Source organism: Aequorivita soesokkakensis, assembly GCF_001641085.1.
GTDB lineage: Bacteria > Bacteroidota > Bacteroidia > Flavobacteriales > Flavobacteriaceae > Aequorivita > Aequorivita soesokkakensis.
On the sequence record NZ_LXIE01000004.1, the window covers coordinates 1 to 57,671 of the forward strand.

Here is a 57,671-nt window from a genome sequence, read left to right on the forward strand (position 1 = left end):
TTCATTATTCATTATTCATTCATTAAACATTTACAGTACTTTTGCCGAAAATTTAAACTGTGAATTACCTTTCAGTAGAAAATATCTCCAAATCCTTCGGGATGCGGGTTTTGTTTGAAAATATTTCCTTTGGAATAAACGAAGGACAAAAAATAGGTTTCGTTGCCAAAAACGGAACGGGGAAAACTTCCCTTCTTAATATTATTGCCGGAAACGACAAGGCCGATACGGGAAATGTGGTTTTCAGAAAAGGCTTAAAAATTGCCTATCTGCCACAGGAACCAGATTTGGATCCGAAACTAACGGTGGAACAAACTATTTTTTCTTCAGACAATCCCATTCTGAAAATAATTGAAAATTACGAACACGCCATTGAAAATCCAGATGATTCCGAAACCTACCAAAAGGCATTCGACGCTATGGATGCGCATCACGCTTGGGATTTTGAGACTCGCTACAAACAGATTCTTTTCAAATTAAAGTTGGAAGACTTGCACGCCAAAGTGGGCAACCTCAGTGGCGGACAGAAAAAACGTTTGGCATTGGCAAATGCACTTTTAACTACTCCAGATTTGTTGATAATGGATGAGCCCACCAACCACTTGGATCTTGAAATGATTGAGTGGCTGGAAAATCTTTTCGCAAAGGAAAACTTCACTCTTTTTATGGTTACGCACGACCGTTATTTCTTGGAACGCGTTTGTAATGAAATTGTAGAATTGGATGAGGGAACGCTTTACAGCTATAAAGGAAATTACAGTTATTATTTGGAGAAACGCGACGCCCGAATAGAAAACGAAGCCACGGAAACTGGCAAGGCGAAGCAACTTTTCAAAAAGGAATTGGAGTGGATGCGCCGCCAACCCAAAGCGCGAACCACTAAAAGCAAAAGCCGAATCGACGATTTCCACGAAATAAAGGACCGTGCCAGCAAACGCCGAAACGATCACCAAGTTCAACTTGAATTAAACATGGAGCGCATGGGCACCAAGGTTGTGGAACTTCACAAAATTTCAAAATCGTTTGGCGAGAAAGTGCTTTTGGATAAGTTTGAATACAACTTTAACCGTGGGGAAAGAGTGGGAATTATCGGAAAGAACGGAACAGGAAAATCCACATTTTTGAATATTCTTACGGGAGCTTTAAAACCCGATTCTGGGAAAGTGGTCGTAGGTGAAACAGTTCAGTTTGGATACTACACCCAAGCCGGAATCAATATTAAGGAAGGCCAAAAAGTAATAGATGTTATTCGCGAATACGGCGATTATATCCCATTGAAAAAAGGTCGGCAGATTTCTGCTTCGCAGCTTTTGGAACGCTTTCTTTTCGACCCGAAGAAACAATACGATTTTGTTGAAAAACTGAGCGGTGGCGAACGTAAACGCCTTTATTTGTGTACCGTTCTTATCAAGAATCCAAACTTTTTAATTCTTGATGAGCCTACGAACGATTTAGATATTGTTACGCTAAATGTTTTGGAGAGTTTCCTTTTGGATTTTCCCGGCTGTCTGTTGGTTGTGAGCCACGACCGGTATTTTATGGATAAAATTGTGGATCACCTTTTTGTTTTTAGAGGGGATGCCGAAGTGGAAGATTTCCCCGGAAACTATTCAGATTTTAGGGCTTATGAAGATAGCAATGTGCAGGAAAAACGTGAAGCGAGTGAAGCTACTCCAAAGGTTAAAAAAGATTGGAAACAAGACTCCAGCCCCGCAAAACTTAATTATAACGAGCAAAAGGAGTACAACAAGCTAGAAAAGGAAATAGCCAATCTTGAAAAAAATCGGGAGGAACTTCAGAATAAATTTGCCACTGAAAACTGGGATGGCGCCGAGATTGACAAACAATCCATAAAGCTACAGGAGATTATGGATAAAATTGAAGCGAAGGAAGAACGTTGGTTTGAGCTTTCAGCGAAAATGGAGGAATTCTGAATTCAGAATTCAGAATTATGAATTATGAATTATGAATTATGATACACCAATCAAAAAGCTACATAAAATTCATTCGGCTTGCCAAAAACAAACACGGCGTGCATTCGCCATTTGTATATGATTTGGTGACGAAGTGTTTTAATGATAAAACGAAATATCACGAATACGAAATTCTGAAATCGCACAGAAAAGCTTTGCGAAGCGATACTTCAACTTTTGAAATGAAGGATTTTGGTCAAGGTTCGCGAGTTTTTAAAGGCAGCGCACGAAAAGTTTCCGCGGTTTTGAAAAATGCGGGAATGCGCAAAAAACGCCAACGACTACTATTCCGCTTGTCGAAATATTTCAACAGTGAAAATATTTTGGAACTTGGGACTTCACTGGGTTTGGGAACGGTTGCGCTTTCACTTTCGAATGAATTTGCCGCCATTAATACCGTGGAAGGTTGCCCGAACACCTTACGTAAAGCACAGGATTATTTTGAAAAATTCAACTTGCACAATATTCAGATACACCAAAAGCTTTTCAGAGAATTTCTTCAATCCCGAAATTTCGGGACAGAAAAATTCGATTTAATATTTATAGACGGCGACCACAATGGAGAAAGGACTTTCGGGTATTTCAATTCCCTTTTAAAAAATATACACAATGATTCTATAATTATTTTTGATGATATTTATTGGAGCAAGGATATGACTGAGGCTTGGCAGAAAATAATCGCAAATGAAAAAGTAACGGTAAGCATCGATACTTTTCAATGGGGGCTGGTTTTTTTCAGAAAGGAACAACCCAAGCAGCATTTTGTGATAAGGATTGGTTGATGGTTGATGGTTGATGGTAAAGATGACTTTTTGCTTTAAACTTTCAACTTTGAACTAAATTTGTAACAACCCACGTACCTTTGCGTCCTATTAAATCATATTGAAAAACGTCTATGAGCTTAGTTATTAAAATCAGAAACATCACAAGGGATTTTCCGCTTGGGAATGAAGTGGTTAAAGTTTTAAAAGGAATTGATCTGGACATTGAACGCGGCGAATACGTTGCATTGATGGGGCCTTCCGGTTCTGGAAAATCTACTTTAATGAACCTTTTGGGATGTTTGGACACGCCAACTTCCGGTACTTACGAGCTAAACGGAAGTAATGTAAGCAATATGACCGATGACGAGTTGGCTGAAATTCGGAATAAGGAAATCGGCTTCGTCTTTCAAACCTTTAACCTTCTCCCTCGAACCACTGCGCTGGAAAATGTTGCTTTGCCCATGATTTATGCGGGTGCCTCAAAAAGCGAAAGAACTGAACGTGCAAAACAAGTATTGACCGATGTTGGCCTTGCAGACCGAATGGACCACAAACCCAACCAACTTTCAGGAGGACAGCGCCAGCGTGTTGCCGTGGGCCGGGCTTTGGTAAACCACCCTTCCATCATTTTGGCAGATGAGCCAACAGGAAATTTAGATTCTAAAACTTCAGATGAAATAATGAATCTTTTCAATGAAATTCACAAAGCAGGAAACACAGTGATTTTAGTAACCCACGAAGAGGAAATTGCAGAAAATGCACACAGAATTATTCGGCTTCGGGATGGTGTTGTTGAGAGCGATACGAAAAAAAGTCTCAGTTTGCAGTCGCAGTAGGCAGTTTTTCTGGGTGAGTTTGTGAATTAATTAACCTTGTTTCTTGAATTAGAAAAAAGATATTTCTAACCTCTAATTTCATATTTCCCATTTCGTATTTTATCTTTGAAATATGAATTTAGACCTTTCAAATCCATTGCTTTTAATAATTGGCGGAATACTTCTTTTAGCCATTCTCTATTTTTGGAATAAAAGAAATGCTACAAATCAGCGGCAACGCAGAACGAAAAATTTCAGAAACAGTTATTACGAACGGAAAAAGGATCGGGAGCAGGACAGTACGCAGTAGTCAGTACGCAGTAGTCAGTACGCAGTGGACAGTTTAAAAATTATTCTTTTTAGAAAAACTTCGTGTCTTAGCGCCTTTGCAAGAATTTTAAATCAGTTATTCGTAACTTTGAAAAACAACAAACTTCAAACAATAAACCACAAACTCTAAATGAAAATATATACCAAAACCGGCGATGCAGGCACTACTGCCCTTTTCGGCGGCACAAGAGTTTCCAAACACAACATTCGTATTGAAAGTTACGGTACGGTGGATGAGCTTAATTCGTATCTGGGGCTTATCCGCACTCAAGAAATTGACCCTCGCAGCAAAGAAATTTTGGTTCATATTCAAGATAGGCTGTTTACACTTGGAGCTATTTTAGCAACCGATCCTGCGAAAGCCACACTGAAAAGCGGAAAGGAACGTTTAAATATTCCAAAAATTGACGAAGAAGATATCGAGCTCCTAGAAAAAGAGATGGACAGGATGAACGACTCCCTGCCACCAATGACGCATTTCATTTTGCCAGGTGGAAATTCTACCGTGTCATATTGTCACATTGCCCGTACTGTCTGCCGCCGTGCAGAACGCCGTACTACGCTTTTAAATGAAAATGAACCCATTGACGAAAAGGTGCTGATGTATTTAAACCGACTATCTGACTACCTCTTTGTGCTGGCACGAAAGTTGTCTAAAGACACCAACGCAGAAGAGACACAATGGATTCCTAAGAAGCTGTAAATTTCTTCCAAAACAATAATTTTAAATAATTGATTTTCAGTTGTTTAAATAAGTTCTTTAAAATATAGCAGAAATAATTAAGATTTTTCTTGACTTTTTGATCTAAAAAATTACTTTTGCAGAAAATTAAACCTATAGTGCTATGTACTGGACATTAGAATTGGCATCCTATTTAAGCGATGCACCCTGGCCCGCAACCAAAGACGAATTGATTGATTACGCGATCAGGACCGGTGCTCCACTGGAAGTAGTGGAAAACCTTCAGGCAATTGAAGACGAAGGAGACTCCTATGACTCTATTGAAGAGATCTGGGCAGACTACCCTACCGACGACGATTATCTCTGGAATGAGGATGAATATTAATCCCAAGATTTTGGGAAAAATTAAAAAATAATATAAAAAGTCTCTTTTACGAGGCTTTTTTTTATTTAAAAAGTATCGGAAAAGTCGTCCTGATGTCAGGTTGAGCGCAGTCGAAACCTCATTGGCAACGAAAAACATAATATAAATTGACAAAACTGTGTTGCGCTGCAGCACATCAAAATAACACACACATCATGGGAATATTAGATAACGTACTAAAAGTTTTCGTAGGCGATAAATCAAAAAAAGATATAGGCGAAATACAGCCGCTAGTAAACGAAGTAAAAAAACACGAGGAAGCAATTGAAAAACTCTCCAACGATGAGCTTCGAGCGAAGTCGGATTTCTTCAGAAAAGAAATAAAAGATGCCCAAAAAGATGTTCAGGATCAAATAGATTCCCTTGAAAAACAATCGGAAAACGAGGATGACATCAATAAAAAAGAAGATTACTACAACCAAATTGACAAACTAAAGGATGATCGCTACGAAATTGAAAAGGCGACACTCACCAAAATACTTCCCGAAGCTTTTGCCGTGATGAAAGAAACCGCAAAACGCTTTAAAAATAATGAAACCATTACCGTTACCGCAAACCCTTTTGACCGTGAAATCTCTGCGGATAAAGATTACGTAAACCTTGAAGGGGACAAAGCCATTTGGAAAAACTCTTGGGATGCCGCAGGAAAGCCCATCACTTGGGATATGGTTCACTATGACGTCCAGCTTATTGGTGGGGTGGCACTACACGAAGGAAAAGTTGCCGAAATGCACACCGGGGAAGGTAAAACCTTGGTTGCAACGCTGCCAATGTACCTCAACGCACTTGCCGGAAACGGCGTTCACCTTGTAACGGTGAACGATTATCTTGCAAAACGTGATAGCGCTTGGATGGCGCCATTGTTTGAGTTTCACGGAATGACAGTGGACTGTATTGACAACCACCGCCCAAATTCCGAAGCGCGAAGAAAAGCATATTTAGCTGATATTACTTATGGAACCAACAACGAATTCGGTTTCGATTATCTGCGTGATAATATGGCACATTCACCAAATGATCTTGTTCAGCGTCCGCACCATTACGCCATTGTGGATGAGGTGGATTCTGTTTTGATTGACGATGCGCGTACGCCATTGATTATTTCTGGTCCCGTGCCCGAAGGTGACCGCCATGAGTTCAATGAGCTGAAACCAAAAATCAACGATATTGTTGAAGTCCAAAAAAGATATTTGACAGGAGTTTTGGCGGAAGCAAAAAAACTAATTAAAGAGGGCGATGCAAAAGAAGGTGGTTTTCAATTGTTACGTGTATATCGCGGATTGCCGAAGAATAAAGCATTGATAAAATATCTTTCCGAAGAAGGAGTGAAACAAATTCTCCAAAAAACGGAAAACCATTATATGAGCGACAACAACCGTGAAATGCCAAAGGTTGATGCCGAGCTGTATTTTGTGATTGACGAAAAAAACAATCAAATTGAACTTACCGATAAAGGTGTAGATTATCTTTCCGGGGAAGGCGATCCAGATTTCTTCGTAATGCCGGAAATTGGTGTTGAAATTGCTGAAATTGAAAGAAAGGGTCTTTCAAAAGAAGAAGAAATTGCCCAAAAAGACGAACTTTTCCGTGAATTTTCTGTGAAAAGCGAGCGTATCCACACGATGAACCAACTTCTGAAAGCATATACACTTTTTGAAAAAGACGATCAATATGTGGTGATGGAAAACAAGGTAATGATTGTGGATGAGCAAACCGGCCGTATTATGGACGGGCGTCGTTACAGTGATGGGCTTCACCAAGCAATTGAAGCAAAGGAAAACGTAAAGATTGAAGCTGCAACCCAAACTTTTGCAACCATTACACTTCAAAATTATTTCCGTATGTACCGCAAACTTTCGGGGATGACAGGTACCGCTGTAACAGAAGCTGGCGAACTTTGGGAAATCTACAAACTGGATGTGGTTGAAATTCCCACCAACCGCCCAATCGCCCGACACGACCGCGAGGATAAAATCTACAAAACAAAAAGAGAAAAATACAACGCCGTAGCTGAAGAGGTTACTGCGCTTTCAAAAGCTGGAAGACCTGTTTTAATTGGTACCACTTCCGTGGAAATTTCAGAATTATTGAGCCGAATGTTGAGTATCAGAAATATTCCGCACAACGTTTTGAACGCAAAACTCCACAAACGCGAGGCAGATATTGTTGCCGAAGCGGGAAAAAGCGGGATCGTAACCATAGCAACAAACATGGCGGGTCGTGGTACGGATATTAAATTGAGCGACGAAGTGAAAAAAGCGGGTGGACTTGCAATTGTTGGTACCGAACGCCACGATTCACGACGCGTGGACAGACAGTTGCGCGGGCGTAGCGGGCGTCAAGGTGATCCGGGAAGTTCACAATTCTATGTTTCTTTGGAAGATAACTTGATGCGTCTTTTCGGAAGCGAGCGAATTGCGAAAATGATGGACCGTATGGGCCTGAAGGAAGGCGAAGTGATTCAGCACTCTATGATTTCAAAATCCATTGAGCGCGCACAGAAAAAAGTGGAGGAAAACAACTTCGGTATCCGTAAACGTTTGCTGGAATATGATGACGTTATGAACGCCCAACGTGAAGTTGTATACAAACGTCGTTACCATGCGCTTTTTGGGGACAGACTTCGAGTGGATATTGCGAATATGATTTATGATACTTCTGAAGTAATTGCAGAAAGCAACAAACTAGCACAGGATTACAAGAATTTTGAGTTTGAATTGATCCGTTTTTTCTCTATGGCCTCCCCTATTTCAGAAAAGGAATTTGAGAAAATGGACGCTCGTGAAATTGCAGGAAAAATATACAAAGCTGCTTACCTTCACTATCAGGATAAAATGTTGCGCAATGCCGAAATGGCTTATCCAGTTATCAAAAACGTTTACGAAACGCAAAAAGATAAATACAAACGTATTCTTGTTCCATTTACGGATGGTGTAAAAACATTGAACGTAGCTACCGATCTTGAAAAAGCTTACGAAACCGAAGGAAAGCAATTGGTAAACGATTTTGAAAAGAACATCACACTTGCCATTATTGACGATGCTTGGAAAACGCATCTACGCAAAATGGACGAACTGAAACAATCGGTTCAGCTTGCTGTTCACGAGCAGAAAGATCCTTTGCTTATCTATAAATTCGAAGCTTTTGAACTTTTTAAAGCAATGATTGAAAAAGTGAACAAAGACGTTATTTCGTTTCTTTTCAAAGGGGAATTGCCTCAGGAAAACCAGCAGCAAATCCAAGAAGCACGCGAGGTAAAACAAAAAGAAAAACTGAGCGAGCAGAAAGATGAAATCCCGAATATGGACGAGCGCGCCGCACAATCCCGCGCTGCAGGAAACACACAATCGCAACACCAACAGGTTACGGAAACCATAGTGCGTGATAAACCAAAAATTAACCGTAATGATAAGGTTACTATCAAGCACGTGATGAGCGGTGAAAATAAAGAGATGAAATTTAAACAGGCAATTCCTTTGCTTGATAAAGGAGATTGGGTGCTTGTGGATGATTAATATTTTTCCTAAACTTATAATAAGATCCCGAAGCATTCCTTCGGGATTTTTTATTGGGAAAATGAAGTATCTTTAAGCTCAAAACAAGATTATTTATGAAAAAAATATACATTGAACTGAAGTGGGCAGTGATTTTCACCATAACCATGCTTTCATGGATGTTGCTCGAAAAAACCTTGGGCTGGCACGAAGAACAGATTGCAAACCACCAATGGCTAACGCTTCTTTTTGCTCCTTTCGCAATTTTGATGTATTTACTGGAAATGCGCGAAAAAAGAAGACGGGTTTATGGCGGCAAAATGACCTGGTTGCAGGGATTTATTTCAGGAGTTATACTGAGTGTTTTTGTAGCACTGCTTTCACCATTGGCCCAATATATTACACATGAATTTATCACCCCGAAATACTTCAACAACGTGATAGAATATTCCGTTACCAATGATTTAATGACACGCACAAAGGCCAACGAATATTTCAATATAAATAGTTATATGTGGCAATCTGCTTTTGGAGCCTTGGGTTTCGGCATTGCTACTGCGGCAATTGTTGCCATTTTTGTTCGAAAAAAATAAACTTATTTCTTCAGAAAAAATTTCTTTTTAAAAGTTGCTCAAAGAAATTAAACAGCTTATAATGAGTTGAATACTTATTGCATAATAGTTTTTTTCATAACTTAGCTATTAAAATCAACCTTAAAATCAACACGTATGAAAAAACTAATTTTAGCAACAGCAGCGCTTGCCCTTTGTTTCGTTTCCTGCAAAAATGAAACGAAAAAACCAATGGAAGCTGAAGATTCCGTGGTAAAGGACAGCATAGTAATGGAAGAACCTGAAACCCCGGAAGCACCGATGGATTCCGTGGCAATGCAAAAAGCTTGGGAAGCATATATGACGCCCGGTGAGCCCCACAAAAGAATGGCTGCCGAGGAAGGCAAATGGAATGATGAACTCACTTTTTGGATGGGACCTGATGCGCCCCCAGAAAAAGCAACTGCAACTGAAGAAGTAAAAATGATAATGGGCGGTCGCTATCAAGTTAGTACCACTACGGGCGAAATGATGGGAATGCCTTTTGAGGGAAGAGGCACTTTGGCTTATGATAATGCCACCAATGAATACATTTCCACTTGGATTGACAATATGGGTACTGGTTTGTCCGTAATGCGAGGTAAATATGATGAGGCCAGTAAATCCACAACACTTACAGGCACGATGGTAGACCCTATGACAGGGAAAGAAAAACAGATGAAACAAGTGTATACCATAATAGATGACAATACCCGAAAAATGGAAATGTTTGAGACCGCTCAAGGGGGTGGAGAATATAAAAACATGGAAATTGTGATGAAGCGCGCTTAATTTTTCCGTACTCAGATATTTTAAGTCCCGAAGTGTAAAATCTTCGGGATTTTTTTGTTTTAAATAACAACTTTCAGTTGTTTTGCCCTGTCTGGGTGAACAGTATTTTTTTGGACGGAAAAAGTAATTTTTACGTACCTTGAACGCTTGTAGGTCTTATTATGCGGTTTTCTTTATCTATCATATTTTTTTTCTTATTTCTCATAAATAGTTTCGGACAAAGTGATAACGACTATACCGAAATGTTGCAGGAAGCCGAAAATATTCTCTACACCCAGCCTTCGGAAACCGTTAAAATAACGGAACATATAATTCAAAAAGCCACAAAATCCTCACAGCAAATTCAGTCCTATTTATTAGCTGCAGAAGCATATAATGTTATGGGAAATTTTGATAATGCGGTTAAAGCTACAATAGAAGCAAAAAAACTGGCTGAAAGCACTCAAGATCTGGAGATGCTTTTAAAAACTAGTATTTCTTCCATTTCACTTCTTAACCAGTTGGGGATGGATATAGTAGCCGAGGAGTATTTTACAAGAACGAAAGCTACTGTGGGAGAAACAAGCGAACAAAAAACCACAAGGTATTTAAATGCCGGAACAGCGTTGATTGAGGGTCATAAACTTATAGAAGCAGAAAATTATTCGGAAGCATTAAAAAAACTTTTAGAAGCGAATGCTTTTTTTGAAGAGATTCCAGATAAAATACTTAAGAACCAAACAACTGCTTTAATCATAGAAATTTATTTGGCCGCTACAAATCTCGATACTGCAAAAAAGTATTTACAATCCACATTGGAAGATACTTCAAAAGCACCATCCAATATTTTTTTGCGGATGGTTACACTTAACCAGCTCGGCAGATTGTATTTTCTTCAGAAGGATTATCCCCAATCGCTTATGGCATATCAAGCAGCATTGGAAATTTCAGAAAACCTAGATAATAAGCCCTATACCTCAAAAATAATGGAAGGGCTTTCCGCAACTTATTTGGTAATGGACAAGGCTTCGCTTTTCTATTCCAACAGAACTGAAAGTAGCCAAATAACCAGCAATATAGAGGCAGAAGAAGATAAGGCTGTAAACTCGCTCTACAATTATATAAACGACAATCACACGGCGCAAAAAGAGAAGGTAAAAAAAACATACCAAAGAAATCTTATAATCATGGGAGCCATTTTACTTCTTTTGCTGCTCAGTTGGGTGATTTTGAGGTACAGGTATAGAAACAGAGCCAGGCAATATGAGCGTTTTATAAATTATTTCGAAAAGAAACAAAACCCAATAGAAACGCTGCCAGAAAAAGAGGTTTCTAAAAGAATGAACATTCCCAAGGAAACGGAAGAGGCCTTGATAAAAAAATTGAACCAGTTTGAAAATTCCAAACAATTCACGAAACAGGATATGTCGTTAGCCATGTTAGCTTCGCAGTTTGAGACCAACACCAAATATCTTTCCGAAATAATAAACAACTATAAAAACAAGAACTTCAACAGTTACATAAATGAACTGCGAATAAACTATATAACAGAAAAGCTTAAAAACAATAGAACTTATCTGCAATATAAAATAAGCTATTTAGCCGAAGAAAGCGGTTTTTCTTCGCACAGCAGTTTTGCCACAGTTTTTAAGGCCGTTACGGGTATACCTCCTACTGTGTTTATAGAACTTCTACGGGATAAAAAAGTGAAATCGAAAATTTACACAGAAGAATATGAAGATGTGGAATAGTTTAAGAAATGCGCTGTTTTTAGGAAGCATTTTTTTGCTTTTACAAACTACTTATGCCCAAAAAAACGTAGACAGTCTGTTGGAAAAATCCACCGTGTTGATCTACGAAAACCCTGACAAAGCCATAATTCTCGCTCAACAAGCCTATGATTATCCCGATGTTTCCGTAAAGAATAAAGTGAATGCCTTGCTTACAATTTCAACCGCCTACTCCTCAAAAAGGGATTACAACAAAGCCACAGAATATGTGGAACGAATTAAAAGTTTAATCCCAGATATAAAAAACGAGCGGCAACAGATGAACATTCTTAACCGAATTGCCGGCCATTATCAAGAACTTCAGATTTACGACAAAGCAATTGATTATCTGGACCAATCATTGCTATTGATTGAAAGCTATCCAATTCAAGATTCCGTGCAGCCTTTTTTGGGGTATAACGCAACCCTAAGAGGCTTTATCTATCGGGAGCAAATGAACTGTGAAATTGCATTGAAATATTTCGACAAAGCAATTAAAGCCTATGAAAAAGCTACGGAGCCACATTTAAGAAACGCCAACCTCAGCATTTGCTATTACAATAAAGGAAACTGTCTTTTAACTCTCAATAAAATAGAGGAAGCAAAAACCAGTTTTTTAAATTCTATTGATTATGCACAAAACGCAGAGGCAAAAAGCTTAATTGCATTTGGGCAAAAAGGTCTGGCAGAAGCAAAAACACTGGAAGGAAACTATAATGAAGCCATAATTCTTTTAAACAATGCTAGTCAAACATCAGAAAATGTGGGCGATTTAATTTTAAATAAGGGACTCTATGATGGGCTGGCGAATAATTATCTTGCCTTACACGATTGGGAAAACTATACTCTTTATCACAACAAATTTTTAGCCCTGCAAAAACAGACCAAAAAAGCGGAAAGAAAATCAGTAAACCAATCCTTGATAAACCTCACGGAAAGCAAAGCCGAAGAAATTGACTCTTTACATAAATTTTATAGTCCCATACAAATCTTCTTAATATTATTCATCATTATTGCATTGGGCATGATAATTAGATTGCTAATTTCTGAAGAGAAAAAACTTAAAAATCTTCAAGAAAAACTTAAAAATTAGGTTGAAAAACCTTTTTTATACTTCATTTTAAATTTCTACAAAATATTTCAAAAAGCTATTGATTAACAGCGCTTTATACGTTTTTTTTCGCTTTTAAAATTCACGAATTTCAAAAGATAGTTTCTTTTATTATAGTATAACAGCACATACTTTAGCCATCAGTTAAAAGACTACCATTTAATCAATAAAAACTTTTAAAATGAAAAAAACACTATTACTAATTTTGCTTTTTTGTGTTGCAAGCACAAGTACACTATTTGCCCAATTTGTGGTAAAGCCTTCCTTTTTTGAAACCCAAGGGGTTTCAAATGACGGGGTGGTTTCTGGATATGAGGCCCAAGCAGGGCCATACTCTCTTTGGAATGCCGACGCGAATACTTTTGAAGAAATTGGAGGTGCTGCTCCAGGCTTTGGAGTTGGTGGTGGAGTAAGGTTTTCAGCGGATGGAAATTTACTCTCTGGGACTTCTTACATGGAAATTACCACCCCAACCGAATGGGAAAAAATGAATACAGGTTATAACTATATATTTACAGGTATTGAGTTCCCGGACAATCAGAACTCTCTTGGTTTTGCCGCTGGACAATCCTCAACTTATAATGGAAATGGAATAATATTAAGAACGTATGATGCTGGAGATACTTGGGAACAACTTTGGACAGGTACCAATCAAGGTATTGAGGGAATGAGTTTTCCAGATTCCTACACTGGTTATGTAGCTGGATGGAGCGGCTATGCAGGAAAAACTACTGATGCTGGAAACACTTGGACCGCTATGGCCCCTGGAACAGATATTTGGTATTATACCGATGTAGTTTTCAAAGATTGGCAAAATGGAATTATAGGTGCTTTCCCAAACAGTGCCCCCGGTACAATATATTATACATCTGATGGAGGTACTACTTGGACTCCAGCTACTGGGGTTGATGCAATTCCGGACAGACTGACGTATGTGGGTGGCGATACTTATTTTATGCTATCAAACGGAGGCACCATCCAAAAATCAACAGACAACGGTGCAACGTGGACTACGGTACTCTCAGGTGCGGGTGTCTTGGCTGGCATTGAATTTTATGATATGAACACCGGTTTTGCGGTAGGTGACGACATCGTACTTAAAACCACAGATGGAGGAGCCACTTGGCAAACCATTACTGTGGCAAACAGTCCCGGACCTATTTGGCGCGATGTAGCATGGTTGGATGCAGATCATGTTACACTCGTTGGAACTCCCGAGATGATATTTTCTTCAGAAGACGGTGGGGAAACCTTCCCTATTAACAATATGGGAACTTCTAATTATAACGAGGCGCTATACGAAGTGTTATATACCCCGAACGGTCGTGGATTTATTTTTGGATCCCAAGGTGTAATGTTCCGAAAAGAATCTGAAAACAATACCTTTTCCATACAATCCATGTATAATGTTGCAAATGCTGAATGGACCATTCTTGATAGTTTTGATTATCCAGTGGATAACAATTTAAGCTCGGGCTATAATATTTCTGCAGATGGAAGCACCGTAGTGGGAAGTGCCTATGTAGAACCAACTCCGGGGGAACCAGGTATAGCCGTACATGCTACGGCTTGGACAGCAGCAGACGGGCTTGTTGATTTGGGAAGTCTTTACACAAACATCAACCGCAGCACAAGGGCAAACGCCGTTAGTGGCGATGGAAACATAATTGTAGGTTGGCAGGATTTTAATGGGCCTTGGAAATCGGCTGTATGGCGAAAAGATGCAAACGGGAATTGGCTGCCAAACGAATATCTCTTGGTTGACCCCAACGGAGATCCAACAGATGAATACAACCAATTGGGCGAGTGCAGCGCTATCTCTGCAGATGGAAATTGGATTGGAGGCCGTGGAGACTATGCAAACAATGGCGAACCATGGATTTGGAGTGAAGCTACGGGATATATGTCATTAGGTACTTTGGCTCCCGGAAGTTCAGGAAATGTTACGGGTATAAACTACGATGGTAGTATTGTAATCGGGTATTTTCAAATTGGTCCTTGGGATCCAAACGTTCCATTTATATGGACAGCAAGTGGTGGTTTGCAGGAATTTAATTCATTCGTAACCGATACCTTAGGCTACACTATGGATGCAAGCCCAATATGGGTTCCAAACGCAATTTCTTTTAACGGCGAATATATTACCGGTTGGGGCTATGACCCTACAATTGGCCCTTGGGGAGATTTATTTACTTACCGTGTTCAGCTTCCTGCCGTGCCAACTAATGATGGCTGTGAGAATGCGATAGTATTGAATTGTGGCGATTTGGTTACAAACTCAACAATATTTGCAACAAACTCTGGTGGAAATGCTTCTCCCGATGTGTTCTATTCTTATACTGGAACTGGCACTCCCCAAACCATTACCCTTAACGCTTGTGGACCTGATACAAATTTCCCTACAACAGTAAGAGTTTATTCAGATTGCACACTTACCAATCAAATAGCGTTTAACGACAGTTCTTGCGTGAACCAACCAGAACTTGAATTTGAATCTGATGGTACATCTACTTATATCATTATGATTGAAGGGTATGATGACACCCAAGCAGGGAATTTCCAATTGCAATTAACTTGTGAAGCATTAGGTGTAAATGACAGCCAATTAACAGAGCTAGCACTTTATCCAAATCCAGTGAATGATATTTTGCAAATTTCGGCTAAAACTGAAATCACTTCGGTTGAGATATATAACATCAACGGTCAACAATTAATGACGAAAAGTTTAAATGCAATGCATGGTGAGATCAATCTAAATTCCTTATCAACAGGTATTTACTTTGCAAGGGTAATAGCAAACAATGCTACGGAAACTTTCAAAATAATAAAAAACTAAAAATTTATTATTCAGTATTTTTTTCATAATTAATTTAGTTTTCTAGAGTACCGCCTTCAAAAGCTTTGGGGGCGGTTTTTAAAAATCTTATAAAAAGAGCCCTGTAAAATAAATTGTAGACTCCCCTATTTCTAAGCACTTATAGGTGCAGACCCCTTTTCATTTTTGGAAAGGGGTTTTTATTATGAAGATATTTTATGAAGAAATGATATAGTAGAATTTCAAATCATACGAAAACTCTTTATTGAAGTGAAACATTGCTGTAAGTAGAATTGATTGTTATGGTTTTATTAGAGGTATTGTTTTGGTTATATCCCTTTACTAAAACTCTATCTGCGCTTTTGGATTCTTTCAGATGAAGTGATTTTGGATATTTCAAAGTAGATTTTTTTCCGTTGAAATAAAACGAAAATGCACCCATTGGCACTTTCACTTTGGCATCGGTATTTTCCAAACGGATGTCTATAGTTTCAAAACCGTCCGAAATTTTAGCGATGCTCAAATCTCCAAACGATCCGGAAAGAAAGGCTTGATTAGTAATATTGCCGATACGCACATCGCTGGAATTGGCTTGCAGATTTACGTTCTGAACATTTTCAATTCTACATTTATCCACATATTTCACATTCAGCACGCCTTGTTTCCATAAATTCACAACTACGGGAGCATAAGAAGCATTGATGAGGGTTTGCCCCCCATCAACGCTGTTTGCTGTAAAAGATGTATAATCAAGATTGGCTTTGATGTTATTAGCATCTGCCATTTTTAAATCGCCGTGACGTATGTTCACATTCGTTTTTGCATTTTTTGGCAGACGGATGATAATGGTCTTTTTAGCATTACCAGTATTAATGTTACTGCTTCGGTTTCCCTGAATAACTATTGAGGTTCCATTTGGGCTTTTGGTAACCGTTTTTGTGTAATTGCCTCCTTCTTTTTCAAGCTGTTCGGCCCAAGCTTCCATTTTTTTCCCGTAAGCCTCGCCCCAGGCTTCCATTTGCTTTCCAAAATTTTCTCCCCAAGCTTCCATTGCTTCTCCATAAGCTTCGCCAATGCTATCCCCTTTTTTTTCGTCCCAGGTTGCTTCAAAACTTTTGCCCCATTCTTCCATCTTTTTTTCGAAATCCTTACCAAATTTCTTTTCTATTTGCGCATTAAATTTCTTCATATAAGCTTCTTCATCTTTTTGGCATTCCTCATAATCAAACTGAATATTGCCAAGATCCTCAAACAGACCCTCCGGAAGTGGCGGTACCTGTATGTTTTGAATCATTGGCATAACCATATTTTCCATCATGGGGCCAATAAATTCTAATTGCGGCATATCATTCATCGCAAAACTTTGATTGCCCGCGTTGGATGTGATACTTACTTTTTTACTGTTTCCGGTAATGTCAAGATTCCAGTTTTTCATCAAATCTTGCTTGTCTTTTTCTGACAGTTTTTCACCGTCAATATAGGCTTCAACCTCTACTTTGTTTTTGTTCCAAGTTTCAAAAACAACATTGGTGAACGAAGTATTTATGGATACTTCCACATCATCGGCCACATTGAAGCTCTCCACATAATTTTTTTGTGAATGGCCCAGTGTGCCAATAAACAGCAGTACTAATACTGCAACGTTACGATTGAATAGTTTTAAATTCATCATTGTTTTGGTTTTTAAGTTCTTTTAATTTGTTTTTAAGTTTGAACAGCAAATCCAAACGTATTTTCAAATTATCAATCAAAGCGGTTACGGTGGCTTCGGTTGGGCCTACTTTGCTCAATTCAGCATTCAGCGCAGTGTATTCCTTGTCCAATTCTGAAAGTCTCTGCATATAGCCATCTACCAGTTCTTTATTTTCATCTGTGATTTTCAGTGAAGCCAATTGCACATTGATTCCCGTCATATAATAATCCTGCACCTTTTTCAAATCTGGTGAAATATCTGCCAATGTAAGTTTAGGGGTGTCGCTTTGGTTATTATTTTCGGTATTAGTATCCACCACAGAATTCTTTGGATCGTTTGGAATGTTGCCCCCTGTTTTAGATAATTGTTGGTACCCAAAAAAGCTTACCGCAAAAAATACGATTGCCACAGCCGCGATTTTCAGCCACTGGAATGAAGTGCTTTTTTCTTCAGAAATGTTTTCTGAAAAAACTTTCTCCAATTTCGCCTCAAACCGTGCTTCGTGCCCCGTTGGAGGGGTTGAAGGTTCCGGAGTGTAGTTCTCAAACATTTTTTTAATATCCCGTGCCATAGCGCAAGTGTTTTAGTTTTTCTTTCAATTTTGTTTTTCCACGGTGCAGGTAGGTCCGCGATGCATTTTCAGAAATCTGCAGTATTTCTGAAATTTCCTGATGGTCATACCCTTCAATTAAAAATAATTTTACCGCAGTTCTATAATTATCCGGCAGTTCATCAATTGCAGCCATTACTTCCGAAACAGTAGTTTCATCTGCTATGGACCAATCTTCCTCACTTTGGACAATTGTAAAAACTTCCTCATTAATGGATTCCGTTTCAAGTTTTCTTGCCTTGATTGCATCTAGGCAAGTGTTGATTACAATCCTTTTTAACCAAGCCCCAAAAGTGACGTCTCCTTTAAACTGGCTCAGTTTTTTAAAAGCTTTAATAAAAGCTTCCTGCATCGCGTCTTCCGCGGCCGCGGTGTCCTTTAAATATCTCTGGGCTATTACAAACATGCCGTCACAATATTTTCCATAGAGCGCCATTTGCGCCTTACGGTTGCTCTGTTTGCATTGCTCGATGAGTAATAAATCGGACAAACTTGATGGTTTTTTTGGTTGCTGTTCCCTTAAAAGACGACAAAAGAAATTGGTTGTTGCAAATTTTGAATTTTTTTTGAAAAAATTTTATCAAACCCCAATCTAAAAAATTTCGTATATTAGGCAGATAAACTGGTCGCGTTCTTTTTTAAAAATACACAATACAGTTTTTCTCCCCTTGAAATTTTTGGCACAAATTATGCCTGTATAAATACATAATTTAGCTTATAAAATACTGTTATCTTCTTCATAAAAAAAGTGAAGATTTTTTAAAACAGTTGTTTTTTGTGCTAAATTTGATAAAACCATCCGTTATGAAAAAGAAATACGCCGATTTTGACAAACTAAACCGTTTATTGGTAGCCTGCTTTGAAGCAGAAAAATTATACTATAACGCTGCCCAAGACGCCCAAACCACCGATTTAAAAAGGTTTTTAAACTACATGGCCGTTGAACGCAATCGAATGAGCCACGACATTTCCAACGAGCTTCACTCACGCGACATTGAACCTTTAAAAGAAGATTCTGAAAAAGGAAACTTGGACCGCACTTGGCAGGAAATAAAAGAAGCCTTGGAGCATTTTGATGCCGAAGCCATTGTTAATTCTTGCATAAGCCGAGATAGAAACAACATCAAAAGATATGATGAGCTTTTGGAACGCAAGGAATTGCCAGATGGCATTCTTGAGCTTCTGGAAAAACAGAAATATCAATTAGAGTGGTACATCAAGCAAGCCGCGCAACAGCCTAAGAAAAATCCTTTTGTGGAAACAAAAAAAGAAGATCCAAAAAAAGAAGATGAAGGTGGGAAGGTGATAAACTTAAAAGCAATGTAAAAAAGAAAAGCCCTGAATTCAGGGCTTTTCTTTTTTTATAAATATTTAAATAATCTGTTTATTCGTCTAACAATAAATTTAGGTTTACAGTAATATTATCCTGGGTTGCTTTTGAAAAAGGACATATTTTGTGGGCATTCTTAATTATACTCTCGCCCGTTTTTACATCCACCCCCGGCAGATAACAATCCAACGTTGCTTCTAAAAAAGCACCATCTTCATCTTCACAAAAACCGATGGTTGCCGTAATACTGAAGTCGTCTGAAAGTTCAATTTTCTTCTTTTTAGCAATTACTTGCACCGCTCCACCGAAACACGCAGCATAGGCTCCGCCAAAAAGTTGTTCGGGATTTGTTCCATCGCCGCCATCGCCACCCATACCTTTTGGAACAGAAAGAGCCAAGTCCAGCTTGCCATCATCAGTATTTAAATGTCCTTTTCTTCCGCCTACCACAGTAGTTGTTGCTTCATATAATGTTTTCATCTTTTCTATTTTTGATTAAATTCCAGTCAATATACTACCGAAAACTGGCTTTTTAAAAAACATATTCATAAAATTGTCCTAAATTCACGCTGTGGCTGCTAACAAAAAAAATACAACTGCTTTAAACGAAAAAGAGGGCGTTTCGCAACCCGAAACCCTAAACAAGGAAATTGTAAAGCATCTTAAAAAGAAACAGCTATCCGTCAAGGAATTGGTTGCAGGTATCTTAAATCAAAACCAAGCAGACCTTAGCCAAGCTATTACTATTATTGAAAGTACGGCCCAAAAACACCAACAGCAAGCAAAGGAAATTATAGAGAAATGCTTGCCACATGCAAATCGCTCTATCCGCATAGGAATTACAGGTGTTCCAGGGGTGGGTAAAAGTACTTTTATTGAAAGTTTTGGAAAGCTGCTTATTTCCGAAGGGAAAAAAGTAGCTGTTTTAACCGTAGATCCCAGCAGCAGCATTAGCAAAGGCAGCATTTTAGGCGATAAAACCCGAATGGAAGATTTGGTAAAAGAAGAAAACGCCTTTATCCGTCCTTCCGCAAGTGGCGACACCTTGGGAGGCGTAGCCCGAAAAACACGGGAAACAATAATTCTTTGTGAAGCGGCTGGTTTTGATGTTATCTTGATTGAAACCGTTGGCGTTGGCCAAAGCGAGACCGCTGTCCATTCCATGACCGATTTCTTTTTATTGCTAAAACTTGCCGGCGCTGGCGACGAACTGCAAGGCATAAAACGAGGTATTATGGAAATGGCAGATTCCATAATCATCAATAAAGCTGATGGTGAAAATTTGAAGGCTGCAAAAATGGCCAAAACGGAATTTAATCGTGCATTACATCTTTATCCGGCAAAGGAAAGCGATTGGGCACCAAAAACCCTTCTGTGCAGCGCCATTAAAAACGAAGGTATTTCAGAAATTTGGGAAGTAATTATGAATTATTTTGACACCGTAAAAAGCAACGGCTATTTTCAGTATAAAAGAAAAGAGCAGAACAAATTCTGGTTGTTGCAAACTATTGAAAGTAGATTGAAAAGTGAATTTTACGCAAATGCTGCCGTGAAAAAAGAACTTGAAAACCAATTGAACGCTTTGGACAAAAACAAAACTACTCCTTTTGAAGCAGCTGAAAAATTGCTTTCAATAACAAAAAAGAAATAAATTATTCCTTTTTTAAACGTTTCATAATATCTTCCATCATTTCTACCTGAACTTGCTGAATATTTAGTAGTTCCTGTTGTTGGTGAATAATCAAATGATCCAGTTTTTCGTGCAGCATCCGTATTTCCAACTCAGATTTCAGATTTATCATATAATCCTGTTTGGCGCGCTCGCGATCTTTTTCTTCCTGCCTGTTTTGGCTCATCATAATCACTGGAGCTTGCAACGCAGCCAAACATGAAAGAATTAAATTCAGCAAAATAAACGGATAAGGGTCAAAAGCCTTACTAGACAAAAAAATGATGTTGATGCACATCCAAACAAGGATGAAAGCCCCAAAGATGATAATGAACTTCCAACTGCCCCCAAAACTCGCAATAGTATCAGCCAAGCGTTGCCCGTAGGTGAATTTTACGGAACCTTCCTCCATAATTATTTTAGAGGAAATAGCTTCTTGGTTTTGAATGGTTTCCAACACGTCTTTTTCAAGCTCTCCCAGTTCGCCAACCTCATCCAGAAGATATTCCGAAATGTACTTTTGGCGGTACTGGTTCAGTTCTGAAACAGATATATAACTGTTATGGTTAAAGGAAGGGTGCTCTTTATTTATTAAATCGAAAATAGCTTTTCGAATTATCTTGGCATGCATTTTTTCACTTTCGGGAAATTCCTTTCCTGAAATACTGCTTACGAATGTTTTCATCTGTAGAAAATATTTAAGAAAGCGGAAGATGGAATGCCCCAATTTACATCTTCGGTTGGTTTATAAATCGTTAATGGGCATTTCATAACTACAAAATTTAGTGTAAAAATAGGCTATTATAAAACACAGACGTTCAAGTTTTTCGGATGAATTGTTATTTCAATTTTTGGCTCTTTCGGAACAAAAAACTCCCCGTCTTTTTGTGTTTTCAAAATAATATTATCCACACTTTTAATTTCCAAAGAAGTAATTTGTTTAAACCTAACTTCCTCCAGCCAATGATGTTTTTTAAAAAGAAAAAGTAAAGTAAATATGAAAAGTTTAAAATTTGAAAGCTCGGGAACGATAACCAAATCAAGTAATCCATCCTGTAAAGACGCTCTCGGGGTCAAACTCATTTTATAACCCATTTCGTTGGAGTTTGAAACGAAAAGCAGAAAGGGTGAAATCAGTTCAGTGGTTTCATTGTATTTCAACTCTACCGTATTTTTATAATGGTATTTTTTCAGCGTTCGCAACGTGGATTGCAAATAACTAAAAAGTTGTCGGGTAGTATTTTCCTCAAAATCTGAAATAACGTGCGCATCAAACCCAACGCCTGTATTGCTGAAAAACGGTTCGCCATTTATGGTTCCCGTATCAATAGCAATGATATTTTGGTTCTTAATAATGGCGAGCGCCCTTTTTATATTTTTTGAAATTTTTAGATTGGAAGCCAAACCGTTGCCCGAACCCATTGGCAAAATTCCAAATATCACCGATGTATTCACCAAACAGGAAGCCACTTCGTTAATAGTGCCATCACCGCCACAGGCAACAATAATTTCTGCTCCTTCTTCAATAGATTTTTTCGTGAGCGCTGTGGCATGAAGCACAAATTCTGTTTTCTTTATTGAAACTGAATATTCCGTTTTTGGAAAATATGCTTCCAGCAAAGCCTCGGAAAGTTCATTTTTTCCTTTGCCCGCAATGGGATTTACAATAAAATGAATATTAGTCCTCAAGTCCTAAACTTTTCAGCTTCAACCCACCGTTTGAAAATAGATAGTCCGCGGTTTGATAGTTTGAAATGATTTCTTTTAAGAAAGCTTCGTTTTCCTTTAATGGAATAAGTTCGTTACTTTCCCGATTCCATTGATAATAGTTCGAAATTTTTTGATCGCCCAAAACCATTACTTTATCATCGCCTTTTAATAGCCCTAGTTTTCGGTACGTGCCCACAAAAGCACGTTCTTCCTCGGGTTTCATTTTTAAAACATCGGTACCGTATAAATTGGTATTATAATTCCAGTTTAATAATGAAAACAGCGTTGGAAAAATATCAATCTGCGAAGCCATTTTATCAACCTTTTCTGGTAAAATGTTTGGCAAGTTCAACATCAAGCCGGGAATATGATAATTTTTCACATCAAGCTCCTGCCTTCCAGCGCTGGAAGCACAATGGTCCGCCATAATTATTATTACCGTGTTTTTGTACCATTCTTTTTGCTTGACTTTCCTTAAAAATTCGCCAATGGCATAGTCTGTATATTTCACCGCTCCACTTCTACCCGAGCCCGATGAAATATCAATTTTCCCTTCCGGATACGTATATGGACGGTGGTTTGAGGTCGTCATCACAAAATCAAAGAAAGGTTTACCAGCATTGTGGGCTTCATCGGCAACTTTTATTACTTTGTTGTAAATATCCTCATCTGCAATTCCCCACGCATTTTCAAAAGTTACTTCTTCATCCTCTATATTGGTGCGAGTTGTGGTAATGCTAGCATCCATTAAAAAACCTCGACCGCGATCCACAATATTAAAACCGTTTCCTCCAAAAAAACTGTTCATATTATCAAAATAGCCGTCGCCGCCGTAGAAGAAATTCCGAGTGTAACCTTTCTGCTTAAAAACCTCGCCAATGGTGAAAAGATGCTGGTTATTTTCACGTTTCACAATGCTTCGGCCCGGCGTTGGTGGAATTGATAAGGTTATCGCTTCCATACCGCGTACAGTTCGGGTTCCATTTGCAAAAAGATTGTTGAAAAACAAGCTGTGGTTTGCTAAAGAATCTAACGTTGGCGTGATGTTTTCGGTATTGCCAAAGCTGCCGAGAAATTTTGCGCTAAGGCTTTCCACGCAAATAAAAATAACGTTTGGTTTTTGTTCGGGTAGTGAATCTATATTTGAAATATTACGGTAAATCAATTCCTTTTCGGGGAAAAGAAGACTGTCGCCGCGTTTTCTGAATTCAGAATTAACTTCCGCAAAGGCATCTTTTACGGGAATAGTTTTATAGAAATCAGTAAACGAAAGTTCATTGTTCTGAAAAGCCGCAAAGAAGGAATAGATTCCTGTTTTAGCAATTTCGTTATTGTAGCGGTTTTCAAATTGTTCGGCATCCTTGTTTTTTACGAATAGCGCAAAAATTGCGGCAATAGCTATAAAAAAAGCCGTTGGCAATAACTTCTGCCTAAAAGTGGTTTCGTTGTGGAATGTTTTCTGAAAAATGCCTTTGCGTTTCGTCATAAAAAGAAGAAAAGCCGTCAGCAGTAAAATACCGCCCACCAATAATGGAATTGGGTAAGATTCGTTAATGTTTTTTACTACTTCGTAGGTATAAATTAAATAATCAACCGCTATAAAATTGAAGCGATTTTTGAATTCTTCCCAAAAAGTTATTTCCGCAAAAAAGGAAAAAAGAAAAATAACGAGACCCAATGTATAAGCAAACCAAGTTATAATTCTATCAAATAATGATCCGTACCATTTCTTTGGAAAAACCAATAAATACAGTGCATACGGAATTGCAAAAAAGGAAACCGTACCAATATCAAAAAGAAAACCGATGAGTAATGTATTGCCAATTTTGAAGAAGGAAGTATCTACTTCGGGCAACATCCAAAAAGTAAAAACTAGACGGATAATGGTTGAAAGCACAATAAAAGTACCAACAAAATACCATAAAAGCCGAAACCTTTTTGGTGAAAATTTTGAGAATAATGTCATAATTAAAGTTGGTTAGTTTTATTAAAACGAATACTTAATTCGTTAATTATAAGTTTTTTAAAAACTATTTCTGAACCATTCCGTTTGTGCCAGCAAACCTTCTTTTAAAGTAGTCTTTGGGTTATAGCCAAGCAATTTTCTGGCTTTGTCAATATTCGCTTTGGTTCGCGATTGGTCGCCCGCGCGAGGTGGTTTTTTTTCGGTTGCAATTTTCTTTTGAAGAATTTCTTCAACCGTTGCAATCCCTTGTGCTGTGGTACTTTCGGTCTCAGTTCCCAAATTGAAAATTTCGCCGTTGCAAATTGTTTCTTTTCCAATAGCGCTCACAATTCCGTCCACAATATCCTGCACATAGGTGAAGCTTCGCAAATGTTTTTCGCTTCCTTCAAAAAGTGGAAACGCTTTGTTGTTCAAACCACAATCTATCAATCGGGTGTAAAGCTTATCCGGCCTTTCGCGCGGACCGTAAACGGAAAACAAACGAAAAGATGTTCCCTGTAATTTCTTTTCACGGCTTTTTGCAAGCACCAATTGTTCCGCAGCAAGTTTTGTGACCCCGTACCACGAAGCTGGTTTTGGAGGAACACTTTCAGGAAAAGTAGCCTCCAAACCGTAAATGGATGATGTGGCAATATTTACAAAAAATGGCTTCTTTGGAAGATTTTCCGCAAACTCAAGCAGGCGTTGGGTTGCCAAAATATTATTTGTAAAATAATCCTCAAAAGTGGAAGTATTTGAAATTCCGGGATGCGCGGCAAAATGGAAAATATAATCGAAATCGTTTGGAAGTTTTTCAGCTAAATCGTCGCTTCGCAAATCAACTTGAAGTATTGTAATATCCTTATCTGAAAGTGCTTTGGCATTCAGTTTTTTTAAAGAAACATCGTAATAGGGCGAAAAATTATCGATACCAACAACCTCGTGTCCAAGTTCTTTCAATCTTTCCGAAGTATGCGAACCTATAAACCCCGCAGCACCTGTAATTAAAATCTTCATAAAATTAATTTCACATGCAAAATAACATCTTTTTTAACGTTCTGCGGTATTCTTCAAAAAAGAAATACTTTTGCAGAAACCTTTTCAAAAATCGAAATGTACGAATTCACCATAATTGTGCCCGTTTACAACGAAGAAGAAAACCTGCAAAGGGTAGAAAAGGAATTACTGGATTACACAAAAATAGCAACCAAAAAAACTTCCATTCTTTTTGTTAACGACGGTTCCAAGGACAACAGTCAAGCGTTAATTGAAGAAATCTGCAATCGCAATGAAGCTTTTCATTTTATTTCTTTTAAGGAAAACAGAGGCCTGAGCGCTGCTATAAAAGCTGGTTTCGACACTGCCGAAAGTCCGTTGGTTGGCTATATTGATAGCGATCTGCAAACGGCGCCGGAAGATTTTAATCTTTTGTTGGAACATATTGGCGAATACGATTTGGTAACAGGCGTTCGCGCCGAAAGAAAGGATAAGTTTGTAAAAAACATGTCGTCAAAAATTGCAAATGGTATTCGCCGCGCCTTTACGCACGACGGCATGGACGATACGGGTTGCCCTTTAAAAGTAATTAAAACAGATTATGCCAAACGCATCCCAATGTTTAAGGGGCTTCACCGCTTTTTACCTGCAATGATTTTGTTACAAAACGGAAAAATAATTCAAATTCCCGTAAAACATTTTCCAAGAATGGCAGGAACCGCAAAATTTGGACTTTGGAACAGATTGATAGGTCCTTTGATGGACTGCTTCGCTTACCTTTGGATGAAGAAAAAATACATCAACTACGAAATTAAAAGCAAGGGATGAGCAACTGGATTGTGTATGGCATTGGCTTTTTGGCACAAATTCTTTTTAGCGGAAGGCTTATTGTTCAGTGGATTCTTTCCGAAAAAAGCAAACGCATCATAACACCTTCCGCATTTTGGAAACTGAGTTTGCTCGCTTCTTTTTTACTTTTTGTTTATGGACATTTGCGTGATGATTTCGCAATTATGCTTGGGCAAGCGCTGACTTATTATATTTACATTCGCAATTTACAATTGCAGGGTGAATGGCAGAAATCGCCAAAACTGCTGCAGGTTTTTCTTTATATTTTTCCAATTTTTGTGGTTGTTTACGCATACAATAATGGCGAATACGACATTGAAAAACTTTTCAAAAATGATGCAATCCCGCTGTGGCTTTTGTTATTGGGTATTATTTCCCAACTAATATTTACGCTTCGTTTTGTGTACCAATGGATGGTTTCCGAAAAAACAAAAACTTCACAACTGCCGGTTGGTTTTTGGAGGATGAGCGTTTTGGGAGCGTCCTTAATCTTGACGTATGCCATCTTCAGAAAAGATCCGGTACTTTTTGTAGGCCATATTGCTGGTTTGATAATTTACGTCCGCAATATTTTTATTTGGAAAAAACAGATGCGTTATGAAAGTTGAGAAAAATTATCTCTTGCTACTTTTGCTTACCTGCGCGGCTATTTTCTTCGTGAATCTGGACTCGCTTCCGGTAAACATTATGGAAGCGCGAAATTTTATTACAGCTCGCGAAATGCTTCACGACGGCAATTGGCTTTTAACCACAATAAACGGCGAACCTCGCTATCAAAAACCCCCGCTGCCCACATGGTTAACGGCTTTTTCAGCAGCAATTTTCGGGATAAAAAGTATTTGGGCACTGCGGCTTCCAGCAGCGATTATGACGCTTTTTCTCGTGCTGTTTTCCTATAAACTTGCAAAAAAACTTACTTCAGAAAAATTGTATGCTTTTATCAGTGCCTTAGTAATGGCTACTTCTTTTTACATAGTTGCCTCTGCACGCGATGGGCAATGGGATATTTACACCCACGGTTTTATGGTGGTTTGTATCTACCTACTTTATTTATTTTTCACGGAAGAAAAACACAAATATAGAAACGCGCTTTTGGCCGGACTTCTCTTTGGCTGTTCGTTTTTAAGCAAAGGCCCTGTTTCTATGTACGGTCTGCTCCTGCCCTTTTTGATAGCCTTCGGAATTGTTTATAAATACAGAAATTTTAAATCGTGCTGGCTGCCTCTCATTACATTTTTGGCGGTTGCCTTCGTGGTTTCTGCTTGGTGGCATTGGTACACGCTTACATTCGATCCCGCTGCGGCAGAAATCACCAAAAAGGAAACCACCAATTGGATAAGCTATGAAATAAAGCCATTTTATTATTATTGGAGCTTTTTCACACAAAGCGGCGTTTGGACGATTCCCGCATTTATTGCATTGCTTTACCCTTACTTAAAAAATCGGGTTTTCAATAAAAAAGCATATCTGTTTACCTTTCTTTGGACCATGCTTTCGGTGATTTTACTTTCGCTGATTCCTGAAAAAAAGGCACGCTATCTGTTGCCTGTTTTAATTCCGATGGCTCTTAATACAGGGTTTTATATTGAATATCTTTTCCGAAGATTTAAAGAATTGAAAGATAAGAAAGAAACAATTCCTGTTTATTTTAACTTCGGACTGATTGCTTTTATAGGAATTGTATTCCCTGTTGGCGGCTACATTTTTCTGAAAGATGGTCTAGCAGGAAATTGGGTTTGGTTTGGTTTGCTTTCAATCGGTTTGTTTGCAATTGGGGTTTTTATGTTTCGAAATCTTTTCCGAAGAAATATTGCAAAGGTCTTTTATTTGACGATTGCTTTTATCGTGACCGTTATTTGGTTCGGCCTTCCGCTGAGCAAAGCCATCACTATAAATCCCGACTACAAACCGTTTTCGGAATTGCATGCTTTTGAGGAAAAAGAAAACATAAAGGTCTATGAGTTTTCAGGAATGACGCCCGAACTTATTTGGGATTACGGCGAAAAGATGGAAATGCTCAACAATGAAGGGGAATTCACAATTCCTAATGAGAAGCGTTTCGGAGTTTTGGTTTCAGAAGAAAGCCTGCAACATTTTGCTGAAGTTTATGCAGATTTTAAAAGAGAGCACATAATCCGTTACGACATGAACCCAAAAGGGCCAGATAGCAAAACCCATAAAACCAGACTTTATAGGGAATTGTTTGTCGTTACTAAAAAATAATCGCAATGTCCCCCTGAGCGCAGTCGAAGGATTTCTTCTATTTTAAATTTTTGGTTGAAAATTAGGTCTCGACTGCGCTCGACCTGACATTAAACTTCCGCTGCCCCCATTTCTGCAAAAGATAAAAAAGCCAGCCCGTCAATCCGCCAAAGGCCATTCCGGTAATTACATCCAACGGATAATGGACGCCTAAGTAAATTCGACTATAACCAGTAATTACAGCCCAAATTAATAAAAGAAAAGGCAAATATTTATACCATTTTTGAAGACTCAATCCTAAAAAAACAGCCGCAGCCATAGAGCTTGCCGCGTGCGCAGAGAAATAACCAAACCTGCCGCAACCATCAGCTATAAAACGCATGTGTTCTTTCAGTTCAGCAACTTGACAAGGCCGTGGACGACGGACGCCGTATTTAAACAAACTGGCAATTTGGTCAGTAGCCGTAATCATCAGCGCTACACAAACCACAATTACTAAAGTTCCTTTCCAACCGTAATTCTTAAAAATCAAATAAAGAAGAATAGCATAAATAGGTATAGATGACCATTTTTCGGTAACAAAAAGCCAAAATCCGTCCCAAGAAGTGTTTCCCAGATTGTTTAGAAAAAGGAAAAATTGGGTGTCGTATTTTAGGAGTTCTTCGAGCATTCAAAAATCTTTTTTAATGTTTAATTTGAAATGTTTCGCCACGAATTCATGAATAATTATATAAAAGTATTCGTGAATTCGTGTTGAAAAAATCAATCTTCATCATATAACGAAATCTCCCGATCGTAAAAATCTGTCGCGCCTTGAATTAAATTTTCAGCTTCGTTCTCCAGTTCTTTCTGGTCTTGGGCATCAAAATCTTCCAACCATTCCACCTCATCGTTTTCAAGATTAATGATGAAACGCGGAAATTCAGTATGTATCACGAAAATCGCCGTTGGATAATCGCTGTTGTCGCCTAATAAATATTTTGGGAAATCCATTTTTTTGGAGTTATGAGTTATGAGTTCGGAGTTATGATTTTTAAAAACTATTCTCTTTTCGCTATTCGCTAATCGCTACTTCCTGCCTAATTAATTTCTTCGAAAGATAATTAAATCTGATGAATAACATAATGCCACTAGCGGAAAGCCCTGCCAACAAGCCTATCCAAATGCCCATACTTTCCAGGGAAGTTTCCATACTTAAGTAATACGAAATAGGGAAACCAATTATCCAATACGCTATAAAGCAAATCACTGTTGGTATTTTCACATCTTGCATTCCGCGCAGCGCTCCCAGAGCTACTACTTGCAAGGCATCGGTAAATTGAAATATTGCTGCAATAATCAAAAGCTGTGCAGCTATGGAAACCACTTCGTGATTGTCGGCAAAATCGGTTATACTGTTGTAATCGAGAAATATTTTCGGCAATTCGCCATTAAAAAGTATAAATCCAATGGCAAAAATCAACGATAAAATAGACGTTAATAACACAATGGAAATGGCCACGCGCCGCAATTCCCTAAAGTTTTTCAATCCTTTTTGGTTACCAACGCGTATCATTGCCGCAACGCTAAATCCCATTGCCACCATAAAAGTCATAGAAGCTAGGTTCAGTGCTATTTGGTTTGCAGCCTGTGGATTCTTCCCAAGAATTCCGGAAAGCCATATTGCGGAAGTGAAAATAGCCACCTCAAAAAACATCTGCATCGCCGAAGGAAAGCCGAGATTTAAAAGCTTTTTAAGCATCGCTTTGCTGAGAGTGAAAATTTTTATACTTGTAACAAAAAACCGCGATTTCTCTTTTCTGCTTAATAAATACCACAAATAAAGCACCATCACAACCCTAGAAGCCAAAGTGCCAATGGCAGCTCCAACAACGCCAAGTTCTGGCGCACCAAACTTTCCGAAGATAAACATATAGTTAAGCAGCACATTCACCAAATTCGCCACAATAGTAGCATACATTGGGAAGCGCGTCATAGACATACCATCGCTGAATTGCTTAAAACCCTGAAAAATAATCAAAGGCACAAGCGAAGCCGCAACCAACGTTAAATAGGGCATCGCCAAATCAACAACTTCGGGTGGCTGTTTCATTACATACATCAGCGGTTTGGCGGCCATCACCATTCCGAAAAGCATCAAACCAAGCACGATACACAAAAACAGTCCGTGCTTAAAGGAAGATTTCCCCTTCTCGCGATTGCCTTCGCCATCGGCTTCGGCAACAAGCGGCGTGATTGCCGTAGAAAAACCAACCCCCAAACTCATCGCCACAAACATAAAACTGTTCCCTAGCGAAACCGCAGCAAGCTCAGCAGTACCCAGTTGGCCCACCATAATATTATCAACCAGCGCAACCACTTGGTGGCCCAACATGCCCAAAATTACGGGTGTTGCCAATTTTATGTTGAATTTAAACTCTTTAGAATAATCGCTAAATGCCAAAACTTAATTTTTTGCGCAAAGATAGTTGTTGGGTTTTTTAAAATGCTATTTGAAAAAAAACTATTACTTTAATTAATCAAAAAATAGAAGATGAAAAATAGCCAACAATTGGCAAACCGGTTTCGGGAAGTAATTCTTAACGGCACTTTTATAGCCAATACCAATTATAAAGACCAACTGCAAAACCTACCGCTGCAAATTGCCCAAACAAAAGTTGGCGATTTAAACACCATTTCAATACTTGCGCAGCACATCCATTATTATATAAAAGGGGTGGCTACTGTTTTTAAAGGGGGAAACTTAGAAATTAAAGATGCCTATAGTTTTGATTTTCCTCCGTTAACTTCTGAAAATGAATGGAAAAATTTCTTGGATACTTTCTTTATGGATGCCGAGGAATTTGCAAATCTCGTAGCGCAACTTTCAGAAAACAATTTGAACAATGCATTTACAGATGAAAAATACGGAACTTTTCAAAGAAATATTGATGCAATGATAGAACACTGCTACTATCATTTAGGTCAGATTGTTTTGATAAAAAAATTGATAGCCAACAACCATCAACTAACAACCATCAACTAACAACCAACAACTAAATGCCCCGTCCAATCCCAAAATCCATAACAGATAAAGAAAAAACCAGCGTTCGCGATTCCTTCAAAGCGCTGAAAACCATACCGCGCTTCTTTAAGGAAATATACCGCGCCAGCCCAAAACTGTTTTTTGTGAACGCCTTCAGCCGTTTGCTCAACGCCTTCACGCCCGTAGTAATCCTTTGGGTGGGAAAAATGATTATTGATGAAATAATCCTCCAAGTTTCCTTAGAAGACAAAGATTTTACAATGCTTTGGAATTACGTAATCATCGAATTTTCCGTTGCCGTACTTTCAGATTTGTTGGGAAGATTGATAAACCTAACGGACGGACTGCTGGGCGATTTATACAGCAACGCCTCTTCCGAAAAAATAATCCGAAAAACCAGCGAGCTCACCATCGCCCAACTGGAAGACCCCGAATTTTACGACAAACTGGAACGCGCCCGAACCCAAACCAACAGCCGGGTAGATTTAATGACCAACGCCTTGGGACAAGCAGAAAGCCTGATTTCTATGGTTTCGCTGATTGCGGGCTTGATTTATTTTGAACCTATTTTAATACTTATCTTGGTGCTCAGCATTATTCCTTCGTTTATAAATGAAGCGAAATTCAGCAGCACCCGTTACTCTTTGGCGCGCAGTTGGACCGCCGAACGCCGCGAACTGGATTACCTTCGTTTCATCGGCGCCAACAACCAAACCGCTAAGGAAATCAAGCTTTTCGGTCTAACAGATTTTATCGCGGAACGCTTTAAAAACCTTTCAAACGACTATTACCTCATCAACAAAAAACTCTCGCTTAGGCAAAGTTTTTACGGTTCGCTTTTCAATATTCTCGGCGTGCTCAGTTATTACGGCGCCTATGTTTACATCATCCTGCGGGTGCTTACGGGCGTGATTACCATTGGGGAACTCACCTTCCTTTCCGGTTCCTTCAACCGTTTGCGCAACAATCTGCAGGGCTTCTTTTCGCGCTTTACCCGTATTTCCGAAAGCGCGCTTTACCTTCAGGATTATTTTGACTTTATCGATTTAACTGTAGAGCAAAATGCCGAAGCAAAAACGGCTATGCCCAAAACCATTAAAGAAGGTTTTCAGGTTAACAACCTACACTTCGCTTATGCTGGTAGCGAAACCGAAGTGCTAAAAGGCGTAACCTTTATCCTAAAAGCAGGCGAAAAAATGGCCTTTGTAGGCCAAAACGGCGCGGGAAAAACTACGCTTATAAAACTCTTCCTCCGCTTTTACGAACCCACCCAAGGCGAAATACTTTTGGACGGCATCAACATAAACCAGTTTGATGTGGACGCCTACCGAAAACGTTTTGGCGTCATCTTTCAGGACTTTTTTAAATATGAGTTTACCCTACGTGAAAACATAGCCGTGGGCAATATAGACCAAGTGCAGAACGACGAAGTAATAAACTACGCCGCCAGCAAAAGCCTCGCGGAACAAGTGGTGACCGAAATGGCCGACGGGCTGGAACAACGCCTTGGCAGAAGGTTTTACAAAGGCACCGAACTAAGCGGCGGGCAGTGGCAAAAAGTGGCCCTGGCACGCGCCTATATGAAGGATGCCGATGTGATGGTGCTGGACGAACCCACCAGCGCGCTGGATGCCCAAGCAGAGTTTGATGTTTTTGAACGCTTTATTGCCCTCACCAAGGGCAAGACCAGCATTATTATTAGCCACCGCTTTAGCACCGTGCGCATGGCAGACCGTATTTTGGTATTGCAAAACGGCCAAGTGCTGGAGCTGGGCACCCACGAAGCGTTAATGGCAAACCCAAAATTGTACTCTGAGTTGTTTAAGTTGCAGGCGGCGGGGTATCAGTAGAGTTATTAACTCAAAAGTAAAATCAATTATGGACTATTTAACTTTTCATAACTATCTTTACTAAAACTTTATAATTTTGAAATGTTTGGAATTTTATTTAATAAGAAAATATGAAGAAAGAAAAATTTCTTGAGGCCGTAAATTCATTAAAACTCTATAGAAGAGCAGAGTTAATGGATCAAAAAGGACGTAAATTAATAAAAGAATTATATGCCGATCCTCTTCCCAATGATCACGTTTTAAAAACTTTGTTAAATGACAACACTACATTCCTTATTGGAAGAAAAGGAACAGGAAAATCTACGATTTTTCAAAGAGCTCAATATGAATTAGATCAAAAAAAAAATATTACGTGGGCTTATATTGATATCAAGTCCTTATACGAATCCTCTACATCAGAAGTGATTGGAATTTCCCACACTGATGTAACCGGAACTTTAAATTCACACACCATACAAAAACTGCATGTTTTTCGAGCATTTATGGCAGAATTGGTTAAAGAAATTAAAAAGCAAATCGAAAAGAGGATTGAGTCAAATATCTGGGCAACTATGAAGGATCGTTTCACGGGTTCTTCTTCTGAGCTTTTCGAAAAACTCGATCAATTCATTGCTGAAATAAATTCGGAACAATATATAAATGTAACAGGAGGTTTCGTGAAGAACGCTTCAATGGAACAAACAGATGGAAAAATATCTAAGGAAGAATTAAAGGTTACAGCTACCGCTTCTAAAACTCCTTCTTTTACAGGATCCTACTTTATTTCTGAACTAAAAAATCAAGAATCAAAACATAACGAAAACTTTTCTAAGATATTTATTCGTCTTTTTAAAATAAGAGAACTCATTCAGCAATTAAAGGAAATTTTGGCAACATTGAATTTAGACCGAATTCATATTTTTATTGATGATTTTTCTGAGTTACCAAAAACGGAAATGATAGAAGTAGTTGATGCAATCTTAACTCCCTTTAATAATTGGTCTGACGAATTTATTAAGTTAAAAGTAGCTGTTTATCCTGGCAGATTATATTTGGGAGATATAGATAAAACAAAAATTGACGAAGTATATTTAGATATTCACAGAGCTTATGGAAGAGGCGATATTAGTACAATGGAAGCCCAAGCTGTGGAATTTACAAAAAGATTACTTGAAAAAAGACTCAATTATTATACAAAAGATAATCTAGAAGAATATTTTTCATCCTCTAAATCTGTAGAAGAAATTTGGTTAAATTTATTTTATTCCAGCATGGGTAATCCAAGAATTCTGGGTTATATTCTCTATTACTGCTATGAAACTTCAGTTATTTACGGAAATAAAATTAACGTACAAAGCATTAAAGATGCCTCCAAAAGATATTTTTCAGAGAAAATTGGCGCTTATTTTAAATTAAATAAATTTCTTCACGAATCTTTCGAAGAAAGATCTTCAATTTATAGCCTTAAAGAATTGTATGAACAAATTGTTATAAGGTCAAAAGAACTTCGATCATACCAAGGATCTAAATTAATGAAAGATATAGCAGGACGACCACCCACAAGTCATTTTCATGTGATCTCCGAATATGAATCAGTCTTATCATCTTTGGAGTTAAATTTTTTTATTACCAAATACTACGAAATGAAAGATCGTGATGGTAAAGAAGTATCTATATATGCTCTCAATTATGGTTTATGTCAACAAGAATCTATAAATTTTGGCAGACCCCAAGGTAAAAGAGAATATAGGTTATATTACGTAGAACGAATATTTGATTATAGCCCAATAGTTACTTCATATCTATCTATGAACCAGGAAATTATTTGCGATTCTTGTGGAGTAAAGCAGGAAGCCTCTGCTCTACCAAGTTTACAAAAATATGACATGCTTTGTCCGGTCTGTAAAAATGGAAAATGTAAAGTAATAAACCTTTCAATAAAATATGGTGATCTTATAAACGAAGTATCAAAAGAATCTCTATTACCTAGAACTGAGCTTGGAATTTTAAAAACGCTACATGATGAAAGATCAAATATGTTCGCAAACCAAATTGCAGCAGAATTAGATTGCTCGTATCAATTAATCGGAAAAAGAGGGCGCAACCTTTCTGATAGAGAATTAGTTACTCGATCAGAAAATGAAACTGGAAGAAGAATTTTTACAATTACAGAGGAAGCACAAGAAATTTATTTTAACGATGAAGAGGCGGAGGATACTTTTAACTTTGAATCATAAAAATTTATCCTCCCCCGCTAGCGCGAGCGTCCCGCTCGTGCTCACAACAGTAATAAAATAATTTCTAAACTTAAAAAGCCCCCTCTGGCGCGCTTTTGCAAAGAGTGTCCATCTAAACAGCGCATTTGTAATGCGACCTTTCCCAATTACCTAACATACGTTACTAAAAATATAATATACATTACCAATTGCAACACATACAAAGGCAATCACAACTCCTGCAAAATCAATTACAACTCCTGCATAACCAATTGCAACTCCCGCAAACCCATTTATATCTCCTGCAAACCCATTTACAACTCCCGCAAAGCACATTTCATCTTCTGCATAGCCAATTGTAATTCCTGCAAAATTAATTGTAACTTCTGCGTAACCAATTGCAAATCCTTTAAAACCAATTGCCCCACTATCGCGAGCGTACTGCTTATAGTATTGAAGAATAAACCTACTAAACACCAAACATATTTATCAACTATATTCCATACTTTTAACCCATCTAAAGCAATAACAAACACGCTTCTTTCGCTAAATGAAACCATATAAATCCCTTAAAGCCACCATTCTTTTTCTCGCTATCACAACACTCCTATCCTGCAACAATGATGAAAAAAACAACAATGCAGATTCAACCAAAAGCTTACTTGGCGTATGGCAACGCAGCGACTTTAGCGAGGAATATGACTACAAACTGTATTTTAATACGGAAGGCAACGGCTACAGTACTGAATACATAGCCCAGCCGGACGGTACCGCAATTTCAAACCTGCGGCCCTTTAGCTGGAGCAGCAGCGAAACCACCCTTACCCTAGATTATGACGACGGCGCTACCGATGCCACCCCCTTTACCATAAACGCCGCCGGACAATTGCTGGCCTCGGGTTTAGGCAATGTACCCTTCAACAAGCTTTAATAGGTCTTAGCCTAATTTCCAATACTTTTCAATACGCATCCAACTAAGGGCTCTTTTACAAGGTTGCCGAGCACCAACCAATTCCTAAATGTTGTATTTTTAACTATATGCATCATTTAAATCCTGTTCAAAAATGAAAAAGAGCTTCCTTTTTAATGCTATAATCATTTTATTTATAGCAGCACCTTGTCTAAACGCACAAGAACCAATTTCTGAAAATGGCAGATTTACTTCTGTAAATGGTGCCAAAATATATTATGAAGAGTACGGCCAAGGAGCGCCATTGATTCTGCTTCACGGGTTTGGCAGAACGGCATCAGACTGGAAAGCTTTTATTCCCGAACTCTCCAAACAATACCGGGTAATAGCTTGGGATATGCGCGGGCACGGCCGTTCCACAAACCCAGACACTACCAATGTTTTTCTGCATGCAGTAGCCGCTCAGGATTTGCTGATGCTAATGGACAATTTAAAAATTGAAAAAGCAAAAGTGATTGGCCATAGCAGCGGCGGAATTATTGCGCTCTATGTTGCACATTTACAACCAGAACGTTTTGAAGCTATTGTGCCGGTGAGTGCGCAATTAAATTTCAGTACGGAAACTCGGGAATTTATTGAACATAATGCCAAGCCTGAAGATTTCTATATATTCAATGATGGCGAAAAATTGCACGGGGCCGAAAAGGGGATGCAGCTGGCATATCAATTTTATAATTTTAGAAATTTAACTGGAGATCCCAACATAACTTCAGAGCAACTTTCAAGAATAAAAGCACGCACCCTAATAGTTCACGGCGACAATGACTTTGTTCCCGTTTCCAATGCCTGGGAAATGTTCACCACCATCCCCAACGCACATCTTTTTATTGTTCCCAATGGCTGGCATATGCCCCATGAAGGCTCCTTAAATAGTGCAGATTTTACACGTAGAACCTTAGCATTTTTGAACGGCGAATGGAACAATCAAAACTAGATTGAATTTTAAGTTTTTCCCTCTAGCCCCAACGAGCGGAAGCATCCAGCTCGAATCCAACCATTTGAATGAATAAAACTCCGCACGCGAGAGCAAAAATTGAGCATTTTGGATGAAGCGTCACAAGTCTTTTAAATCCGTAAAACCCATTGTTACAAAACTCTTAAATCATCTTCAAAAAAATCTAATTAACGTAACTTGCGGACCTATTTAAAAGTGAAAAACATGCAAGACACTAACGTGCAAAATTATATAAAAGAGGTATTAGAAAATATGCCTGCAGACTGGCTAAACCTCACTACCCACAGACTTGATATTTATAATGAAAGCTTGGCAAAAACCCAGTTTTTAGATCAGTTTGAAAACTTATATCATGCCAATAATGCGGAACCGGCAGCCCTAAAAAAATTACCCACGGCTTATGATTATATCCGTTTGGGCCATCCACTATCCTGCATATTGGAATGGGGAATTGCCAACCTCAATAATTTAGCTCCCGAGCATGTAATAACCTTTTCCTCCAAAACGGTTCCCATCCTGGCAATCCTACGGAAGAATTTATTGGCTAATAAAAAAACCCAAATCCTTTATACCGATGAATTACCAAACTTTTTCGATGCTGACATCGTAAAAAACATCTACGGCTATAATTTTGAACTAAAGAAAATAGAGCAAGGAGCAGCCATTCCAAAATTTAATGGCAGCACCCTCTTCATTTCAGAGAATGAGAAGATTGGCGCTGTTGCGCTCACGCCAACCATTGACTTTTTCCTAAGCCTTCAAGGGCAGCTCGGAAGTACTTTAATTGTAAATGGCGAAAAGAACAAAGATTACATTTCAGAAATTCAGCACGTACGGAGAAGGGAAACCATTGCCATGACGCCTGCCAACTGCTTAATTGCATTAAAATGGCTTGGTAAACAACCCTCTATTGCGCTAAATAATGAAGATGAAAATAAACCAAGCGTATTAAATTCCATAAAGGAAATTACCGGCTCCCCCACAGCTGCACTCGTTGGTTCCAGCGGACTCTCTATTCAGTACGCCATTATGATGGGCCTCATCCACGATGCGCAGGAAAAACACAAAGGGAAGGCCATCAAATTTATTGTCCCTCCAAATTGTTACGGCGGCACAAACGACCAGGCAAGACGTGTGGCAGCTTGTCTTGATAATGTTGAAATAGTAGATTTATTGGTTGATGGTGATAATGAAATGGTGCAAAGTATCGATGCCGTTTTAACTAAAATAGCTGCCGAAGATGCCATCCCTTACATCATTGCTGAAATCCCAACAAACCCAAGAGTTGAAGTCCCGGATCTGCAACAATTGAAAGCTGTTTTAAGCAAAGAGCGCAAAACCTCAACGGGTGAAACTGCTATAGACCCTGTTTTTATTTTGGATCAAACTTTTTGCCCCAACTATCACTTCTTGGGCGAAGGGGAAATACTTTCAACGGTGCGGGCTATTTCATACGCTAGTGGTTCCAAATTCCCAAGTGGCGGAAAATGTACGGCAGGTTATGTGGTAGGAAATACAAAAACGATAGCCTTGATGGAAAAAATAGAGTTGCATCTAACCCTCTGCGATAACGAGGCTACAGCGCTTCAATATGAAATCCTGGCAAAGCAATTGCCTTCCATGAACAAACGGATTATTGATGCTTACTACAACACGCGTGAGTTTGTAAACTTCATCCACGAAACCTTACCGGAAGCAAAGATCAATTTTGTTTCAGAAAGTTTAGCAGCCCAAGGCTTTACCCCTTCTGTGTTTTCATTGGATCTTCCAACAAAGGGAAATACTGCTGAAGAAAAGGAAAGCTACAAAAGAGCCTTGAATTTGAAGCTAATTAATTTAATGATTACTGAAATTCCCAATGAAAGTAAGTTCTGCGTAAGCTATGGCCAGTTAAAAGGAAGTTATTGGACCATTCCCGCAACTTCTACGCAAGGCACGACCAAGGAAGGTGATAAGGATTATATTGTTCGCGTATCACTTTCAGGAAATATGGATCTTGCCCATCATAAAAGGGTGTTTTTAAAATTTGTGGAAAATATTTAAGTAATTTAGGATCGCGAGTATATTTTCAGAATATTGTGTTTTTATAACCATCGCGAGCCATGAATGCTAAATAATTATAGAATGAAAAACGATAGAATCTATAAAATGATTTTTGCTAGCGTATATCCACATTACGTAGCCAAAGCAGAAAAAAAAGGCCGAACCAAAGAAGAGTTGGACACCATAATCTATTGGCTAACAGCTTATGACCAAAAAACATTGCAGAAACAAATAGACAAAAAAGTAACCTTCGAAACCTTTTTTGACGAAGCCCCACAACTAAATCCCAATGTTTCAAAAATAACGGGCGTAATCTGTGGCTACCGCGTAGAGGAAATAGAAGATCCACTGATGAAAAAGATTCGCTATTTGGATAAGTTGGTGGATGAGCTGGCAAAAGGCAAGGCGATCGAAAAGATTTTAAGGAAGTAGATTGATAAAGACCAAAAGGGGTAAACTATCAAACTTTTCAATGCTTAAAATAAACTATCTTTAATGTTTAATTTTTAAACATTCCTCTCCCCGATGAAAGAACCGTTGCTGGAACTAATACAAAAGGTAAAAGCATTTTTAATTCGCAACTTTCACCAATATAACAGCAAACTGCCCTACATCATCACGGTTTTGGTCGCTTTGATTATTGTTATTGGCGGCATCAATCTGTTTATTGAACTTACCGAGGAATTAAAGGATCAACTCCTGCCACAATATGACCAAGCAATAACCGATTATGTTATTTCCTTTCGGAATCCTGCGCTTACAAAGTATTTTATTTTTATGACCAACGTGGGCGATTTATACGGTTATTTGATAGTTGTTGCAATTTCAGGGATAATATCCTATTTCGTTTTTAAAAAATGGCGGGGCGTAGTGCAAACTGTTTTCGTTTTGCTATTGGCTTCCCTATCGAATATGATGTTGAAACGCTTCTTTGACCGCGCAAGACCCAGTATTGAACATTTGGTCTCGGTAGAAACCTTGAGCTATCCCAGCGGCCACGCGATGAGTGCGATGGCTTTTTATGGATTTGTGATTTATCTTTTTTTCAGATTCAAGATCAATCATTTTTTAAAAACCGCAATAATTATATTGCTGGTTTTTGTCATTTTAAGTATTGGCATCAGCAGGATTTACTTGGGAGTACACTTTCCTTCAGATATTGCCGGCGGATATATTGCCGGATTTATTTGGGTGGCTTTTTGTATTCTTATTTTTAATTTGGTTGAAGTATTCAGAAGAGATCCAAAGACTTAAATGATATCCCCATATTCACTTTTATTACCTGGCACAACACACTTCACAAAAAAAAAGATGATGAAATATTATATCAAAAGAGAAAAGCAGTATATTTAATATCAACACTTTAACCAAATTACCCATGGCAATATTCCACTCTTTCCGTAAAGTATCGGCTTTGTTGTTTACTCTTTTGTTTCTCTATTCCTGTGGAGGTGATAAAAAGAAATCCAACAGTTTTTCAAATACTTATATTGTTCCAAAAACTGAAACTTTTGAAGTAACTAAGCAGGAAAATACCCAAACAGTTTCAGGAAAAGTTTTGGATGATTTAGAGTCTTACAATGCAGAAACGGGCACCTATGTTTTCTCTGATAGCGCAGACGAAGTGGAAGATTTGGAACCTGGAAAGGTAGTTTTGTTTGAAACACATTCACTACGGAAAGTAACAAGTGTACGAAAAGAAAGTGGTAAAATAATTGTAGAATCTGAATATGCACGCCTTACAGATTATTACAAAGATGCCAAAATAAGCTATTCGGCGCCCATTACTTGGGATAAATCGCAGGTGAGTGCCGCAAAAATGAAAATAGGAACGCCCGTGGCAACTATGTCAGTTCCAATGTTTGGATTTACAAATCCTCAAAATGAAGGAGAAGAAGAGCAAGAAATAGAGTCAGGAGGAGATTCAGAGCTTCATATTGCACTGGAGCGTGATATAAACGGATGGAATGTAAAATTTGAATTGACTCCCGAAGCGGGCGGTAAACTTAATATTAGCCTTACGGCAACAAAAGGAAATTTGTGCAGTATTAAAGCCGAAGGATTTATTTCCTCCTTTACAAGCAATGCAAATATTGACATTCAAGGGGGCGAAACACAAAGCGCTTCATACAGTAATGATGGTATGGAAGGTGAAATGGAAGTTAAATTTGCCGCGGTGGGTTTGGGATCGGATATTGCAATATTGGAAATTCCTGCGGAAATATCCCAAACTATCCTTATAAATGGAATCATTCCGGTAACCTTAAAACTGAAGGCCAATCTTAAAATTTATCCCGAAGTAGCTGTAGGTAGCAGTAGCCAAGTAAGTATGAAAGTTAAATATAACAGCAATATAGGTTTTTCATATGAGGATGGGGAAGTAACTTCAAGAGGCGATGTTACAGGTGATTCCGCAGAACAAACTGGAGACAGTAATACTGCAACAGCTGGAATTGCTGGAATGGGTGTGGGCGTAGAATTCCCAAGAATTGAAATAAGTATGTTAGGAAATTTAATAGTGCCCTATATTTTATTGGATACACGCACCTCATCTTACCTTTCCACAGGGCTTTTAGACAATAGGCCATGCCATACGGCTAGGTGTAAATATGAAGTGCACGTAGGAGTCAGTTTAAATTTTCTAAATATTGCATCAATCAATAATGACTATAAAGCCTTTGAAAATGAAAAGAATTGGGTTGCCCCCGGTTCGCATTGTAACGATTAATTTAAAAAATATGAACAACAACCCAGAAAGCCTAAAAGACGGTGAGCTTTGTGATGTTATTAAAGGAACGCACAGAGGAAAATCCGGCACCGTGCGTGACATCAATACCAGTAAGACTGGGCATATAACCATTACCGTGGTACAGGCAAACGGAGTCCGTTTTAAAACTTTGGGCAAGAACGTTGTGGTTAAATAGGTTAGTGATAAGCATGCCGGACAAAATAAAAATTAGATGAAGAAAGTCCTTTTAGTAAGATCCATTCTTCTCACACTAAGTTATTCCCAAAATGAATTGATTGTTCCTGGCATTTTAAATAGTAATCCAGATTTTACAAATTACTTTCACAAACGCATTGTAGTACTGGAGTTTAGTTTCTAAAAATCCAATCATCCAAAAATCTAACAATCCAAAAATCTACTTCCGTTTTCTAAAAATATAACTCATCCATACAGGGTCATTATCATCAGAAACCACAGATTGACGATCCAAAAACTCCCAGTCGTGCGCGTTCATATAATTGAGCAAGGTTGAAGTTTCCTCAATATCCTCAATTTCTTCAATAGAGATATTTTGGCCAATCAGCGAAGTCTGTTCCTCCACTTTTATACGTTTCACCTTCCCCCGGTTATTGGCTTTTTGAACTACAATTATTTCAAGAAAATTATATTTCGTAATTTCTTGTGAATGCCCTTCTGTAGCTATTGATAAGAAAAGGGCAATTATTAAAAATGCTATAAATTTTTTCATCTTTTCTGTTTATTTTATCGAAAAGTACAATTATATTTTTGGTATTAAAAGTTGCTATAAAAAATACCGACCTCCTCCTTAAATTTAAAAAAAAATTAACCCGTATTTACTTAAGGGATAATTAAGGGTTACTTAAGGTTTACTTAAGGTGTAATTAAGGTCAATCGGAATTCAGTAAAATTATTTTAACTTTGAAATTTCAGCTTTAAACCATCAAAAAATGCAATCCAAAGCAATCACGCCAGACCAATACATAACCGAGCTGCCCGAGGACAGAAAAGAAGTAATGCAAAAACTTCGGGAAACTGTAAAGAAAAACCTCCCCAAAGGTTTTGAGGAAACCATGCAATATGGAATGATAAGCTATGTGGTGCCACACAGTATTTATCCAGCTGGCTATCATTGCAAGCCTGCTGACCCTCTGCCGTTTTTAAGTATCGCCTCACAGAAAAACCACATTGCTTTTTACCATATGGGCATTTATAGTGACCCCAATTTGTACAAATGGTTTACAGAAGAATATCCCAAACACGCCGCAGGAAAATTGGATATGGGCAAAAGCTGCATCCGCTTCAAAAACCCAAAAAACATTCCGTTTGATTTGTTGGGTGAACTCACAACTAAAATTACCGTAGAAGATTGGATTTCAAAATATGAAAGCTTACTAAAACGATAGCCATCAAAGCAAGCAACATATTACAGCACTTTAAAAACACTCCGGACTTAAAAATCCGTTCAGAAAACTATCCTTTTGAATATTTTGAATTTTCTGATGAAAAAATAAACGAAAAGGAATTTAGCTTTCCAAAGGATTCCGTGCTCGGCATACAGGCGGAAGCTTGTTTTGAAGCATATTTAAAACAATCAAACAATATTGAATTGCTAGCTTCAAACCTTCAGATTCAAGGTGCAAAGGAAACTTTGGGAGAGTTGGATTATATAATTCGAAACCTTAAAACCAGTGAAGTTGTTCATATTGAATTGGCCTGCAAATTTTATTTATATGATAAGGCTATTGATGATGCAATAGAACAAAAATGTATCGGCCCCAACCGAAAAGACAGTTTGTATGACAAGTTGGAGAAGGTAAAGTTGAAACAGTTTCCATTGCTTCACTATCCTGAAACCATTCAAAAGTTAACAACACTCGGTTTACCCAAACCTACTTCGCAAAAGTTGTGTTTAAAAACTTTTCTATTTGTTCCGAAAGATATAAATGCTGAAACATTTCCAAAGTACGTTCAAGATTGCATTGTGGGCCATTATCTAAAGCCAAAAGATTTAGAGAAAGACGAAACGGCGCGCTATGCCATTCCCACTAAAAAAGAATGGCTTTTACCCGTAGAAAAAGTGACAGCTTGGTATTCGTTCACTGAAATAAAACAATTAATTGACGAACAATTAAAAGTGAAGAAATCACCTTTAATCTATAAAAAAACGCCCCATAAAATGGAGCGTTTCTTTATAGTTTGGTGGTAAAATTTATTTAGTGCCATAGGTATCAAAAAGATAAACCAAGCTCGCCATAGTAGCCGCACCAAGTTCCAATTCCCGTTTGTTTACGGCATCAAAAGTGTCATTGGCAGCGTGGTGATAATCAAAATACCGCTGACTGTCTGGGCGCAGTCCGGCAATTACATCAATATTTCCTTCCAATGGACCAATATCGGAACCACCGTGGCCTTTTTCAAAAGAATGGATTAAATACGGTTTAAATAACGACTGCCATGACTGTGCTTTCTTAAAATTGGCAGCATCCGTTTGGAATGAAAATCCGCGGGGTGTAAAGCCTCCCGCATCACTCTCCAAAGCGAAGAGATGCTTTTCTCCTTTGCGCTTTACTTCTTCTGCATATTTGGTTCCACCTCGCAGTCCGTTTTCTTCATTCATAAACAAAACCACTCTAATAGTGTGTTTGGGCTTGTAGCCTATTTTCTTAAAAAGCCGCAACACTTCCATACTTTGCACACAGCCCGCCCCGTCATCATGAGAGCCGTCGGCAAGATCCCAACTGTCCAAATGGCCGCCCACGACCATATATTCATTAGGATTGGTACTGCCCGTAATTTCACCAATCACGTTATAGGATTGCACATCGTCAAAGGTTTTACAGTTCTGCTTGAAATAAAACAGAAGATTGGGCTGTAACTTCAAAAGACTGCTTAAATATTCCGCACCATTGGTACTAATTGCCGCCGCAGGAATGCGTTGCGAAACTGGCGTGTCGCCATAACTCATCGCACCAGTATGCGGATAATCATCCAAGCGAAGGTTCATAGAACGAACAATCACGCCAAGCGCGCCGTATTTTCCAGCTTCCGCAGCACCAGCATAGCGTTGGTCCACGCAACCTCCGTAAGCCTCAAAAGTCTGTATTAAATCTGCCTGCATCGGTCTGTTAAAGAAAACAATCTTTCCAGCAAGCTTTTCCTTGCCTAAGGCAGCAAGCTCATCCAGTCCTTTTACTTCAACTATTTCGGCTTTTATTCCCAAACTTGGCGTAGCTACCGAACCCCCAAGGGCACAAATTTCAGTAACTGTCTTCTCTCCATTGCTTGTTTCTATATAGGCGTATTCCTTAAAACCCCTTGTCCATTTTGGAACCATTACGGGCTGCAGCCAAACCTTGTCCAAACCAAGTTCTTTAAGTTGCGCCTCTGTATATTTTACAGCGTTTTCCGCTTCAATGGAACCAGAAAGTCTACCACCAATTTCATTGGAAAGATAATCCAGCCATTCATAGCTTTTGCCTTCCGTTAAGGATGCGGTATAAATCTTCCTGAGCATAATGGAATCCTGAACTGCGTTCTGCGAAATGCTTACTGAAGAAATAAATAGAAAGAAAAATAATGTGGGGAGGAAACCGATTTTCATTATGATTGTTTTAAAAAAAGTTTAATTGAAGTTAGTCATTCTTAAGCCTTTCGCGGTACTCGGAAATCTTGGCTTTTATATCGTCATCCAGCTCGGGCTCTTTGATGTCTTTGTATTTTTGAAGTTCCTGAAGCATAATTTCCGCAACAATAACCCGCGCGGTACGCTTATCATCGGAAGGAATTAAATACCAAGGTGCATACGGTTTTGAAGTTCTATTGATAGCTTCTTGATAGCATTTTTGGTATTCACCCCAAAGTTCGCGTTCATCCAAATCTCCCGGGGAAAATTTCCAGTTTTTTTCAGGTTTGTCCAAACGTCGCAGTTGGCGGTGCTTTTGTTCTTCTTTACTAAGATTTAAAAAGAATTTAAATATAATCGTTCCATTTTGCTGAATGGTCTTTTCAAAATCATTGATCTGCTGAAAACGTTTGTCCCAGAATTTTTCATTAATATCTTCCAAACTGTTAACATTGGGCAAGTTTTCGCCAAGAATATATTCGGGATGGACTCTTGTTACCAAAACATTTTCATAATGGGTTCTATTAAATACTCCAAATTTTCCGCGTTCGGGCAGTGCAATGTAATGCCGCCAAAGGTAATCATGTCTTTTTTCCAGAGCCGTTGGCGTTTTGAAACTATAAACCACCACCCCGCGAGCATTGAAATCCTTAAAAACTTCCCGGATCAAGCTATCTTTTCCCGCAGTATCCATTCCTTGCAGACAAACCAAAACGCCATATTTTCCATGGGCATAAAGTGTATCCTGCAATTTGCCCAATTTTTTTCGGGTTTTTTCCAGTTGGTCTTCCAATTCGTCTTTCGACGCCTCTAGGTCCCACGAGGTTTTTGTTCCGTCAATTACAATTTTTTCAGAAACTTTAAAATCTGTAATGTTTACTGTTTTCATAGTTTTTATTTACTTGCAAAAAGTTTTACATCTTCTTCGCTAATTTCCTTCCCTCCAAGAATAATCAAGCGTTCCACTACATTTCGAAGTTCGCGGATGTTTCCCGTCCAGTCATATTCCTGTAAAAGTTTTATCGCTTTCGCGGAAAATTTCTTTTGGGAAGTTCCGTGGTCGCTTGCTATTTTTTCGGTAAAATATTCCACCAAAATTGGAATGTCTTCGCGCCTGTCGTTTAGAGAAGGTACTTTTATAAGTATTACCGCCAACCTGTGGTACAGATCCTCGCGAAAGCGGCCTTCCTCAATTTCTTTCTTTAAATCTTTGTTTGTAGCCGTAATAACGCGAACGTCCACTTTTATGTCTTTATCGCTACCCACGCGCTGCACCCTATTTTCCTGCAAAGCCCGAAGTACTTTTGCCTGCGCGGGAAGACTCATATCCCCCACTTCATCCAGAAAAATAGTTCCGCCATTGGCAGCTTCAAACTTGCCCGCCCGATCTTTAATTGCTGAAGTAAATGCGCCTTTTACATGCCCGAAAAGTTCGCTTTCAATCAGCTCACTCGGGATTGCGGCACAATTCACCTCAATCATTGGTCCGCTACTGCGTTCGCTTTTTTGATGGAGCCAATGCGCCACCAACTCCTTGCCCGTTCCGTTGGGACCTGTTATTAAAACGCGGGCTTCGGTAGGTGCTACTTTCTCTATCATTTCCTTTATCCTGTTTATTTCAGGAGATTCGCCTACCATTTCATAATTTTTACTGACCTTTTTCTTCAGTAATGTATTCTCCACAACCAGCTCTTTTCTATCCAAAGCAATGCGGACGGTATTGAGCAAACGATTTAAATCCGGCGGTTTTGAAATGTAATCAAAAGCGCCCAAACGCATCGTGTTTACTGCAGTATCCAAATCGCCGTGTCCAGAAATCATAACCATCGGGATTTCGGGTTTTATTTTTTTCACAGCTTCCAAAACCTCAACGCCGTCCATTTTTGGCATTTTAATGTCGCACAGCACTAAATCAAAATCTTCTTTTTTGATGATTTCCATTCCGGAAAGGCCATCTTCGGCTTCAAAAACCTCATAGCCTTTGTTTTCTTCGGAAAGAATTTTCACCAAAACCCTTCGGATGGCTGCTTCGTCTTCTATTATAAGTATTCTTGGCATTAATATTTGAATTTTAATCCAGCCCTAAAATAAGGCGAGTTCTCGGTATTGATCTTGTAAATTTTATTTCCATCAGCATCTTCCAAACGGAAATCATTATATACTGAATGTGCTGCATACCCATAAAACAAAAGGTGCTTGGTGAAAAAATGCTCATAGCCCAACCCCAGAAGACCGATAGTTTCCTGGATGCTTTCGGCAACTTTCCCGTCGGAATTTTGACTGGATAAAGGCACAAAATTCTGTTGGATGTTTGCATAAACATTATCCAAGGTAGCAAAAGCCTGAATAGCATCTTTATGGTTATCATTTAAATAATGCCTCACGTTCGTTTTGGGCACCCCCAAAGTGTAGGTCCAATTTGGGTGAAATTCTTTATAATAATTTAAAATAGGCAAAGGAAATCCCCTTCCCGGAGTGTTTGAATATGTAAGCCCAAGCACCAATCTGTATGGTTTGTGGCCTTCCGTGGTATCATTTTTTTTATCCTTTATGGCGTAAACAGCACCTTCATAAATAATATCATCACTTTGAAGGCCATCCTTAAAATCACTTTGGAATTTTGGTCCAAATTTTAAACCAAATCTCCAATCATTTTTCGCAGTCCATGTGTAACCCAAATAAGCGTCGATTTGCTGGACAGAAGTTACAAGATTGTCCCGAAAATTTGAATTTGGAATTGGTTCCGTAAAAGCCAAAACATCTTCATTATCCTTTATATTAATATCTACATAACGATATTCAAAACCTATGACCAAATAGTTTTTCTTTTCTTTATTGATGGGAATAGGCGCCTGTACCAATGCGCGGTATCTGCTGATTGAGTTGTCTGATTTTGAAAATGGCAGGTATAGATATTCAATACGTGCTAAATCTGTTGTTTGAGCGGTCATTGCAAATGCAAACAGCAATAGCAATGAACTTATAAAGATGGTTTTTTTCATAATTTTTCTTTTTTTAATAGGGAATTTGCCGAATTCATAGCATTTTTCGGCAAAGCCATTTTTTTAATATTTAAGCCATTTAAATATTTCCTTGTAAGTAGGTTTTTTTCCATACATTAAAATACCTACACGATAAATTTTCGCCGCAAACCAAACCATTCCAACAAAAGTGGCAAAAAGAATTACTACCGAAATAATCTGTTGCCAAAGCGGAACCCCGAAAGGAATACGCATCAACATTACCACGGGCGAGGTAAAGGGAATATACGAGAAAACTTGTGAAACAGTTCCATGCGGATTGTCTATTACAGTGAAAATACCTACATAAACCGCTAAAATAAGCGGCATTAAAATAGGCATCATAAACTGTTGGGTATCAGTTTCACTATCCACTGCTGCCCCAACAGAAGCATACATAGAAGCGTATAATAGATAACCGCCCACAAAAAAGAGGATAAACATTATAATAAGATTCGCAATGGGGAGATTGTTTATTTCCATCATTACTTCCTGAATTAACTGCTGTGTACCGCCATCTACTGTTTTTTCTATGGCTTGGCCTGAAGCAGAAACGCTGGTGGGGTCAATTCCAAAAATAGAGGTAACGGCTGCCATTAAAATCAATATGAGTATAACCCAAACCAAAAACTGTGTAACCCCTGCCAAAGTGGTCCCGAATATTTTTCCCAAAAGCAATACCCTGGGTTTTACGGATGAAATGATTACTTCAATCACACGGCTTGTTTTTTCTTCAATAACACTTCGCATAATCATATTACCGTATATTATGATAAACATAAAAAGTAAATAACCAGCCAGCCCGCCAAAGCCCAACTTTAGGCCTGCGCCAAGTTTGGATGTTTCCATTCCCTTAAAAGTCTCTTGATTGGCACTGATGTTTATGTGTAGGTCCTTAATAGTTTCCGAATCAATTCCCGCTTCTTTAAGCTTTAGGGTATTTACTTCACGTTCCAAAATATCGTTAATATTTCCCATTAAAGAAAGGGAAGGGGAATCTTCCGAATAGAACGTTATTTCCTTTGAAAGCGATTCAAGGTTTTCGGTTTTGGGAATGTAAAGCAAACCATAAATTTCAGTAGATTCGGCTTCTTTTTTTGCATCAGCCAAAGAAGTACCGCTAAGTATTTTATAGTGGGTAGTTGATGAATTGGTGAATTCATTTGCAAACAAACCGCTTTCATCCAAAATTGAGATGTTGCGAACGGTATCATTATTCAAACTCGAGAGGTATGCAACCAATGCAAAAATCCCCACGAAGATGATTGGGCTTAAAAACGTCATGATTATGAACGATTTATTGCGAACTTTGGTAAGGTATTCCCTTTTAATGATAAGAGGAAGATGGTTCATTGTTTAGTTTTTTTGTACGGTTTCAATAAAAATATCGCTGGCGGAAGGGATTACTTCCACAAAATGGGTCAATTGCCCTTGTGAAGTTAAATAGTTCACCAAGTCATTCGGAGAGACGGAATCCGGAATTTTCACTTTGTACTGTAGCTCGTCATTGATACTTTTAAAAGTTGCAGGGAACACTTCAAATTTTTCTTTCAATAAAACTGAAGTGACCTCGTGATTTGTGGTTTTCAGACCTATTTCGAAAATATTACTTCGGTATTGGCGCTTTATATCTATCAACCTGCCGTCCAATATTTTATTGGATTTATGAATTAATGCAATGTGGTCACACATTTCTTCAACAGATTCCATACGGTGCGTTGAAAAAATAATGGTGGCTCCATCTTCGCGAAGTTTTAAAATTTCATCTTTAATGAGGTTTGCATTAATGGGATCAAAACCGCTGAAAGGTTCATCAAAAATCAACAATTTTGGATTGTGAAGCACGGTAACCACAAATTGTATTTTCTGTGCCATCCCCTTGGAAAGTTCCTGTATTTTTTTGTCCCACCAATCGCCTATTTGCAAACGATTGAACCAATATTTAAGACGTTCCTTTGCCTCCTGTTTTGAAAGTCCTTTTAGTTGCGCCAAGTATAGGGCCTGCTCGCCCACTTTCATTGTTTTGTATAGTCCGCGCTCTTCGGGAAGATACCCAATATACTGAATATGATGCGGCTGTAGCGGTTCGCCATCAAGAATAACCGAACCTGTATCGGGCATTGTAATTTGGTTTATAATCCTGATTAAAGTTGTTTTTCCGGCACCATTTGGACCCAATAAGCCAAAGATGCTTCCTTTTTCAACCTCGATGGATACATCGTTTAGCGCTTTATAATCACCGTAGGTTTTGGAAACATTGTTGACCTCTAAAAGTTTTTCCATAAATTTTATTTGAAGTATGTAAATATATTGATTTGACTACGAAGCGCTATAATTATTAAGAGTATTTTAAGTGACAGAGTTTTAAAAAAAGAATAAAATAGCTGAAATAAAATATTTCCATAAAACAAAACCCACCCAAAAATAAATTCTTGGGTGGGAAAAAAAATTGCTATGAAAAAGAAAAATTATCACTTCTAGAAGAAGCGACATTTCAAATATATGGAAAAAAATTAATTTAACGTTTATTTAAGAGAACATATCTTTTACTTTTTCAAAAAATGATTTGTCATCTTTTTCAGGTTTGGGCTGAAAGTGTTCGTCATTGCTCATTTTTTCAAAAAATTCCTTTTGCTCTTTTGAAAGCGATTTTGGAGTCCAAACGTTTATGTGAACCAATAAATCTCCCGTTCCATAACCGTTAATGCTTGGTATTCCCTTATTGCGGAGTCTTAATATTTTTCCGCTCTGCGCACCACTATCAATCTTTATACGAACTTTCCCCGTAACGGTTTCTATTTCTTTGGATGTTCCCAAAGCTGCTTCAGAAAAACTGATGTATAAATCATAATGAAGATTATCTCCTTCACGCTGAAGAGTATCGTGCGGTTTTTCTTCAATTGCAACCAAAAGATCGCCTGGAATTCCATTACCGGGGGCATCGTTTCCTTTTCCTGAAACTTTAAGTTGCATGCCATCCACAACACCAGCAGGTATTTTTATTGAAACTGTTTCTTCGGTTACCAACATTCCCTCTGCATCCGCATTCGCAGGTTTTGAGTCAACAATTTGGCCCAAACCGCCGCAAGCGCTACAGGTTGCAGCAGTTTGCATACGCCCCAAAATAGTATTTTGGATTCGGGTTACCTGCCCCTGACCATTACAAGTTGAACAGGTTTTATATGTGGTGCCCTTGGCAAGTTTTTTAATTTTTACTTTTATCTTTTTCTCAACGCCGTTTGCAATTTCTTCCAAAGTAAGTTGCACGCGAATACGCAAATTGCTTCCTTTCACGGTTCTGCGGCCACCGCCACCAAAGCCGCCGCCGCCAAAACCACCGCCAAAAGCGCCTCCGAAGATGTCCCCAAACTGGCTGAAAATATCGTCCATATTCATTCCGCCACCACCAAAGCCGCCGCCACCTTCAAAAGCACGGTGACCAAATTGGTCATATCTGGAACGTTTGTTTGGGTCACTTAGCACTTCATAAGCCTCTGCTGCTTTTTTAAACATGGCTTCTGCTTCGTGATCGCCCGGATTTTTATCGGGATGATATTGCAGTGCTTTTTTTCGATACGCTTTTTTAATTTCAGCAGCCGAAGCACTTTTTGAGATTTCTAGAATTTCGTAATAATCTTCCTTCATATTTTATTGTCCTATAACTACTTTTGGGTAGCGGATTATTCTGTCGCCCAAGGTGTAACCCTTTTCAACAACGTCTATAATTTTGCCTTTTAACTTATCTTCCGGGGCTGGGATTTGTGTAATGGCTTCGTGCGAGTCTGCATCAAAAGTATCCCCCGCCTTAACATCCATCACCTGAAGTCCTTTTGCCTTTAGGGTTTCGCGCAACTTATTATTGATAAGTTCAACTCCTTTATAAAGATTATCGTCATCGCTTTTTTCAATTTCTTTCAAAGCGCGTTCAAAATCATCCAAAACCGGCAACATAGAATTGAGTACGTCTTCCCCTGCAGTTTTACGAATCTCAATATGCTCGCGGGCGGTACGTTTTTTATAATTTTCAAATTCCGCAAAAAGGCGCAGATAACGATCCTTTTCGCGCTGAAATTCTTCCTGCAATTCAGAAAGGGCGTCGGTTACTTTTTCTTCCGCAAGTTCCTGTTCATTTAAATCTTGATCGTCAAAACCAACTTGGTTTTCACGTTCGGTATCTTTCAATTTATCGTTTTTGCTCATAGTAGCGTTTCTTTCAATTTTTTTCAGAAGGGAGCAAAAGTACTGCCATTTGTTCTAAATTGTCAAAATGTCACAGCAATTAATTTAGTATTTGTTTAAGAAAAATCATTTTGTTTAAGCATATTTTTGCACTTCAAAACAAAAACCAATATCTATGAAATCTACATTCTTAAAAATTACACTATTTACTTTTATTGCAGTGGGAGCAATTTCTTGCAAAAACACTGAGAAAGAAACGGAAACTGCGCTTGAGGAAGTTGCCGAAGCTACAGAAATGGCCAGCGAATATACTGTTGATACTGCCGCTTCACAAATTATGTGGGAAGGTTCAAAACCTACCGGAACGCATCACGGAACTATAAAACTTTCCTCTGGCACAATTCATTTGAATGAAGGAAAACCAGAAGCCGGAAACTTTGTGATTGATATGAACTCTATCAATGATGAAGATTTGGAAGGAGACCAAAAAGCTAATTTGGAAGCACACTTAAAAGGTACTGCCGAAGGAAAAGAAGGCGATTTCTTTAACGTGAAAGAATTTCCAACCGCAAAATTTGAAATGACAAGTCTTGAAAACAATATGGTGAAAGGAAACTTAACCATAAAAGACAAAACAAATGCTATTGAATTCCCTGCAACTGTAACCATGGAAGGTGAGAAAATGATGCTGAAAAGCGAAGCTTTTGAATTGGACAGAACAAAGTGGGATGTAAACTACGGTTCAAAATCTATTTTCCCAAACCTGGGTGATAAATTTATTAATGATACAATGAAAATTACAGTTTCTTTAGTTGCTACAAAGTCATAATCAAAGAAGAAAACAAAAGAAAGAGAGGCAGATTCTGCCTCTCTTTTTTTTTTACAATAAATCCTGCAGCGCGTTTTCAAGATTGTAAAACTTAAATTGGTACCCAAGTTGCTCAATTTTATGGGAACTGACCAATTGTCCCTCCAAAACCAAAACAGACATTTCGCCCAATAAAAGTTTTAAAACAAAAGCAGAAATATTGGGAAGCCAAAGTGGACTTTCCAATTGCGATGCAATCAATTTGGTCATTTTTTTGTTTTGAACGGGGTTTGGAGCCACGGCATTAAATTTTCCTTCCAATTGATTTTTAAGTATAAACATATAAATCCCTATAATATCTTTAATGTGAATCCAAGATTGCCATTGCTCGCCACTTCCCAACGGCGCACCAACGCCTAGTTTAATTGGCTTTGCAATTTGTGGCAAAGCACCCTCATCTTTGGCAAGCACGATACCGGTGCGCACTTTGCTCACTTCCATTCCCAAATCTTTAAATTTCACGGCTTCAGCTTCCCAAGCAACAACTACTTCCGCCAAGAATGTATTGTCAATTTCCAAATCCTCTTCGGTGTATAATCTAGTTTTTGAATTTGGATAAATATTTATTCCACTGGCCGAAATGAAATGTTCAATATTATGATCTATCTTTTGGAGTGTTTCATAAAGAAGTTTCATTGATTCCACCCTACTATCAATAATAACTTTCTTATATTTTTTTGTCCAGCGTTTTGAAATTGAAGAACCAGCTAGATTAATTATAGCACTTACGCCGTGAAATGCTTTTTCATCAATCTCTTTTGTTTGGGGATTCCAGTAAAAACCGTTATAATTTTCAGAATTTTCAATCTTTTCTTTACTGGTAGTAAAATAATTAACAGAAATTCCCTCGCGATGACATTGCTTTACCAATTCACTTCCAATAAGTCCTGTGGCTCCTGTTATCAATACTTTATTGCTCATACTTTTTAAATTTAAATATTCAAAAGTGAACTGCAAAGACCCTTAACGGAAGATTGTGAAATCGGGAAGTGGGAAGTGGAAATTTGGGATTTGGAATTTGGGATTTTACAAAATTTAAATCTTTACCGCCCAATGTATTTAGCTATGATGAATATTGACAATCACTTTGTACCTCTCAACATTTCCTTTTTCCCCGGCGGTCCGGCAAGTCTTTCTACTTTAAATCCGACCGCTTGCATGGCTCGACGTGCATTTCCGTTTGCGGCATAGGTTACTAAAGCCCCATTTGGTATTAGGGCATTGTGCATTTTTTGGAAAATTTCCTCCGTCCAAAGTTCGGGCTGCACGCGGATTCCGAAAGCATCAAAATAGATAAGGTCAAAAGTATTTTCAGCAGTTATTTCAGAAAAGAATTTTTGTTGTTTTGTGAGGTTGAAATTTTCAGAAATAATCGTTTTTTCTTCCCAAGGAGATGTATGCAATTGTAAAAATATTTCTTCCGAAGCCTTTAAAAGCGAAGTGTAATTGAGTGTTTTAATTTCCTCAAGAATTAAAGGATACGCTTCAACTCCCGTATAATTTACTTTTAGTTTATTTTTTTCGCTTTCCAAAAAAGTAAGAAAAGCATTCAAACCCGTGCCGAAACCAATTTCCATGATAGAAATTTCAGTTTTAGAATTTTCAGAAAGCCAATAATAAAGCCCTTCCTTTATAAAAACGTGAAGGGCTTCAGCTATCGCTCCGTGCTTGGAATGATACTGCTCATCCCATTCCGAAATATGTAATGTATATGAACCGTCGCCGGTTTTTAATAATGTGCGTTTCAAATATTACTGTTTTTCCACTTCAGGAATAAGTACGCCGTCTGCCTCAAAAGCCAAAGTGCGTTTAGGCTCTGTGATTGCAGCTATTTCCTCAGCAGATTTTCCTCCGTCTTCAGCATAATGGCGCTGATCTTCAACGCTCATTTCTTCAACATAGGCTTTTCCGGAAACTATAACTTCCTGTCCGGCTATGTCTTTTGGCATAAAAAATCCATAATCCTTAAAACGAACCATGGTTTCGGCATCGCCCATTTCAAGGTTCATCCAGCATCCTTTTTTCTGGCAAACATCTTTTACAGTGGAAGCAAATTTCACATTTACGGTATCGCCAGGCTTAAGATTTTTATACTTTTCGGTCATTTCAGTATTTGTCATGACATTATCGTCAGAAATTTCAGTACCAAAAGATTGGTAGTTCATCGCAACTTCTTCAACTTCGGCAGTAGGTTTTTCTTCAGTCTTTTCGTTTTTACAGCTTGTTATAATTGCCATCAGGGAAAATACAAATAGAATTTTTTTCATTTTGAACGGTTTAATAAATTATTGATTGGTAACACATTGCAATTTTAATGATTTTTTGAATTTTTTATGGTTTAAATTTTACCTATTTTTACCAAATAAATATTTCTTTTCATGAATTCTTCCACCAAGCAAAAATTAGATATACAAAAAGCTGAATCCTCCAGAATTGGGCAAGTTGATTTTAACAACCTCACCTTTGGAAGCACTTTTAGTGACCACATGTTTGAGTGTGATTATAAAGATGGCGAGTGGCAAAATCCAACAATTAAGCCTTATGGCCCATTGACTATTTCGCCCGGAGCAAAGGTTTTTCATTATGGCCAAGCAGTTTTTGAGGGAATGAAAGCCTATAAAGATGATGATGGAAAGGTATGGCTTTTTAGACCTGAGGAAAATTTTAACCGAATAAACAAGTCATCAAAAAGGATGGCAATTCCCGAATTTCCAAAAGATATATTTTTTGAGGCATTAACTGAACTTGTAAAAATTGACAAGGAATGGGTAAAAAAAGGATTGGGCAATTCACTGTACATTCGTCCTTTTGTTATGGCTACACAGGTTGGGGTCTCCGCGTCTCCTTCCACAGAATATAAATTTATGATTTTGATGTCGCCAGCGCAAGCTTATTATACGGGCGATGTGAAAGTAGAAATTGCAGAGCATTATAGCCGTTCCGCAAATGGCGGTGTGGGCGCTGCAAAAGCTGCGGGTAATTATGGCGCACAGTTTTTCCCAACAAATTTGGCCCGTGAAAAGGGTTTCCAACAGGTTATTTGGACTGATGCCAGCAAGCACGAATATTTAGAGGAAGCTGGCACCATGAACGTTTTTTTCCGTGTGAACGATACACTTTTAACAGCCCCAATTAGTGATAGAATTTTGGACGGGGTGACCCGAAAAAGCGTGATTGCCCTTGCCAAAAGAGACAATATAACGGTAGAAGAAAGACCTGTTTCGGTTTCAGAAATTGTGGAAGCCGCAAAGAATGGAAACCTTAAGGAAATATTTGGCGCTGGAACCGCTGCGGTAATAAGCCCGGTGAGCGCTTTTAGTTATCACGATACAGTTTATGATCTTGAACATCAAGATAACGGTTTTGCTATGCGGTTCAAAAAAGAACTGATGGATATTCAGCACAATCGTAGCGAAGATCCATTTGGATGGAGATATGAAGTTTTGTAAAAAAACTTAAACTCCAATACTTAAAATTCCAAATTTCAAAAACTTATCTTTTTGGAATTTGGAATTTTACTTTTCAAGGGTTTCCTTAATATTTGGCTTAAAATAATTCGGTCCTTTTAAAACCTTACCATCCTCACGGTAAATTGGTTTTCCATCCTCTCCCAATTTGCTCATATTGCTTCGTTGAATTTCGTTGAAAACTTC

At 38.4% G+C, this 57,671-nt stretch carries 56 protein-coding genes (1 of these 56 running past the window's edge); 31 read left to right on the forward strand and 25 right to left on the reverse strand.

Annotated features, from left to right (window positions below):
• The first annotated feature begins 59 nt into the window (after nt 1-59).
• From A7A78_RS03425 to A7A78_RS03475, 12 genes are all read left to right on the forward strand, one after another.
• Nucleotides 60-1,934, forward strand: coding sequence for an ABC-F family ATP-binding cassette domain-containing protein (locus A7A78_RS03425; RefSeq protein WP_068761051.1), 1,875 nt, complete (start codon nt 60-62; stop codon nt 1,932-1,934).
• Between the two features lie 38 nt (nt 1,935-1,972).
• Nucleotides 1,973-2,755, forward strand: a complete 783-nt coding sequence (locus A7A78_RS03430) for an O-methyltransferase (RefSeq protein WP_068761052.1) — start codon at nt 1,973-1,975, stop codon at nt 2,753-2,755.
• 113 nt (nt 2,756-2,868) lie between these two features.
• On the forward strand, nt 2,869-3,573 hold the full coding sequence (locus A7A78_RS03435; RefSeq protein ID WP_068761053.1) for an ABC transporter ATP-binding protein: 705 nt from the start codon (nt 2,869-2,871) through the stop codon (nt 3,571-3,573).
• A gap of 112 nt (nt 3,574-3,685) precedes the next feature.
• Complete coding sequence (locus A7A78_RS15065) at nt 3,686-3,862, forward strand: hypothetical protein (RefSeq protein ID WP_165593544.1); 177 nt, start codon at nt 3,686-3,688, stop codon at nt 3,860-3,862.
• Nucleotides 3,863-4,012: 150 nt separating this feature from the next.
• A complete protein-coding gene (locus tag A7A78_RS03440) occupies nt 4,013-4,585 on the forward strand; it encodes a cob(I)yrinic acid a,c-diamide adenosyltransferase (protein WP_068761054.1) in 573 nt (190 codons plus the stop codon).
• 142 nt (nt 4,586-4,727) lie between these two features.
• A complete protein-coding gene (locus A7A78_RS03445) occupies nt 4,728-4,949 on the forward strand; it encodes a DUF2795 domain-containing protein (RefSeq protein WP_014782927.1) in 222 nt (73 codons plus the stop codon).
• Nucleotides 4,950-5,143: 194 nt separating this feature from the next.
• A complete protein-coding gene (gene secA, locus A7A78_RS03450; protein WP_068761055.1) occupies nt 5,144-8,503 on the forward strand; it encodes a preprotein translocase subunit SecA in 3,360 nt (1,119 codons plus the stop codon).
• Nucleotides 8,504-8,598: 95 nt separating this feature from the next.
• Nucleotides 8,599-9,075 (forward strand): DUF4199 domain-containing protein, encoded by a 477-nt coding sequence (locus tag A7A78_RS03455; protein ID WP_068761056.1) that lies wholly within the window; start codon nt 8,599-8,601, stop codon nt 9,073-9,075.
• 135 nt (nt 9,076-9,210) lie between these two features.
• The gene (locus A7A78_RS03460; protein ID WP_068761057.1) at nt 9,211-9,864 is read left to right on the forward strand and encodes a DUF1579 domain-containing protein; all 654 of its coding nucleotides are present in this window, start codon (nt 9,211-9,213) and stop codon (nt 9,862-9,864) included.
• A 161-nt stretch (nt 9,865-10,025) separates the two neighbouring features.
• Nucleotides 10,026-11,594, forward strand: coding sequence for a tetratricopeptide repeat protein (locus tag A7A78_RS03465; RefSeq protein WP_068761058.1), 1,569 nt, complete (start codon nt 10,026-10,028; stop codon nt 11,592-11,594).
• Nucleotides 11,578-12,705, forward strand: coding sequence for a tetratricopeptide repeat protein (locus A7A78_RS03470; protein WP_117624752.1), 1,128 nt, complete (start codon nt 11,578-11,580; stop codon nt 12,703-12,705). The genes A7A78_RS03465 and A7A78_RS03470 overlap by 17 nt, the downstream gene beginning before the upstream one ends.
• A gap of 199 nt (nt 12,706-12,904) precedes the next feature.
• Nucleotides 12,905-15,559: a YCF48-related protein gene (locus A7A78_RS03475; RefSeq protein ID WP_068761060.1), complete on the forward strand. Its 2,655-nt coding sequence runs from the start codon at nt 12,905-12,907 to the stop codon at nt 15,557-15,559.
• A 241-nt stretch (nt 15,560-15,800) separates the two neighbouring features.
• Here A7A78_RS03475 and A7A78_RS03480 read toward each other — a convergent pair whose 3' ends face one another.
• The 3 genes from A7A78_RS03480 to A7A78_RS03490 are packed head-to-tail and all read right to left on the reverse strand — an operon-like array spanning nt 15,801 to nt 18,331.
• Complete coding sequence (locus A7A78_RS03480) at nt 15,801-17,210, reverse strand: YggN family protein (protein WP_068761061.1); 1,410 nt, start codon at nt 17,208-17,210, stop codon at nt 15,801-15,803.
• A complete protein-coding gene (locus A7A78_RS03485; RefSeq protein WP_068761062.1) occupies nt 17,182-17,802 on the reverse strand; it encodes a hypothetical protein in 621 nt (206 codons plus the stop codon). The genes A7A78_RS03480 and A7A78_RS03485 overlap by 29 nt, the downstream gene beginning before the upstream one ends.
• Nucleotides 17,786-18,331: an RNA polymerase sigma factor gene (locus A7A78_RS03490; protein ID WP_094746025.1), complete on the reverse strand. Its 546-nt coding sequence runs from the start codon at nt 18,329-18,331 to the stop codon at nt 17,786-17,788. Before A7A78_RS03490 ends, A7A78_RS03485 begins: the two co-directional genes overlap by 17 nt.
• Nucleotides 18,332-18,645: 314 nt before the next feature.
• Here A7A78_RS03490 and A7A78_RS03495 point away from each other — a divergent pair, with 314 nt between their 5' ends.
• Entirely contained in the window at nt 18,646-19,167 is a 522-nt protein-coding gene (locus A7A78_RS03495; RefSeq protein WP_068761064.1) for a DUF2383 domain-containing protein, read from the forward strand.
• 58 nt (nt 19,168-19,225) lie between these two features.
• On the opposite strand, the gene A7A78_RS03500 is transcribed toward A7A78_RS03495, so the two are convergent.
• Nucleotides 19,226-19,651: an Ohr family peroxiredoxin gene (locus A7A78_RS03500; protein WP_068761065.1), complete on the reverse strand. Its 426-nt coding sequence runs from the start codon at nt 19,649-19,651 to the stop codon at nt 19,226-19,228.
• Between the two features lie 91 nt (nt 19,652-19,742).
• On the opposite strand from A7A78_RS03500, the gene meaB reads away from it, so the two are divergent.
• Complete coding sequence (gene meaB / locus A7A78_RS03505) at nt 19,743-20,822, forward strand: methylmalonyl Co-A mutase-associated GTPase MeaB (protein ID WP_068761066.1); 1,080 nt, start codon at nt 19,743-19,745, stop codon at nt 20,820-20,822.
• Nucleotide 20,823: 1 nt separating this feature from the next.
• Here the strand turns inward: meaB and A7A78_RS03510 are convergent, their stop codons facing one another.
• From A7A78_RS03510 to A7A78_RS03525, 4 genes are all read right to left on the reverse strand, one after another.
• Nucleotides 20,824-21,525 (reverse strand): DUF1003 domain-containing protein, encoded by a 702-nt coding sequence (locus A7A78_RS03510; RefSeq protein WP_068761067.1) that lies wholly within the window; start codon nt 21,523-21,525, stop codon nt 20,824-20,826.
• Between the two features lie 116 nt (nt 21,526-21,641).
• On the reverse strand, nt 21,642-22,529 hold the full coding sequence (locus A7A78_RS03515; RefSeq protein ID WP_068761068.1) for a diacylglycerol/lipid kinase family protein: 888 nt from the start codon (nt 22,527-22,529) through the stop codon (nt 21,642-21,644).
• Nucleotides 22,519-24,516 carry an LTA synthase family protein gene (locus tag A7A78_RS03520; protein ID WP_068761069.1) on the reverse strand — a complete coding sequence of 666 codons (1,998 nt, stop codon included), beginning with the start codon at nt 24,514-24,516 and terminating at the stop codon, nt 22,519-22,521. The genes A7A78_RS03515 and A7A78_RS03520 overlap by 11 nt, the downstream gene beginning before the upstream one ends.
• A 57-nt stretch (nt 24,517-24,573) precedes the next feature.
• Nucleotides 24,574-25,512, reverse strand: coding sequence for an NAD-dependent epimerase/dehydratase family protein (locus A7A78_RS03525; RefSeq protein WP_068761070.1), 939 nt, complete (start codon nt 25,510-25,512; stop codon nt 24,574-24,576).
• Between the two features lie 96 nt (nt 25,513-25,608).
• On the opposite strand from A7A78_RS03525, the gene A7A78_RS03530 reads away from it, so the two are divergent.
• The 3 genes from A7A78_RS03530 to A7A78_RS03540 are packed head-to-tail and all read left to right on the forward strand — an operon-like array spanning nt 25,609 to nt 28,563.
• Entirely contained in the window at nt 25,609-26,319 is a 711-nt protein-coding gene (locus tag A7A78_RS03530; protein WP_068761071.1) for a glycosyltransferase family 2 protein, read from the forward strand.
• Complete coding sequence (locus A7A78_RS03535) at nt 26,316-26,948, forward strand: lipid-A-disaccharide synthase N-terminal domain-containing protein (RefSeq protein WP_068761072.1); 633 nt, start codon at nt 26,316-26,318, stop codon at nt 26,946-26,948. Before A7A78_RS03530 ends, A7A78_RS03535 begins: the two co-directional genes overlap by 4 nt.
• Nucleotides 26,938-28,563, forward strand: a complete 1,626-nt coding sequence (locus tag A7A78_RS03540) for an ArnT family glycosyltransferase (RefSeq protein WP_068761073.1) — start codon at nt 26,938-26,940, stop codon at nt 28,561-28,563. The genes A7A78_RS03535 and A7A78_RS03540 overlap by 11 nt, the downstream gene beginning before the upstream one ends.
• Nucleotides 28,564-28,624: 61 nt before the next feature.
• On the opposite strand, the gene A7A78_RS03545 is transcribed toward A7A78_RS03540, so the two are convergent.
• The 3 genes from A7A78_RS03545 to A7A78_RS03555 all read right to left on the reverse strand — a co-directional run bounded on the left by A7A78_RS03545 (nt 28,625) and on the right by A7A78_RS03555 (nt 30,985).
• Entirely contained in the window at nt 28,625-29,212 is a 588-nt protein-coding gene (locus tag A7A78_RS03545; RefSeq protein ID WP_068761074.1) for a phosphatase PAP2 family protein, read from the reverse strand.
• A gap of 92 nt (nt 29,213-29,304) precedes the next feature.
• Complete coding sequence (locus tag A7A78_RS03550; protein ID WP_068761075.1) at nt 29,305-29,535, reverse strand: hypothetical protein; 231 nt, start codon at nt 29,533-29,535, stop codon at nt 29,305-29,307.
• Between the two features lie 61 nt (nt 29,536-29,596).
• Nucleotides 29,597-30,985 carry an MATE family efflux transporter gene (locus A7A78_RS03555; protein WP_068761076.1) on the reverse strand — a complete coding sequence of 463 codons (1,389 nt, stop codon included), beginning with the start codon at nt 30,983-30,985 and terminating at the stop codon, nt 29,597-29,599.
• A gap of 90 nt (nt 30,986-31,075) precedes the next feature.
• Between A7A78_RS03555 and A7A78_RS03560 the strand changes: the two genes are divergently transcribed.
• The 3 genes from A7A78_RS03560 (at nt 31,076) to A7A78_RS03570 (ending at nt 35,633) form a co-directional block, all read left to right on the forward strand.
• Nucleotides 31,076-31,567, forward strand: coding sequence for a DUF1572 family protein (locus tag A7A78_RS03560; RefSeq protein WP_068761077.1), 492 nt, complete (start codon nt 31,076-31,078; stop codon nt 31,565-31,567).
• 14 nt (nt 31,568-31,581) lie between these two features.
• A complete protein-coding gene (locus A7A78_RS03565; protein ID WP_068761078.1) occupies nt 31,582-33,417 on the forward strand; it encodes an ABC transporter ATP-binding protein in 1,836 nt (611 codons plus the stop codon).
• 110 nt (nt 33,418-33,527) lie between these two features.
• On the forward strand, nt 33,528-35,633 hold the full coding sequence (locus A7A78_RS03570; protein WP_068761079.1) for a MarR family transcriptional regulator: 2,106 nt from the start codon (nt 33,528-33,530) through the stop codon (nt 35,631-35,633).
• Nucleotides 35,634-35,783: 150 nt separating this feature from the next.
• Here A7A78_RS03570 and A7A78_RS03575 read toward each other — a convergent pair whose 3' ends face one another.
• Nucleotides 35,784-36,089 carry a hypothetical protein gene (locus A7A78_RS03575; RefSeq protein WP_068761080.1) on the reverse strand — a complete coding sequence of 102 codons (306 nt, stop codon included), beginning with the start codon at nt 36,087-36,089 and terminating at the stop codon, nt 35,784-35,786.
• Between the two features lie 73 nt (nt 36,090-36,162).
• Between A7A78_RS03575 and A7A78_RS03580 the strand changes: the two genes are divergently transcribed.
• The 7 genes from A7A78_RS03580 (at nt 36,163) to A7A78_RS03610 (ending at nt 42,504) form a co-directional block, all read left to right on the forward strand.
• Nucleotides 36,163-36,543: a hypothetical protein gene (locus A7A78_RS03580; RefSeq protein ID WP_068761081.1), complete on the forward strand. Its 381-nt coding sequence runs from the start codon at nt 36,163-36,165 to the stop codon at nt 36,541-36,543.
• 133 nt (nt 36,544-36,676) lie between these two features.
• Nucleotides 36,677-37,516 (forward strand): alpha/beta fold hydrolase, encoded by an 840-nt coding sequence (locus A7A78_RS03585; RefSeq protein ID WP_068761082.1) that lies wholly within the window; start codon nt 36,677-36,679, stop codon nt 37,514-37,516.
• 225 nt (nt 37,517-37,741) lie between these two features.
• Nucleotides 37,742-39,580, forward strand: coding sequence for a PLP-dependent aminotransferase family protein (locus A7A78_RS03590; RefSeq protein ID WP_068761083.1), 1,839 nt, complete (start codon nt 37,742-37,744; stop codon nt 39,578-39,580).
• 81 nt (nt 39,581-39,661) lie between these two features.
• Nucleotides 39,662-40,012, forward strand: a complete 351-nt coding sequence (locus A7A78_RS03595) for a DUF2200 domain-containing protein (RefSeq protein WP_068761155.1) — start codon at nt 39,662-39,664, stop codon at nt 40,010-40,012.
• A 93-nt stretch (nt 40,013-40,105) separates the two neighbouring features.
• Nucleotides 40,106-40,834 (forward strand): phosphatase PAP2 family protein, encoded by a 729-nt coding sequence (locus A7A78_RS03600; RefSeq protein ID WP_068761084.1) that lies wholly within the window; start codon nt 40,106-40,108, stop codon nt 40,832-40,834.
• 124 nt (nt 40,835-40,958) lie between these two features.
• Complete coding sequence (locus A7A78_RS03605; protein ID WP_068761085.1) at nt 40,959-42,308, forward strand: hypothetical protein; 1,350 nt, start codon at nt 40,959-40,961, stop codon at nt 42,306-42,308.
• 10 nt (nt 42,309-42,318) lie between these two features.
• Complete coding sequence (locus A7A78_RS03610; RefSeq protein WP_068761156.1) at nt 42,319-42,504, forward strand: hypothetical protein; 186 nt, start codon at nt 42,319-42,321, stop codon at nt 42,502-42,504.
• A gap of 219 nt (nt 42,505-42,723) precedes the next feature.
• Here the strand turns inward: A7A78_RS03610 and A7A78_RS03615 are convergent, their stop codons facing one another.
• Entirely contained in the window at nt 42,724-43,056 is a 333-nt protein-coding gene (locus A7A78_RS03615; protein WP_068761086.1) for a hypothetical protein, read from the reverse strand.
• A gap of 220 nt (nt 43,057-43,276) precedes the next feature.
• Between A7A78_RS03615 and A7A78_RS03620 the strand changes: the two genes are divergently transcribed.
• Together A7A78_RS03620 and A7A78_RS03625 are read left to right on the forward strand one after the other, a co-directional pair.
• Entirely contained in the window at nt 43,277-43,732 is a 456-nt protein-coding gene (locus A7A78_RS03620; protein WP_068761087.1) for a DUF1801 domain-containing protein, read from the forward strand.
• Between the two features lie 140 nt (nt 43,733-43,872).
• Nucleotides 43,873-44,535 carry a DUF1853 family protein gene (locus tag A7A78_RS03625; protein WP_068761088.1) on the forward strand — a complete coding sequence of 221 codons (663 nt, stop codon included), beginning with the start codon at nt 43,873-43,875 and terminating at the stop codon, nt 44,533-44,535.
• A 3-nt stretch (nt 44,536-44,538) separates the two neighbouring features.
• Here the strand turns inward: A7A78_RS03625 and A7A78_RS03630 are convergent, their stop codons facing one another.
• The 8 genes from A7A78_RS03630 to A7A78_RS03665 all read right to left on the reverse strand — a co-directional run bounded on the left by A7A78_RS03630 (nt 44,539) and on the right by A7A78_RS03665 (nt 53,171).
• A complete protein-coding gene (locus tag A7A78_RS03630) occupies nt 44,539-45,930 on the reverse strand; it encodes a M20/M25/M40 family metallo-hydrolase (RefSeq protein WP_068761089.1) in 1,392 nt (463 codons plus the stop codon).
• A gap of 31 nt (nt 45,931-45,961) precedes the next feature.
• Nucleotides 45,962-46,840 carry a PPK2 family polyphosphate kinase gene (locus A7A78_RS03635; protein WP_068761090.1) on the reverse strand — a complete coding sequence of 293 codons (879 nt, stop codon included), beginning with the start codon at nt 46,838-46,840 and terminating at the stop codon, nt 45,962-45,964.
• Nucleotides 46,841-46,845: 5 nt separating this feature from the next.
• The gene (locus tag A7A78_RS03640) at nt 46,846-48,009 is read right to left on the reverse strand and encodes a sigma-54-dependent transcriptional regulator (protein WP_068761091.1); all 1,164 of its coding nucleotides are present in this window, start codon (nt 48,007-48,009) and stop codon (nt 46,846-46,848) included.
• Nucleotides 48,009-48,953 carry a hypothetical protein gene (locus tag A7A78_RS03645; RefSeq protein ID WP_068761092.1) on the reverse strand — a complete coding sequence of 315 codons (945 nt, stop codon included), beginning with the start codon at nt 48,951-48,953 and terminating at the stop codon, nt 48,009-48,011. Before A7A78_RS03645 ends, A7A78_RS03640 begins: the two co-directional genes overlap by 1 nt.
• Before the next feature lie 63 nt (nt 48,954-49,016).
• Complete coding sequence (locus A7A78_RS03650) at nt 49,017-50,324, reverse strand: ABC transporter permease (protein WP_068761093.1); 1,308 nt, start codon at nt 50,322-50,324, stop codon at nt 49,017-49,019.
• A 3-nt stretch (nt 50,325-50,327) separates the two neighbouring features.
• The gene (locus A7A78_RS03655) at nt 50,328-51,254 is read right to left on the reverse strand and encodes an ABC transporter ATP-binding protein (protein ID WP_068761094.1); all 927 of its coding nucleotides are present in this window, start codon (nt 51,252-51,254) and stop codon (nt 50,328-50,330) included.
• A gap of 246 nt (nt 51,255-51,500) precedes the next feature.
• On the reverse strand, nt 51,501-52,616 hold the full coding sequence (gene dnaJ, locus A7A78_RS03660; protein ID WP_068761095.1) for a molecular chaperone DnaJ: 1,116 nt from the start codon (nt 52,614-52,616) through the stop codon (nt 51,501-51,503).
• 3 nt (nt 52,617-52,619) lie between these two features.
• A complete protein-coding gene (locus tag A7A78_RS03665) occupies nt 52,620-53,171 on the reverse strand; it encodes a nucleotide exchange factor GrpE (protein ID WP_068761096.1) in 552 nt (183 codons plus the stop codon).
• A 154-nt stretch (nt 53,172-53,325) separates the two neighbouring features.
• Between A7A78_RS03665 and A7A78_RS03670 the strand changes: the two genes are divergently transcribed.
• On the forward strand, nt 53,326-53,979 hold the full coding sequence (locus A7A78_RS03670; RefSeq protein ID WP_068761097.1) for a YceI family protein: 654 nt from the start codon (nt 53,326-53,328) through the stop codon (nt 53,977-53,979).
• Nucleotides 53,980-54,030: 51 nt separating this feature from the next.
• On the opposite strand, the gene A7A78_RS03675 is transcribed toward A7A78_RS03670, so the two are convergent.
• The 3 genes from A7A78_RS03675 to A7A78_RS03685 all read right to left on the reverse strand — a co-directional run bounded on the left by A7A78_RS03675 (nt 54,031) and on the right by A7A78_RS03685 (nt 56,285).
• On the reverse strand, nt 54,031-54,939 hold the full coding sequence (locus A7A78_RS03675; protein ID WP_068761098.1) for a TIGR01777 family oxidoreductase: 909 nt from the start codon (nt 54,937-54,939) through the stop codon (nt 54,031-54,033).
• Nucleotides 54,940-55,100: 161 nt separating this feature from the next.
• Nucleotides 55,101-55,766: a tRNA (5-methylaminomethyl-2-thiouridine)(34)-methyltransferase MnmC2 gene (gene mnmC2, locus A7A78_RS03680; protein WP_068761099.1), complete on the reverse strand. Its 666-nt coding sequence runs from the start codon at nt 55,764-55,766 to the stop codon at nt 55,101-55,103.
• Between the two features lie 3 nt (nt 55,767-55,769).
• On the reverse strand, nt 55,770-56,285 hold the full coding sequence (locus tag A7A78_RS03685; RefSeq protein WP_068761100.1) for a DUF4920 domain-containing protein: 516 nt from the start codon (nt 56,283-56,285) through the stop codon (nt 55,770-55,772).
• Between the two features lie 111 nt (nt 56,286-56,396).
• On the opposite strand from A7A78_RS03685, the gene A7A78_RS03690 reads away from it, so the two are divergent.
• A complete protein-coding gene (locus tag A7A78_RS03690) occupies nt 56,397-57,467 on the forward strand; it encodes a branched-chain amino acid aminotransferase (protein ID WP_068761101.1) in 1,071 nt (356 codons plus the stop codon).
• A gap of 66 nt (nt 57,468-57,533) precedes the next feature.
• Here A7A78_RS03690 and A7A78_RS03695 read toward each other — a convergent pair whose 3' ends face one another.
• Nucleotides 57,534-57,671: the end of a pyrophosphohydrolase domain-containing protein gene (locus A7A78_RS03695; protein ID WP_068761102.1), read on the reverse strand. Its footprint extends 249 nt past the window's final position; the window shows 138 of its 387 coding nt (coding positions 250-387); its start codon lies beyond the right edge, outside the window — the gene reads right to left on this strand; the stop codon is at nt 57,534-57,536.

Coding starts and splice junctions, on each gene's coding strand:
- A7A78_RS03430 (WP_068761052.1), top strand. CDS start 1,973: ATGATACACCAATCAAAAAGCTACATAAAATTCATTCGGCTTGCCAAA.
- A7A78_RS03435 (WP_068761053.1), top strand. CDS start 2,869: ATGAGCTTAGTTATTAAAATCAGAAACATCACAAGGGATTTTCCGCTT.
- A7A78_RS15065 (WP_165593544.1), top strand. CDS start 3,686: ATGAATTTAGACCTTTCAAATCCATTGCTTTTAATAATTGGCGGAATA.
- A7A78_RS03440 (WP_068761054.1), top strand. CDS start 4,013: ATGAAAATATATACCAAAACCGGCGATGCAGGCACTACTGCCCTTTTC.
- A7A78_RS03445 (WP_014782927.1), top strand. CDS start 4,728: ATGTACTGGACATTAGAATTGGCATCCTATTTAAGCGATGCACCCTGG.
- secA (WP_068761055.1), top strand. CDS start 5,144: ATGGGAATATTAGATAACGTACTAAAAGTTTTCGTAGGCGATAAATCA.
- A7A78_RS03455 (WP_068761056.1), top strand. CDS start 8,599: ATGAAAAAAATATACATTGAACTGAAGTGGGCAGTGATTTTCACCATA.
- A7A78_RS03460 (WP_068761057.1), top strand. CDS start 9,211: ATGAAAAAACTAATTTTAGCAACAGCAGCGCTTGCCCTTTGTTTCGTT.
- A7A78_RS03465 (WP_068761058.1), top strand. CDS start 10,026: ATGCGGTTTTCTTTATCTATCATATTTTTTTTCTTATTTCTCATAAAT.
- A7A78_RS03470 (WP_117624752.1), top strand. CDS start 11,578: ATGAAGATGTGGAATAGTTTAAGAAATGCGCTGTTTTTAGGAAGCATT.
- A7A78_RS03475 (WP_068761060.1), top strand. CDS start 12,905: ATGAAAAAAACACTATTACTAATTTTGCTTTTTTGTGTTGCAAGCACA.
- A7A78_RS03480 (WP_068761061.1), bottom strand. CDS start 17,210: ATGATGAATTTAAAACTATTCAATCGTAACGTTGCAGTATTAGTACTG.
- A7A78_RS03485 (WP_068761062.1), bottom strand. CDS start 17,802: ATGGCACGGGATATTAAAAAAATGTTTGAGAACTACACTCCGGAACCT.
- A7A78_RS03495 (WP_068761064.1), top strand. CDS start 18,646: ATGAAAAAGAAATACGCCGATTTTGACAAACTAAACCGTTTATTGGTA.
- A7A78_RS03500 (WP_068761065.1), bottom strand. CDS start 19,651: ATGAAAACATTATATGAAGCAACAACTACTGTGGTAGGCGGAAGAAAA.
- A7A78_RS03510 (WP_068761067.1), bottom strand. CDS start 21,525: ATGAAAACATTCGTAAGCAGTATTTCAGGAAAGGAATTTCCCGAAAGT.
- A7A78_RS03520 (WP_068761069.1), bottom strand. CDS start 24,516: ATGACATTATTCTCAAAATTTTCACCAAAAAGGTTTCGGCTTTTATGG.
- A7A78_RS03525 (WP_068761070.1), bottom strand. CDS start 25,512: ATGAAGATTTTAATTACAGGTGCTGCGGGGTTTATAGGTTCGCATACT.
- A7A78_RS03530 (WP_068761071.1), top strand. CDS start 25,609: ATGTACGAATTCACCATAATTGTGCCCGTTTACAACGAAGAAGAAAAC.
- A7A78_RS03535 (WP_068761072.1), top strand. CDS start 26,316: ATGAGCAACTGGATTGTGTATGGCATTGGCTTTTTGGCACAAATTCTT.
- A7A78_RS03540 (WP_068761073.1), top strand. CDS start 26,938: ATGAAAGTTGAGAAAAATTATCTCTTGCTACTTTTGCTTACCTGCGCG.
- A7A78_RS03545 (WP_068761074.1), bottom strand. CDS start 29,212: ATGCTCGAAGAACTCCTAAAATACGACACCCAATTTTTCCTTTTTCTA.
- A7A78_RS03550 (WP_068761075.1), bottom strand. CDS start 29,535: ATGGATTTCCCAAAATATTTATTAGGCGACAACAGCGATTATCCAACG.
- A7A78_RS03560 (WP_068761077.1), top strand. CDS start 31,076: ATGAAAAATAGCCAACAATTGGCAAACCGGTTTCGGGAAGTAATTCTT.
- A7A78_RS03565 (WP_068761078.1), top strand. CDS start 31,582: ATGCCCCGTCCAATCCCAAAATCCATAACAGATAAAGAAAAAACCAGC.
- A7A78_RS03570 (WP_068761079.1), top strand. CDS start 33,528: ATGAAGAAAGAAAAATTTCTTGAGGCCGTAAATTCATTAAAACTCTAT.
- A7A78_RS03580 (WP_068761081.1), top strand. CDS start 36,163: ATGAAACCATATAAATCCCTTAAAGCCACCATTCTTTTTCTCGCTATC.
- A7A78_RS03585 (WP_068761082.1), top strand. CDS start 36,677: ATGAAAAAGAGCTTCCTTTTTAATGCTATAATCATTTTATTTATAGCA.
- A7A78_RS03590 (WP_068761083.1), top strand. CDS start 37,742: ATGCAAGACACTAACGTGCAAAATTATATAAAAGAGGTATTAGAAAAT.
- A7A78_RS03595 (WP_068761155.1), top strand. CDS start 39,662: ATGAAAAACGATAGAATCTATAAAATGATTTTTGCTAGCGTATATCCA.
- A7A78_RS03600 (WP_068761084.1), top strand. CDS start 40,106: ATGAAAGAACCGTTGCTGGAACTAATACAAAAGGTAAAAGCATTTTTA.
- A7A78_RS03605 (WP_068761085.1), top strand. CDS start 40,959: ATGGCAATATTCCACTCTTTCCGTAAAGTATCGGCTTTGTTGTTTACT.
- A7A78_RS03610 (WP_068761156.1), top strand. CDS start 42,319: ATGAACAACAACCCAGAAAGCCTAAAAGACGGTGAGCTTTGTGATGTT.
- A7A78_RS03615 (WP_068761086.1), bottom strand. CDS start 43,056: ATGAAAAAATTTATAGCATTTTTAATAATTGCCCTTTTCTTATCAATA.
- A7A78_RS03620 (WP_068761087.1), top strand. CDS start 43,277: ATGCAATCCAAAGCAATCACGCCAGACCAATACATAACCGAGCTGCCC.
- A7A78_RS03630 (WP_068761089.1), bottom strand. CDS start 45,930: ATGAAAATCGGTTTCCTCCCCACATTATTTTTCTTTCTATTTATTTCT.
- A7A78_RS03635 (WP_068761090.1), bottom strand. CDS start 46,840: ATGAAAACAGTAAACATTACAGATTTTAAAGTTTCTGAAAAAATTGTA.
- A7A78_RS03640 (WP_068761091.1), bottom strand. CDS start 48,009: ATGCCAAGAATACTTATAATAGAAGACGAAGCAGCCATCCGAAGGGTT.
- A7A78_RS03645 (WP_068761092.1), bottom strand. CDS start 48,953: ATGAAAAAAACCATCTTTATAAGTTCATTGCTATTGCTGTTTGCATTT.
- A7A78_RS03650 (WP_068761093.1), bottom strand. CDS start 50,324: ATGAACCATCTTCCTCTTATCATTAAAAGGGAATACCTTACCAAAGTT.
- A7A78_RS03655 (WP_068761094.1), bottom strand. CDS start 51,254: ATGGAAAAACTTTTAGAGGTCAACAATGTTTCCAAAACCTACGGTGAT.
- dnaJ (WP_068761095.1), bottom strand. CDS start 52,616: ATGAAGGAAGATTATTACGAAATTCTAGAAATCTCAAAAAGTGCTTCG.
- A7A78_RS03665 (WP_068761096.1), bottom strand. CDS start 53,171: ATGAGCAAAAACGATAAATTGAAAGATACCGAACGTGAAAACCAAGTT.
- A7A78_RS03670 (WP_068761097.1), top strand. CDS start 53,326: ATGAAATCTACATTCTTAAAAATTACACTATTTACTTTTATTGCAGTG.
- A7A78_RS03675 (WP_068761098.1), bottom strand. CDS start 54,939: ATGAGCAATAAAGTATTGATAACAGGAGCCACAGGACTTATTGGAAGT.
- A7A78_RS03685 (WP_068761100.1), bottom strand. CDS start 56,285: ATGAAAAAAATTCTATTTGTATTTTCCCTGATGGCAATTATAACAAGC.
- A7A78_RS03690 (WP_068761101.1), top strand. CDS start 56,397: ATGAATTCTTCCACCAAGCAAAAATTAGATATACAAAAAGCTGAATCC.